47 protein-coding genes (1 of these 47 running past the window's edge) are annotated in these 51,784 nt (G+C 40.7%); 30 read left to right on the top strand and 17 right to left on the bottom strand.

Translation table 11 applies throughout. The features are described from left to right. Window positions 1-39: 39 nt before the first annotated feature. The 7 genes from PX700_RS12595 to pspF form a co-directional block, all read right to left on the bottom strand. Complete coding sequence (locus tag PX700_RS12595; protein ID WP_479520882.1) at window positions 40-525, bottom strand: VOC family protein; 486 nt, start codon at window positions 523-525, stop codon at window positions 40-42. A gap of 89 nt (window positions 526-614) precedes the next feature. Then, entirely contained in the window at window positions 615-1,376 is a 762-nt protein-coding gene (locus tag PX700_RS12590; RefSeq protein ID WP_415638202.1) for an ATP-binding cassette domain-containing protein, read from the bottom strand. Next, window positions 1,376-2,368 carry a peptide ABC transporter ATP-binding protein gene (locus PX700_RS12585; RefSeq protein WP_166421609.1) on the bottom strand — a complete coding sequence of 331 codons (993 nt, stop codon included), beginning with the start codon at window positions 2,366-2,368 and terminating at the stop codon, window positions 1,376-1,378. Before PX700_RS12585 ends, PX700_RS12590 begins: the two co-directional genes overlap by 1 nt. Then, a complete protein-coding gene (locus PX700_RS12580) occupies window positions 2,369-3,262 on the bottom strand; it encodes an ABC transporter permease subunit (RefSeq protein ID WP_197119479.1) in 894 nt (297 codons plus the stop codon). After that, window positions 3,249-4,283, bottom strand: a complete 1,035-nt coding sequence (locus PX700_RS12575) for an ABC transporter permease (protein WP_479520881.1) — start codon at window positions 4,281-4,283, stop codon at window positions 3,249-3,251. The genes PX700_RS12580 and PX700_RS12575 overlap by 14 nt, the downstream gene beginning before the upstream one ends. Continuing rightward, window positions 4,283-5,890 (bottom strand): ABC transporter substrate-binding protein, encoded by a 1,608-nt coding sequence (locus PX700_RS12570; RefSeq protein WP_166421612.1) that lies wholly within the window; start codon window positions 5,888-5,890, stop codon window positions 4,283-4,285. Before PX700_RS12570 ends, PX700_RS12575 begins: the two co-directional genes overlap by 1 nt. A 15-nt stretch (window positions 5,891-5,905) precedes the next feature. Further along, a complete protein-coding gene (pspF, locus tag PX700_RS12565) occupies window positions 5,906-6,970 on the bottom strand; it encodes a phage shock protein operon transcriptional activator (protein ID WP_479520880.1) in 1,065 nt (354 codons plus the stop codon). A 186-nt stretch (window positions 6,971-7,156) separates the two neighbouring features. Here pspF and pspA point away from each other — a divergent pair, with 186 nt between their 5' ends. From pspA to PX700_RS12520, 9 genes are all read left to right on the top strand, one after another. Then, complete coding sequence (pspA, locus tag PX700_RS12560; protein WP_197160136.1) at window positions 7,157-7,816, top strand: phage shock protein PspA; 660 nt, start codon at window positions 7,157-7,159, stop codon at window positions 7,814-7,816. A gap of 68 nt (window positions 7,817-7,884) precedes the next feature. Continuing rightward, window positions 7,885-8,118, top strand: a complete 234-nt coding sequence (gene pspB / locus PX700_RS12555; RefSeq protein ID WP_024612319.1) for an envelope stress response membrane protein PspB — start codon at window positions 7,885-7,887, stop codon at window positions 8,116-8,118. Next, entirely contained in the window at window positions 8,115-8,516 is a 402-nt protein-coding gene (gene pspC / locus PX700_RS12550) for an envelope stress response membrane protein PspC (protein WP_415638205.1), read from the top strand. Before pspB ends, pspC begins: the two co-directional genes overlap by 4 nt. A gap of 63 nt (window positions 8,517-8,579) precedes the next feature. Next, the gene (locus tag PX700_RS12545) at window positions 8,580-9,998 is read left to right on the top strand and encodes a YcjX family GTP-binding protein (RefSeq protein ID WP_479520879.1); all 1,419 of its coding nucleotides are present in this window, start codon (window positions 8,580-8,582) and stop codon (window positions 9,996-9,998) included. Continuing rightward, complete coding sequence (locus PX700_RS12540) at window positions 9,995-11,020, top strand: TIGR01620 family protein (protein WP_479520878.1); 1,026 nt, start codon at window positions 9,995-9,997, stop codon at window positions 11,018-11,020. Before PX700_RS12545 ends, PX700_RS12540 begins: the two co-directional genes overlap by 4 nt. A gap of 146 nt (window positions 11,021-11,166) precedes the next feature. Next, on the top strand, window positions 11,167-12,348 hold the full coding sequence (gene megL, locus PX700_RS12535) for a methionine gamma-lyase (RefSeq protein ID WP_479520877.1): 1,182 nt from the start codon (window positions 11,167-11,169) through the stop codon (window positions 12,346-12,348). A 237-nt stretch (window positions 12,349-12,585) separates the two neighbouring features. Continuing rightward, window positions 12,586-13,383, top strand: a complete 798-nt coding sequence (gene phhA, locus PX700_RS12530) for a phenylalanine 4-monooxygenase (RefSeq protein ID WP_002958327.1) — start codon at window positions 12,586-12,588, stop codon at window positions 13,381-13,383. A gap of 37 nt (window positions 13,384-13,420) precedes the next feature. Then, the gene (locus PX700_RS12525; protein ID WP_002958326.1) at window positions 13,421-13,765 is read left to right on the top strand and encodes a 4a-hydroxytetrahydrobiopterin dehydratase; all 345 of its coding nucleotides are present in this window, start codon (window positions 13,421-13,423) and stop codon (window positions 13,763-13,765) included. Window positions 13,766-14,124: 359 nt separating this feature from the next. Next, on the top strand, window positions 14,125-15,585 hold the full coding sequence (locus tag PX700_RS12520; protein WP_479520876.1) for a hypothetical protein: 1,461 nt from the start codon (window positions 14,125-14,127) through the stop codon (window positions 15,583-15,585). A 114-nt stretch (window positions 15,586-15,699) separates the two neighbouring features. Here the strand turns inward: PX700_RS12520 and dapD are convergent, their stop codons facing one another. From dapD to map, 3 genes are all read right to left on the bottom strand, one after another. Continuing rightward, the gene (gene dapD / locus PX700_RS12515) at window positions 15,700-16,527 is read right to left on the bottom strand and encodes a 2,3,4,5-tetrahydropyridine-2,6-dicarboxylate N-succinyltransferase (RefSeq protein WP_002958324.1); all 828 of its coding nucleotides are present in this window, start codon (window positions 16,525-16,527) and stop codon (window positions 15,700-15,702) included. Window positions 16,528-16,536: 9 nt separating this feature from the next. Next, window positions 16,537-19,155, bottom strand: coding sequence for a [protein-PII] uridylyltransferase (glnD, locus tag PX700_RS12510; protein ID WP_479520875.1), 2,619 nt, complete (start codon window positions 19,153-19,155; stop codon window positions 16,537-16,539). A 64-nt stretch (window positions 19,156-19,219) separates the two neighbouring features. Then, the gene (gene map, locus PX700_RS12505; protein ID WP_197160164.1) at window positions 19,220-20,005 is read right to left on the bottom strand and encodes a type I methionyl aminopeptidase; all 786 of its coding nucleotides are present in this window, start codon (window positions 20,003-20,005) and stop codon (window positions 19,220-19,222) included. 271 nt (window positions 20,006-20,276) lie between these two features. On the opposite strand from map, the gene rpsB reads away from it, so the two are divergent. The 14 genes from rpsB to PX700_RS12435 all read left to right on the top strand — a co-directional run bounded on the left by rpsB (window position 20,277) and on the right by PX700_RS12435 (window position 33,639). After that, window positions 20,277-21,005: a 30S ribosomal protein S2 gene (gene rpsB, locus PX700_RS12500; RefSeq protein WP_166421110.1), complete on the top strand. Its 729-nt coding sequence runs from the start codon at window positions 20,277-20,279 to the stop codon at window positions 21,003-21,005. 103 nt (window positions 21,006-21,108) lie between these two features. After that, window positions 21,109-21,960, top strand: a complete 852-nt coding sequence (gene tsf / locus PX700_RS12495) for a translation elongation factor Ts (RefSeq protein WP_024612405.1) — start codon at window positions 21,109-21,111, stop codon at window positions 21,958-21,960. A 157-nt stretch (window positions 21,961-22,117) separates the two neighbouring features. Next, a complete protein-coding gene (pyrH, locus tag PX700_RS12490; RefSeq protein WP_166421109.1) occupies window positions 22,118-22,867 on the top strand; it encodes a UMP kinase in 750 nt (249 codons plus the stop codon). Between the two features lie 49 nt (window positions 22,868-22,916). Continuing rightward, entirely contained in the window at window positions 22,917-23,438 is a 522-nt protein-coding gene (gene frr / locus PX700_RS12485) for a ribosome recycling factor (RefSeq protein WP_231609641.1), read from the top strand. A gap of 76 nt (window positions 23,439-23,514) precedes the next feature. Further along, window positions 23,515-24,276 (top strand): isoprenyl transferase, encoded by a 762-nt coding sequence (locus PX700_RS12480; protein WP_149591842.1) that lies wholly within the window; start codon window positions 23,515-23,517, stop codon window positions 24,274-24,276. Window positions 24,277-24,295: 19 nt separating this feature from the next. Continuing rightward, entirely contained in the window at window positions 24,296-25,162 is an 867-nt protein-coding gene (locus tag PX700_RS12475) for a phosphatidate cytidylyltransferase (RefSeq protein ID WP_479520874.1), read from the top strand. Continuing rightward, complete coding sequence (gene ispC / locus PX700_RS12470) at window positions 25,159-26,364, top strand: 1-deoxy-D-xylulose-5-phosphate reductoisomerase (RefSeq protein WP_479520873.1); 1,206 nt, start codon at window positions 25,159-25,161, stop codon at window positions 26,362-26,364. The genes PX700_RS12475 and ispC overlap by 4 nt, the downstream gene beginning before the upstream one ends. Window position 26,365: 1 nt before the next feature. Continuing rightward, window positions 26,366-27,718 carry a sigma E protease regulator RseP gene (gene rseP / locus PX700_RS12465; RefSeq protein WP_415638214.1) on the top strand — a complete coding sequence of 451 codons (1,353 nt, stop codon included), beginning with the start codon at window positions 26,366-26,368 and terminating at the stop codon, window positions 27,716-27,718. Window positions 27,719-27,815: 97 nt separating this feature from the next. After that, entirely contained in the window at window positions 27,816-30,287 is a 2,472-nt protein-coding gene (gene bamA, locus PX700_RS12460; protein ID WP_479520872.1) for an outer membrane protein assembly factor BamA, read from the top strand. 11 nt (window positions 30,288-30,298) lie between these two features. After that, window positions 30,299-30,817, top strand: coding sequence for an OmpH/Skp family outer membrane protein (locus tag PX700_RS12455; RefSeq protein WP_024606271.1), 519 nt, complete (start codon window positions 30,299-30,301; stop codon window positions 30,815-30,817). A 7-nt stretch (window positions 30,818-30,824) separates the two neighbouring features. Continuing rightward, complete coding sequence (gene lpxD / locus PX700_RS12450) at window positions 30,825-31,853, top strand: UDP-3-O-(3-hydroxymyristoyl)glucosamine N-acyltransferase (RefSeq protein WP_479520871.1); 1,029 nt, start codon at window positions 30,825-30,827, stop codon at window positions 31,851-31,853. A gap of 20 nt (window positions 31,854-31,873) precedes the next feature. Continuing rightward, the gene (gene fabZ, locus PX700_RS12445; protein WP_166421101.1) at window positions 31,874-32,326 is read left to right on the top strand and encodes a 3-hydroxyacyl-ACP dehydratase FabZ; all 453 of its coding nucleotides are present in this window, start codon (window positions 31,874-31,876) and stop codon (window positions 32,324-32,326) included. A gap of 2 nt (window positions 32,327-32,328) precedes the next feature. Next, a complete protein-coding gene (lpxA, locus tag PX700_RS12440; RefSeq protein WP_149591849.1) occupies window positions 32,329-33,099 on the top strand; it encodes an acyl-ACP--UDP-N-acetylglucosamine O-acyltransferase in 771 nt (256 codons plus the stop codon). 147 nt (window positions 33,100-33,246) lie between these two features. Then, complete coding sequence (locus PX700_RS12435) at window positions 33,247-33,639, top strand: septal ring lytic transglycosylase RlpA family protein (RefSeq protein WP_415638218.1); 393 nt, start codon at window positions 33,247-33,249, stop codon at window positions 33,637-33,639. On the opposite strand, the gene cydC is transcribed toward PX700_RS12435, so the two are convergent. Genes cydC through PX700_RS12410 form a run of 5 tightly spaced genes read right to left on the bottom strand, consistent with a single transcriptional unit; the run spans window position 33,622 to window position 40,039 of the window. Then, window positions 33,622-35,367: a thiol reductant ABC exporter subunit CydC gene (cydC, locus tag PX700_RS12430; protein WP_479520870.1), complete on the bottom strand. Its 1,746-nt coding sequence runs from the start codon at window positions 35,365-35,367 to the stop codon at window positions 33,622-33,624. The two genes, PX700_RS12435 and cydC, sit on opposite strands and share 18 nt — an antisense overlap. Next, entirely contained in the window at window positions 35,360-37,153 is a 1,794-nt protein-coding gene (gene cydD / locus PX700_RS12425; RefSeq protein WP_479520869.1) for a thiol reductant ABC exporter subunit CydD, read from the bottom strand. The genes cydC and cydD overlap by 8 nt, the downstream gene beginning before the upstream one ends. Beyond that, window positions 37,143-37,307: a cytochrome bd-I oxidase subunit CydX gene (gene cydX / locus PX700_RS12420; RefSeq protein WP_008133888.1), complete on the bottom strand. Its 165-nt coding sequence runs from the start codon at window positions 37,305-37,307 to the stop codon at window positions 37,143-37,145. Before cydX ends, cydD begins: the two co-directional genes overlap by 11 nt. 12 nt (window positions 37,308-37,319) lie before the next feature. Next, window positions 37,320-38,459 (bottom strand): cytochrome d ubiquinol oxidase subunit II, encoded by a 1,140-nt coding sequence (gene cydB / locus PX700_RS12415; RefSeq protein ID WP_415638221.1) that lies wholly within the window; start codon window positions 38,457-38,459, stop codon window positions 37,320-37,322. Beyond that, window positions 38,456-40,039, bottom strand: a complete 1,584-nt coding sequence (locus PX700_RS12410; RefSeq protein ID WP_165728538.1) for a cytochrome ubiquinol oxidase subunit I — start codon at window positions 40,037-40,039, stop codon at window positions 38,456-38,458. The genes cydB and PX700_RS12410 overlap by 4 nt, the downstream gene beginning before the upstream one ends. A 301-nt stretch (window positions 40,040-40,340) precedes the next feature. Between PX700_RS12410 and lpxB the strand changes: the two genes are divergently transcribed. The 6 genes from lpxB to PX700_RS12380 all read left to right on the top strand — a co-directional run bounded on the left by lpxB (window position 40,341) and on the right by PX700_RS12380 (window position 48,286). Beyond that, window positions 40,341-41,498, top strand: coding sequence for a lipid-A-disaccharide synthase (gene lpxB / locus PX700_RS12405; protein ID WP_479520868.1), 1,158 nt, complete (start codon window positions 40,341-40,343; stop codon window positions 41,496-41,498). Then, complete coding sequence (rnhB, locus tag PX700_RS12400) at window positions 41,488-42,090, top strand: ribonuclease HII (protein ID WP_165739349.1); 603 nt, start codon at window positions 41,488-41,490, stop codon at window positions 42,088-42,090. The genes lpxB and rnhB overlap by 11 nt, the downstream gene beginning before the upstream one ends. A gap of 2 nt (window positions 42,091-42,092) precedes the next feature. Next, window positions 42,093-45,584: a DNA polymerase III subunit alpha gene (gene dnaE, locus PX700_RS12395; RefSeq protein WP_479520867.1), complete on the top strand. Its 3,492-nt coding sequence runs from the start codon at window positions 42,093-42,095 to the stop codon at window positions 45,582-45,584. Window positions 45,585-45,600: 16 nt separating this feature from the next. Further along, window positions 45,601-46,557, top strand: a complete 957-nt coding sequence (accA, locus tag PX700_RS12390) for an acetyl-CoA carboxylase carboxyl transferase subunit alpha (protein WP_166421094.1) — start codon at window positions 45,601-45,603, stop codon at window positions 46,555-46,557. A gap of 82 nt (window positions 46,558-46,639) precedes the next feature. After that, window positions 46,640-47,944 (top strand): tRNA lysidine(34) synthetase TilS, encoded by a 1,305-nt coding sequence (gene tilS / locus PX700_RS12385; protein ID WP_479520866.1) that lies wholly within the window; start codon window positions 46,640-46,642, stop codon window positions 47,942-47,944. Beyond that, on the top strand, window positions 47,945-48,286 hold the full coding sequence (locus PX700_RS12380; RefSeq protein WP_415638226.1) for a hypothetical protein: 342 nt from the start codon (window positions 47,945-47,947) through the stop codon (window positions 48,284-48,286). A 75-nt stretch (window positions 48,287-48,361) separates the two neighbouring features. Here PX700_RS12380 and PX700_RS12375 read toward each other — a convergent pair whose 3' ends face one another. Continuing rightward, entirely contained in the window at window positions 48,362-49,258 is an 897-nt protein-coding gene (locus PX700_RS12375; protein WP_479520865.1) for a GGDEF domain-containing protein, read from the bottom strand. Between the two features lie 133 nt (window positions 49,259-49,391). Here PX700_RS12375 and PX700_RS12370 point away from each other — a divergent pair, with 133 nt between their 5' ends. After that, the gene (locus PX700_RS12370; protein ID WP_479520864.1) at window positions 49,392-51,365 is read left to right on the top strand and encodes a monovalent cation:proton antiporter family protein; all 1,974 of its coding nucleotides are present in this window, start codon (window positions 49,392-49,394) and stop codon (window positions 51,363-51,365) included. 15 nt (window positions 51,366-51,380) lie between these two features. On the opposite strand, the gene PX700_RS12365 is transcribed toward PX700_RS12370, so the two are convergent. Next, window positions 51,381-51,784, bottom strand: partial view of a patatin-like phospholipase family protein gene (locus PX700_RS12365; protein WP_479520863.1) — the final stretch only. The gene runs 742 nt beyond the window's last position; 404 of the gene's 1,146 nt are visible here — the last part of the coding sequence; its start codon lies off the right edge, out of view — the gene reads right to left on this strand; it ends in the stop codon at window positions 51,381-51,383.

The raw sequence follows: 51,784 nt of genomic DNA, 5'->3' as shown, positions 1-51,784 counted from the left end.
TTTTAAAGCGCCTTTTTTATTGTCTGAATAAAGTGAGTATTAATTACCTCTGGCAATAAACTCAATCCGATTGCCGCTAGGCTCTCTAATCATCATATGTTGCGTTGGGCCTTTTCCTAAGTTCTCTGGTGCAAACTCTATAGTAATATTATTTTGTATTTTTAAATGCTCATGCAGCTCGCTTAACTTTTCAATACTCTCAACACTGAGTGCTAAATGGTGTAAGCCGACATTGTCTGCCCGATTAAACTCCACACGTTTTGCATCATTTTTAACGCGCCATAATGTAATGGTTATTTTATTGTTTGATAAAAAATAAGCAGGATAGGTTGGGTCATTTCCCAGCACTTTAAAACCAAGTACATCTGTAAAAAATACTTTAGATGAATCTAAATTGGACACTGTTAAACCAAGGTGATCAACACCGCCAACCCAATTTTTAACGTCTTTTGATGTATCAGCAATGGCAGAGGCAGACAAAAGGAGTAAGGGGGAAAGGCTAAGCAATAACGTGTTTTTAAGCATGAGGTCTCTTGTTAATTAAATAAAGTTAACAACAAGACCCATCTAAATACGGTTGCCTTACAAAAAAGGTATAAATTTATAAGCTGCTTTTAGCAGCACAGTAAACGCTGCGTTACTTTTGACTGGGGATTTTGAAAAACATCCTCAGTCGGACCGCATTCAACCATTTCACCTTTATCGAGTACAACCACATAATCACTGATGTGGCGCACTAGGCTTAAATGATGGGTTATCATCACGTACGTAAGGCCTGTATCGCGCTGCAGCTTAAGTAATAAATTCACTATTTGCGCGCGTATAGATGGGTCTAAAGACGAAACGGCTTCATCAAGCACAATCACCTTAGGATCTAAAATTAGCGCGCGAGAAAATGCTACACGTTGTAATTGCCCCACACTAAACATATGCGGGTAGTAATGCTTATGATCGATTAACAAACCCACTTTTGAAAGCGTTGCATCAATCTTTTCCGTTCGTTCGGCGTCATCAAGCTCAGTATTATATTGCAGGCAATCATCAAGCATTTCGCCAATGGTTAATCCCGGGTTGAGCGATGCAGCAGAGTCTTGAAAAATCATACGAATATGACGACATTGATTATCGCGTACGCCATTATCTTCAATAATATTATTCTCGAGCAAAATTTGCCCGCTATCAGCAGTATCAGCCCCTGAAAGTAGTTTTGCTAACGTACTTTTACCTGCGCCTGTTTCACCAATTATGGCAATACTTTCGCCTTTACCCACGCAAAACGAAATATTTTTAAGTACTTCAAATTTTTTACGTGAAAAAAGCCCAGCTCGCACATTAAATGTTTTTGATAGCGCTTGCACTTTGAGTAGCGGCTGCATTATTTCATGTCCTTAATTAACGGAAAATGGCACGCATAACTATGACCATGATGCTTAGTGAGGGTGGGAGTTACCACACAGGCTTTTTGTGCTTGCGGACAACGCGGCCCGAGGCGGCAGCCAATAGGCAAATGTTGCAGGGTAGGGATAGTTCCTTTAAGTGCATAAAAAGGTTCTTTATGCGCTAAACCTTGTTCGTAGTCTGGCAGGCTTTTTAATAATGCTTGTGTGTAAGGGTGGCGAGGCTGTTTAAATATTTCATGAGTTGGGCCTGCTTCAACCATTTGCCCGCAATATAAAACATGAATACCATGCGACCAATGTGCAATCTCTTCAAGTTCATGAGAAATCATTAAAATAGACATGTTTTTAAGCTGGTTTAAGCTTTTTAATAACCTAAATACTTGTGCGCGAGTTGTGCTTTCAAGCGCTGTAGTTGGCTCATCAGCTATTAATAACTTAGGCGTGCGAGCAATGGCCATCGCAATCATTACTTTTTGGCATACGCCTTCTGAGAGCTCATGAGGGTAACTGCTTAGTACCGCTTCGTGGTTTTTAATGCCCACCTTATGAATAAGTGCTTTTACTCTGTCTTTTCTTTCGCGGTTGCGTTTTAAAAAGAAACCTTTAGTTGCGACCTCTGGGAGTGTTTCGGCAATTTGATCAAATATTTTAGCGGTTGGGTCAAGGCAGCGGCTTGGATCTTGGTAGATCATCGCTATATCTTGGCTTACTATTTTACGGCGTTTCTCTGGGCTTAAACGCATTAAGTCTACGCCGCGCCAATGTATACGGTCGGCAGTAATATCCCAGCGTTCGTTCAATACACCAATAATCGCTTTTGCTATTAGGCTTTTACCAGAGCCAGACTCGCCTACAAGCGCATGTACTTCACCTTCTTTTAAGCTAAAACTCACTCTGTCTACGGCTCTAATTACAGTTTCAGAGGTACGTAGTTCAATTGTTAAGTTACGAACATCGAGTAATTGCATTTAATCAGCCTTACGTGCTTTAAGCACTTGACGCAGGCCATCGCCTACTAAATTAGTAGATAACACAGCTAAAAATAGTAATACACCAGGCAGCGCTACAGTCCACGGCGCTAGATAAATAAGGCCTAAGTTTTCGGCTAATATTGCGCCCCATTCGGTTGTTGGTGGTTGAGCCCCTAATTTTAAAAACCCCAGTGCTGAAATATCTAATATAGCGGTAGAAAGTGCCATCGTGAATATAACCACAATATGTTCATAAATATTAGGGAAAATACCGCGCGATATAATATGCCAATTAGATGCGCCATCGAGTTTAAATGCGGTAATGTAATCTTTACTTAATTCATCAACAATTAGGTTACGCACTGAGTGAATAAACTGCGGCAGTAGCGCTAAAATAATCGCCCATACGGTATTCATTAAACCTGGGCCGAGTATGGCGATTATGATTATTGCCAATAACAAAGAAGGAATAGAAAGCGTTATATCAAGCAAGTGATTTAAAAAGCTTGAACGTAGCCCTTTACTAATTCCTGCAAAAGTACCCACTAATACACCAAAAATAGTGGTGATTAGGGCAGCTACAACAGAAAGACCAAATGTATACGTAGCACCATTCATTAAGCGCGATAGTACATCACGGCCTAAATCATCGGTACCTAAAAGAAAGCGTACATCGCCCATTTCTCGCCACGATGGCGGAATAAGCAGTGCATCACTGTGTTGTTGGTTTACACCATACGGGGCTAAAAAAGGAGCGGTGGCGGCTAATAGTGCAAACGCCATAAATATCCATAAACCAACCAAAGCAGGGTGGTTATTTTTAAATTTTCGCCAAAGTCGCGCGAGTGGCGATTTATTCGACTCTTCAGAAAATAAATTAAACTTTGCCATGAGCCTGATTCCGCGAGAGTGGATCGAATAAAGTGTAAGTAAGTTCAGCTGTAATAGAAGCTAAAATAACAAATAAAGATACCGCCATTAATCCGCCTTGAATTGCAGGAAAGTCACGCTGATAAATACTATCGATTAACCATCGGCCAATACCCGGCCACGAAAAAATAACTTCGGTAATCATCGCAAGCGTTATTAGCGTACTAAATTGCAAACCAATTTGCTTAATTACCGGCAGTAATGCATTACGCAGTGCATGGTGCATGATAAGTTGACGGCGGTTAAGGCCTTTTGCCCTAGCTGTTTTAATAAAGTTTTGATCCATTACCTTAAGCATCGACTCGCGAGTAAAGCGAATTAATACGGTTGTAGGATACATAGCAAGTACAATTGTAGGGAGCGTTAAATGGCGCAGCGCATCAACAAAAGCCATGCCTTTATACGGAAAGCCAGCAAGTGCAATATCAATTAAAATAAACCCAGTACTGGCGGGTATTTCGTAAAGGAGTCCCATTCTCCCCGACATAGGAAACCAGCCAAGCTTTAATGAAAAAACCATTATTAATAACAATGCGAGCCAAAATACAGGCATTGAATAACCCACCATAGTGGTCGAGTTTATAAGCTTGTCGGGCCAACGTTTATGATAGCCAGAGCCTAAAATGCCAGTCGGTACACCAATAACAATCGATACAATTAATGCGTATACGCTTAGTTCTAAAGTAGCCGGTAGCAAATCAACAATATGGCTAAAGACGCTGTTACCCGAGGCAAACGAAAGCCCCCAATCACCCTGAAATATTCGCCCTAAAAAGGCAATGTATTGCATAAAGTAATTGCTGTTGTATAAATATTTGTCTTCAAGCTCACTATGCTGTGCAAAGTTACTGCTCGGTATGCCACTTAAATTACTCAGCGGATCACCGGGAAATAAATACGCCAGCGAAAACGTAAATACACTAAGCATTAGTATCATAAAAAGGAATAAACCAAGGCGACGTAAAATATAATCTAAGATCATTATTTTTTCCTCGCATTGGCAAGCGAAATAGCGCCAAACGGGCCAAGTGTTATGCCTTCCACATCGGCGCTACTCGCTTGAAAGCGCAGGCCATGAGCAATAGGCAATAACGGCAGCTCTTTAATAATCAAACTTTGTGCATCGTCGTAGTATTTTTTACGTTTGTTTAAATCAGTGGTGTCGAGTGCTTGAGTAAGCAATAAATCAAATTGGGGATTACACCAGTTTGCTGGGTTTTTGCCACTAAAAGTAGCGGTACAACTGAGCAGTGGGCTAAAAAAGTTATCAGGATCGGGCGTATCTGCCGCCCAACCAAGTAACACACTGTCGTGCCTGTGCTCGCCAATACGCTGAATAAACGTGTTCCACTCATATTCTACAATGCTTACATTAACGCCTACTTTGCGCAAATCGCTTTGCATAAGCTCAGCCATTTTACGTGCGTTAGGGTTATAAATACGACTCACAGGCATGGCCCATATTGTCATATCAAAGCCATCAGGTAAGCCTGCTTCAATAAGTAACTTTTTAGCAAGTTCTGGATCAAACGTAGGAATATCTTCTTGTGGCTCAAACGCCCAAGAGGTTGGTGGCAAAATAGATTGTGCGCGAGTACCGTTACCGTAATAAACCGCCTGCATTATTTTATCTACATCTATTGCATGCGCGAGTGCCTGGCGTACGCGTAAATCGTCAAACGGGGCACGTTCTGTATTAAACGCCCAATAACCTATATTTAAGTTTGTTTCTTTTTCGATATTTATATCATCGCGTTGAGCTAAAATACTTAATTGCGCACTACTTGGGTGAGCCGTTACATCGCACTCTTTAGTCAGCATTTTGGCTATGCGCGCAGTGCCATTAGGCGTTATGTCATAAACCAGTTGCTCAAGAGCAACGTCATGCTTCCAATAAAGTGGATTACGATAAAAGCGTACAAGGTGATCTCGGCGGTATTCTTTATAAATATACGGACCGGTACCAATTGGGTACTGATCAAATAAGTTTTTTTGATTATTTTTCTTAAGTTTCATGGCGTATTCTTCTGAAAGCACCACAGCAAAGTCGGTAGCCATATTGGCTAAAAAGCTACTTTCAGGATTAAACAATTCAAAACGGACTTGATAGTCAGACACGCGGACAATTTTACGAATGAGTTGATCAATCCCCACACTTTGAAAATACGGGTAATTGGCATCGCCCACAAAGTGATATGGATTATAGACATCGAATAATCGGCTAAAGGTAAATATAACGTCGTCGGCGTTAAAATCTCGCGATGGGGTAAAATAAGAAGTTGTATGAAACTTTACATCTTTACGCAGGGTAAAGGTAACCGATTTACCATCTTTACTAATTTTCCAATCGGTCGCCAGCTCACTTTGAAACTCTGCAGTGACAGGGTCAATGCTAATTAAGCGGTCGTATAACTGGTTAGCAATTATATCAATAGTTGAACCGGTGGTCGTGACTTGCGGATTAAACGACACAGGGTTGGCTTCAGCGCAGTAAACTAAGCCTTGGTTTTTTTCTTCTATGATTTCTTCTTTGCTATCAAGGCAACCAACTAAAGTGGTGGCAAGCAAAACAAGTAATAATTTATGCACCCGCATAACCTCTGACTATTGTTGATCCAACAAGTTGTATTTTTTAAGATAACCACGTAATTGATGATACGTTAAACCAAGTACTTCTGCAGTTTTCTTTTGATTAAATTGGCTATGTTCGAGCGCTTTATTAATCATGTTTATTTCAAAGTCGTTTGAACGCTCTTTTAAGCTACACGGAAATTGAATATCAAGGGTTATATCTGCGCTTGCTTGAGCAATCGGCTGCGCAACCACAATAGGCTCTGCATTAACAGTTTGAGTCGCTATAGGCGCTTTAATACGCGCTTTTGGCCTAAAAGGGCTGTCGAATGGGTCTAAAATAATCTGGTGAACGGGGATATGTTCACTACCGTGGCGATATAAGCTTCTTTCAACGACATTTTTAAGTTCGCGAATATTACCAGGCCAATCATAACTAAGCAGTGTTTCTGTTGCGCTTCGGGTAAAACCGCTAAAGAGTTCCCACTCTAAATCGCGCGCCATATTCATCGCAAATTGTTCAGCAAGCAGCATAATATCGTCTTGACGTTCGCGCAGCGGTGGCAGGGTAATTACATCAAAGGCGAGGCGGTCAAGTAAGTCACTTCTAAATTCACCTTGCTCAGCCAAATAAGGGAGGTCTTCGTTGGTAGCACACACTAGGCGTGTATCTACTTTTACTGTTTGTTTGCCGCCAACTCGTTCAAACTCACCGTATTCTATAACGCGCAGTAGTTTTTCTTGTACCATAGCTGAGGTATTAGCTAATTCATCTAAAAACAGTGTGCCGCTATTAGCGCGTTCAAAACGACCTTCGTGACGTTTACTTGCCCCCGTAAAAGCACCGCTTTCGTGGCCAAATAACTCACTTTCGAGAAGGTTTTCGTTAAGCGCTGCACAGTTAAGCTTTACGTAGTTTTGCTCCCAACGTTTTGATAAAAAGTGTAAGCGCGCTGCAATTAGCTCTTTACCTGTGCCGCGTTCACCAATAATAAGTACCGGTTTATCTAAATTAGCCAGTTGCGATACCTGATCTAATACAGACAGAAAGCTGTCTGATTGGCCGAGTAAATTATCCTGTTGGCGATATTGGCTCATATTTCCTAACTCTTGGTCATTTTTACTAACAGTTAGTGTATTTCATAATTAGGGATAACTAAAGAAATTTGTATATTTAGTTTAACGTAATGAAAATAAAGTGTATTTTAACTTTTAAAAAGTTGGCAAGCATATTGATACTAGTTATAGCAGACTAACTAAGTTTTAATTACAGAGGTAAATGTTATGGGAATTTTTTCACGTTTTGCAGATATTGTTAATTCTAATATCAACGCCATTTTAGATAAAGCAGAAGACCCAGAAAAAATGGTTCGTCTGATTATTCAAGAAATGGAAGATACGCTTGTTGAAGTACGTTCTACATCAGCTAAAACATTAGCTGAGAAAAAAGAAATCGTACGCCGCCTAGATACACTTAAAGCACAAGTAAGTGATTGGCAAGATAAAGCCGAGCTGGCTTTAAGTAAAGACCGCGACGATTTAGCGCGTTCAGCTCTACTTGAAAAGCAAAAGTCTGCAGATGCAGTTACTTCAGTAGCGAGTGAACTTGAACATGTAGAGTCTCATATTGAGAAACTACAACAAGAAGTAACGACACTACAAGAAAAGCTAGCAGATGCGAAATCACGTCAAAAGGCAATTATACTTCGCCAGCGTTCGGCTGAGTCGCGCCTTGAAGTGAAAAAGACACTTGATAGCTCAAAAGTAGAAGACGCACTTAATCGCTTTGAACGTTACGAAACTAAAATTGATGGACTAGAATCTCAAATTGAGTCTTACGATTTAGGTAAAAAGACGTTAGCGGATGAAATTGCTAATCTACAAAAAAATGAAAAGATAGATGATGAGCTAGCCGAACTTAAAAAGAAGCTAGCTGATAAATAACTTATAAAGGGGTACTTAAAGTGCCCCACTGCTTAAAAAACATCAAAACGGATTGTCAGGAGAGGATTATGTTTGATCCAGAGATATTAGTTGCACCATTTATTTTGTTTATGATTTTTGTTGCTCCGCTGTGGTTAATTTTACACTACCGTAGCAAAAAACAAGTAAGCCAAGGTTTAAGTGAACACGAACATCGCCAGTTACTTGAGCTTGCACATAAAGCCGAAAAAATGGCCGACAGAGTCGAAACACTAGAAGCATTGCTTGATCAAGAGTCACCACAATGGAGACGCAAAGTATGAGTGCCAAACGCGAATTATTAAGAGACCCACAACGCGGTAAAATAGCCGGCGTATGTGCGGGATTAAGTGACTACTTTAATATGGAGTTATGGTTAGTTCGCATTATATTTGTTAGTGCGGTACTGCTAACGGGTGGCCCATTATTTGTGGTAGCGTATATTGCAGCCTGGTTTATTTTAGATAAAAAAGAGCCCGCAACAGCGCAAACTAACAGCTCAACTAAAACTGACGATCCACTAGAAGTAAAATTTAAAGTATGGCAAAAGGGTGAGCCACCGCGCCGCGCATTGCAAGATTTAAAAGAGCGCTTAACGCGTGTAGATGTTCGCTTACAAGATATGGAACGCCATGTTACTTCAAGTGAGTTTACGGTGAGCCGTGAAATTAACAAACTTTAAAGGATTTAATAGCACCTTATTTGCAGCGTGATAAATTACGGCAAATTAGGTGCAAGACACTTTATGAGCCAATCATTTGCAAAAAAGACCTTTAAAAGTATTAAAGGCAAAGCACAAAAAGCCCTTCATCGCAGTTTAGACCAACACGTAAAACTTGCCGTAACAGGCCTAAGTGGTAGTGGTAAAACAGCCTTTATTACCGCGCTTGTTAAACACTTAACAACCCAAGCGGACGATAAAAACTTACCTTTTTTTGATGTAATGCGAGAGCACCGCCACATTGCCACTAAAGTTGTTCCGCAAGAGGCGTTAAAAGTCCCTACATTTAATTATACGCGCGCGCTAAGTTCATTATTACCCAGCGATGGGATGCCTACGTGGCCTGCATCAACCGAGCGTATTAATACACTACGCTTAGCAATAAAGTATCAGAGTAACTCAGGGCTGCGCGGCCACTTTTCGCCGCAATCAACGCTTTATTTAGATATTATTGACTACCCGGGTGAATGGCTTCTTGATTTACCTATGCTTGAGCAAAGCTATGCTCAATGGTGCGAGCAGCAATATCCGTTACTAACTCAGCCTTCGCGTGTAAATACATCAAGTGATTTTCTAGCGGCTGTTGAGCAACTTGATTTAAATGCGCCTGTAGATGAAAACGCACTTGCTCATATTGCTCAGCTTTATCAAAGCATGTTAGTAGGGCTTAAAAAAGATACCAAACTTGCCATGTTACAACCCGGGCGCATGCTTATGCCTGGCGACTTACAAGGCGCGCCATTGTTATTGTTTTTTCCGGTATCGGGTGAAATAAACAGTGACGATGTTGTTGCGGGTTCTAATTTAGCGCATTTAATTAAGCGTTTTAACGCCTATATAAAAGAAGTTGTAAAACCATTTTATAATGAGCATTTTAGGCACTTTGATCGCCAAATTGTACTTGTCGATGTACTGAGCGCATTAAACGAAGGGCACGAAACACTCCAAGAGCAAAGCAGTGTAATAAACCAATTACTCGCACACTTTAACTATGGCGAGTCAGGCTTTTTTAAACGTTTGTTTAAGCCCAACATAGACAAAATATTATTTGCAGCTAATAAGTCAGATCACATAAGTGCAAAACACCATAAAGATTTAGCACTACTACTTGATTCGCTCGTGCATGAACAAAGTAATCATTTAAAGTTTGATGGTGTGCAAATAGAAACCATGGCTATGTCGTCAATTACAGCAACGCAGCCGCGCCAAATTACCGACAAAGGTCAAACGCTTGATTGCATTTACGGTAAACCGTTAAACGAGCCTGATTGGCTTACGTATTTACCGCCGCAGCCTCCCAAGCGGATGCTTAATAAAAGTGAGTGGCCAGCACAGGGATTTGAGTTTTTATCGTTTTCTCCAATGCTGAGCCCTGATAAACAACTAAAACATATTCGATTAGATCATGTCATGCAGTACCTGCTAGGAGACAAATTAACATGAGTGAGTCAAACCAACCATTTCAAGCAGGGCGTCGTATAGATACGCAAAGCATTGAGCAAAACGAACCCGTTTTAGCACCTGCAAAAATTATTCAGCACGGACAAAGTGATTACGAAGAACTTGAAGATGAAGCACTCGAGCCAGAAATTGATCTTGAGCCTGTGTACAAAAAGTCCAAGTGGCAAACGCTTAAAGGTGTGTTTGCTATTAGTTTTATAGTACTGGTGCTTTTAGAATTTGCGTACTCGTTAGTCTTTGCTTTCGAGCAGTCAATTATTTTAGGCAGTGTTTATTTAACTGCGGTTGTAAGTGGTGTGCTGCTAATAGGGCGCTTACTATGGCGAGAGTACCGCATGCTGCGCAGTTTAAAGCGCAACCAATTGCACCGAGTTGAAGCCGACAGGCTTTTAAACAGCGAACAAGTAGGCGGTGCATTACCTTGGCTCGAAAAGCTTAATAAACACCAAGAGCTTGATAACTTTGAAACCTTTAAAAACCAAGTAGCGACGCATCACAGCGACAAAGAAATAATGACGCTGTACGCAAATAGTTTATTAATAACCCAAGACACTAAAGCTAAAAAGCTTATAAATCGTTTTGCGACTGAATCTGCACTGCTAGTTGCCCTAAGCCCACTTGCGCTGGTGGATATGATGGCTGTGCTTTGGCGCGGTACTAAGTTAATAGAACAAATTGGTAAAATTTACGGCATTGGTTTTGGCTACGCAAGCCGTATAAAGTTATACCGCATGTTAATAAGGCAAGTGATGTTTGTAGGCAGTGCAGAGCTTGTATCTGACCTTGCTGCAACTGCATTAAGTGCTGAGCTTTTAGGTAAGCTTTCGGGACGAGCTGCACAGGGCGTAAGCGCGGGTATTTTTACTGCACGTATTGGGTACAAAGCAATGGAGCTTAGTCGCCCATTACCACGGCTTGAAAACAAACGCAGCTTACTAAAAGGCACTGTACAAAGCATTGCAGGTAAAATTATGAGCCGCAAAAAGGCGGAATCAACGCAATAAAAGAGTGGCAATATTTGTGTACAAACGTGCGCTGCATAGTTTTTACACAAATAGCCATCTGAGCATCCGGCATGCTTGCTGTTTGTAAGCGCATACGTTTTGATTGTTGAATCGCAAAAACATAATAATCAAAAAACGAGCCTACAATGAGCAAGCATCATATAAACACCCAGTGTATTCACGGACCACAAAAAGCAAACGACCCGCACGGCGCACTTACTTCTCCTTTGTATCAAACCTCTACCTTTCATTTTGAAAACGCCGCACAAGGTGCTGCGCGTTTTGCAGGCGACGAACCTGGCTATATTTATACGCGTTTAGGAAACCCTACAACCACAGAGCTTGAACAAAAAGTTGCCCAACTAGAGAGCTGTGAAGCAGCTGCTGCAACTGCAACAGGTATGGGCGCAGTATCTGCCTCAGTACTGAGCTTTTTATCGCAGGGCGATCACCTCGTAGCCTCAAGTGCTTTGTATGGTTGTACCTTTGCGTTTTTCTCGCATATGTTGCCGCGCTGGGGAATCGAAGTCACGTTTGTTGATATGACCAACGAGGACGAACTACGCGCTGCCATTAAACCTAATTCAAAAATGATATTTGTAGAAACGCCAATCAACCCCACCATGGCGGTTATTGATTTAGCACTCATTGGCGCAGTTGCTAAAGAGCACAATTTAATTAGTGTGGTCGACAACACCTTTTTAACGCCGCTACTGCAATCACCTAAAAAATACGGTATCGACATCATAATGCATAGTGCGACCAAGTACTTAAATGGTCATGGTGACGTAGTCGCCGGTATTGTATGTGGATCGCTTGAGCACATAACACACATTAAAATGACCGTACTAAAAGATATTGGTGCAACCATAAGCCCGCACGACGCATGGCTAATTAATCGAGGCTTAAAAACACTCGCCATTAGAATAGAGCGCCATTGTCAAAGCGCACAAACGGTAGCCGAGTATCTAGAAGCGCACCCACAAGTAACTACCGTATATTACCCAGGGCTTAAATCGCACCCAGGTTATAAGTTTATTGGTAACCAAATGAAAGCCGCTGGTGGTGTTATTGCATTCGAAATAAAAGGTACGCTACAAGATGGCGCACAATTTATTGATAGTATGAAACTTTGTACACTTGCAGTAAGCCTAGGCGACGCTGAAACACTGATTCAGCATCCTGCATCTATGACTCACTCGCCTTATACGCCAGAGGAGCGAGCTGCCGCTGGAATAAGTGATGGGCTGATCAGGCTCTCGGTTGGGCTTGAAGATGTTAACGACATTATTAGTGATTTAGACCAAGCTTTTACTAAAATTGGTTAGGTGTATTTAATTGTGTACACATAAAAACAAGCTACAAGCCTTTAATTAAAGCTCTGTATTTTTAATGTGCCACAGGTGTAATTATAAATTTACGATTGCAGTGATCGTGCCAAATACTGATGTTAGCCTATCTATTAAACTTTTCTTCACTTTTGCATAGTATGGGGTCATTCGATACTCAACAGGTTTGAGTATCACACTGACACCGATTTAGGGCTCACACCCAAGAAGGTACTTATGGCTAAAGCAAGTAAATACACATCCAAAACACCAGACGAAAATGGTGTTATACATTGGAGTGATGAAGAAAATAAAATTTGGTCTGAGCTTGTAGCGCGCCAACTTGCGTGCATAGAAGGCAAAGCCTGCAATGAGTACATGCAAGGGTTAAAAAAGATTAACCTGCCGCACGATCGTATTCCGCAGTTAAGCGAATTAAACGAAGTATTACTTGCCACTACCGGTTGGCAAGTAGCGCCAGTGCCTGCGCTTATCGACTTTGATGAGTTTTTTAGATTACTAGCAAACAAGCAGTTTCCGGTAGCTACATTTATTCGTAGCCGCGAAGAATTTGACTACCTACAAGAGCCAGATATTTTTCATGAAATATTTGGCCACTGCGCCATGCTAACTAATCCTGACTTTGCCGAGTTTACGCACAAGTACGGACAATTAGGTTACGCAGCGCAGAAAAAAGACCGTGTATACCTTGCACGTATATACTGGTTTACGGTTGAATTTGGTTTAATGCAAACCGAAGATGGCCTGCGTATTTACGGCGGCGGTATTTTATCAAGCCCAGGTGAAACCCAGTACGTATACTCAAACACGCCAGAAATCAGCCCAATGAATGTGCTTGATGTACTGCGTACGCCATACCGAATTGATATTATGCAACCACAGTACTACACCATAAATTCGATTCATGATCTGTTTGATATATCGCAAATGGATATTATGACTTTGGTTGAGCGAGCTAAAGAGCTTGGTTTGCACGACCCAAAATTTCCACCGAAAGAAAAATTAGCCAGTTAAACATTAATGCTAAAAAAGCTAAAAGTAAGGATTTAGAATGTCTTCATTAAGTGCACAAAAATGCGAAGCCTGTCATGTAGATGCGCCAAAAGTATCTGACGAAGAGTTAGCACAATTAATTACTAAAATCCCAGACTGGGTACCAGAAGTACGCGATGGCATTATGCAGCTTGAGCGTGTTTATAAATTTAAAAACTTTAAACAAGCTATCGCGTTTACTAACAAAGTAGGCGACATGGCAGAAGACGAAGGCCATCATCCAGGTTTATTAACCGAGTGGGGCAAAGTAACCGTTACATGGTGGAGCCATTCAATTAAAGGTCTACACAAAAACGATTTTATTTGCGCAGCTAAAACAGACGACGTATTTAACGCGCTGTAAGCCAAACTAATTGAGCAAACCAAAAAAGCACTTGTTTTGTAAGTGCTTTTTTGGTTTTGGGAGATTTTTCCGTAGGTTGGGTTGAGTGAAACGAAACCCAAAGAATTATACAGTTACTGTGCTTTAAGTTGACTCGATATATATTAATAATAAATGAATTTTATTTTTTCTTGAGATTATGGAAGCTTCTTTACTAATTGGATACTTAAAATATATATGTTTTTTTAAGAACTGATTGTCACCTTGCCTTGGAATTATGATGTATATTACAGTTATATAAGCTTTTTATAATAGCCGTTAACATAGTGATTTTCTTTAAAGCTTAACTATAATATCGATCTGAACAGGAATGTTATTTTATGGAAACCAAGGATAATAGCTTATTCGCAATTAATGTTATTGATTCAATTAAAGTTGATGAGTCTATTAGGAGGTTCACGAAAGTTGTTAATGAACAATATTTTCAAATATCGAGCAAGTCGAAAAGAATAAAATATAACCAAGATATTGTTGATCAAAATTTGATTGAAAATGAACTTTCTCTATTAGAAAAAACGAATTATGAACTAGCTGCTCTTACTGGCGAAAGAATAATTCTTTTTGATAAGCCGTATTTGGTCTCTGAAGTATTTTGTTATAACGATAAAAATATAACAGATGAAAAGAGTCAGGCTTTAAGGCTTATTTCTTATAAACATACTATAAAAAAAGTTATTTTTGCAAAAAGGATGCCTACCAATATAAGAAACCCTAGAATTCAAGGCAATCTTAAATATGTAGTAGATGAAGTTATTTTGGGCGCTATATTACCTACCCATAGCACTTTTATGTTGGCTGAGGCTCTAGACCTTGAAGCTTATTATCACGATGGGAAAATACTTACAAAAATTGCTCAAGCTCATGAAGATATAATTTTATCATCTAATATCTTAAAAGAAGAGGTTGATGGAGAGGTCTTTAAGGTTAACAATTTTCTTAGCGAGCAAAAGAAAAGGCTAAATTCACTTGAATCACAACTTGAATCTTCACTAAATGAAAAAAACCGCCTAGAACACAGCATAGAGAAAGAAACTAAAATAATTGAACGTATTCGAGCTGATATTAAAAGTGAAACAAATAGTTTAGAAGAAACTCAAGCTGAGAACGATAAAAAAAGTAATCAACTGAAGGTTCTACAGGGTCAAATTGAGTCAGAGAGAAGTCAATTTAAACTTGTTAAAGAACAATCTATAGATGCATCGGAACAGCTAAACACCTCTAGAGACGAACTAAGTAACTTACAAGAGCAATTAATTAAAGCAAAAGCTGATATAAATGTAACAACTCTAGACATGAAGGGCTTTTCTGCTGAAAGTAAAGGTCAAATTGAAAAATACTATTGGCTTTCTTTAGGCCTGATTTCTTTTTTAGCTGCTATATTTACTTGTCTATATCATAACGCGGTTACTTTTTCTGATTTGTTTGATGCTAATCCAAAAGTTTCGGCTTGGAATATACTTTTGAGTCGTCTGCCCTTAATTACAGCAACAACGTTAATAATTGGTACCGCATCAGCTTTATTATTCCTACTCATTAAAAATATTGTTTCAGTTAGTGAAAATAAAATGAATATGTTAAAAGCTTCAATATTAGCGGAGCAAATAACTGGCTCTTTGCCTAAGAGTGGTATGAGTGATGATGAAATAAGGGATTTTAAGAGGAATACAAAAATAGAACTGGTCATGAGCATTTTTTCAGAAAAAACTGAAAGCATCAAAGAAGAAAAGCAAATTGATATAATTAAACAGTTAGTGGAAGCGATTAAGTCATTCAAGCCATAAACAAAAAAGCTCCAAACCAAAGGCTTAGAGCTTTTCTATATACAATTAAAGTTTAGCTAAAACACTTAACTTTAAAGTATCGTTGGGTTTCGTTTCACTCAACCCAACCTACGATTACTCATCAATTGAGCGTAGTAGGGCGTTGATGCCTACTTTTTCACGTGTTTGCTTATCTACTTTTTTCACGATGATTGCAGCGTAAAGGCTGTGGGTGCCATCTTTTGACGGTAGTGCGCCTGGTACTACTACTGCGCCTGCTGGTACGCGGCCGTAGTGAATTTCGCCGGTTTCACGGTCATAAATACGGGTGCTTTGGCTGATGTAAACGCCCATTGAAATTACAGCGCCTTCTTCAACTATTACGCCTTCCACAATTTCAGAACGTGCGCCAATAAAGCAGTTGTCTTCAATGATAGTCGGGTTAGCTTGCAGAGGCTCTAAAACGCCGCCTATGCCAACGCCACCTGATAAATGTACGTTCTTACCAATTTGTGCACACGAGCCTACAGTCGCCCATGTATCAACCATGGTGCCGTCGTCAACGTATGCACCAATATTTACGTACGATGGCATAAGTACGACGTTTTTACCTACAAAGCTGCCTTTACGTGCTACAGCGTTTGGTACTACGCGCATACCGCCTTGCTGAAACTGCTCTGGGGTGTAGTCGCTAAATTTAAGCGGTACTTTGTCGTAAAACTGGTTTACGCCATCGTTCATTGGTTGGTTGTCGCGAATACGAAACGACAGTAACACTGCTTTTTTAAGCCACTGGTGTACAACCCATTCACCTGATATTTTTTCAGCAACGCGTGCAGCGCCGCTATCAAGTAAATCAAGTGCGTCGATAATAGCTTGTTTTACGTCGCTTGATACTGTGCTTGGGCTAATGCTATCGCGGTTGTCCCATGCGTTTTCAATCATCGTTTTTAAATCTGACATGTGTGTCCTCTATTCTGTTTCGGCGTTGAATTTTTTACGTAATGCCTGATGAATTTTTGCTTGCTCTTCATCAGTCAGCGCTTGGTATTCGTTATTAGATACAACAAAGAAATCCTCGGCACGTTCACCTACGGTGGTAATACGGGCAGCGTGAATGTGTAGTAAATGCGCTTGGAAAACTTCGGCTATTTTGGTTAGTAAACCTTGAATATCGACAGCTTGAATTTCTATTAAGCTGCGATCTTTACGTGCATGTGGGCGCAGTACAATTTTAGGTTTAATATTAAAATCTTTAAAGCGTTGAGTTCGGCTCTTTTTAAAGCGAATTTTTTTACGCGGATCGCTTAGCGCTTGCTCAAGTCCACGTTTAATTGATTGCGCTCTACCACTGGCTATAGGGTCGCCGCTCACTTCAAGTATTACAAAGCTAAACAGTATATAACCGTCTTTTGTGGTCAGTACTTGAGCGTGTTGTATTTGTGCTTTTTTAGAGCCAATTACGCTCACTAATCTGGCAAATAATGCGCCAGAGTAAGGGCTGTATACAAATACTTGCGTACCGCCATGCATCGCTTTGTTAGACACAATAACACTTGGTTGGCTTAAATCGGGGCTATTTAATAAATGCTCGGTTTGCCATGATATTTGCTGCTCACTAAAAGCGGTATAATAGTTGGCTTTAAAGCGGCTCCAAATTAAATCAATTTGTTCCTCTTGATAACCTAAATTAAGTAGACGCTGTTTAGCTTGATGCTTTTTGTCGCGAATTTGGTCGCGTTGATCCATTGGGTTTTCGAGCCCTAAGCGCAATGCGCGTTGCGTGTGTAAGTATAGTTCACGCAGTAGGGTGTTTTTCCAATCGTTCCATAAGTTGTCGTTGGTTGCACGTATGTCGGCAACCGTTAAACAATATAAATAGTCGAGTTGGCGCTCTGTTTTAATACGTGTAGCAAAGTCTTTTATTACAGCAGGGTCGTTAATGTCTTTACGCTGCGCGGTAACCGACATAAGTAAATGGTTACTTACAAGCCATGCTACTAGCTTAGCATCAGCCGATGAAAAGCCATGCAATTTAGCAAAAGCTATGGCATCAACAGCGCCAAGTTCTGAATGGTCGCCACCTCGGCCTTTAGCAATATCATGAAATATACCGGCTAAATAAAGTAGTTCTGGTTTATCCATTCGAGTGACTATTTCACTACAAATAGGAAACTCGCTAATGCCTGTTTTATCAAAATATTCGTAAATATTTTTGATTAATTTGTGAGTGTGCTCATCTACGGTGTAGGCGTGAAATAAATCAAACTGCATTTGCCCAAATATATTACGCCACTGCGGTAAGTAGGCGGCAAGCATGCCGTGCTTGTGCATCAGCGTAAATGCGCGTCCCATGCCATTAGGGTGTTTAACTAAGCGTAAAAATGCTTCACGGCAGGCTGCGTAATCTTGCAAATCGCCCAATAAACGACGGCGCACCTGGCGAATGGTACGAATAGTACTTGGGTAAATATGGGTTATTACTGGGTTGTCGGCTATGTGCTCAAACAATACAAAGAGTTGGTCGCGTCTAAAAAATACCGACGGATCTTTTACGCGTATTTGGTGGCCCACTTGTTCAAAGTTTCTGTCGAGTTCTATCACCGTTTTTTCACTACTTTCGGGCATTATACTTTGTTCAAAGTATGAAAGTAGCATTTGGTTAAGCTCGCGCACACGGCTCATTATTCTAAATAAGCGTTTCATCATACGCTCAACAGACGCTTTACCGTCGCTACCAAAACCTAAAATTTCGGCGGCTTGCGGTTGATGATCAAACAATAAGCGGTTTTCAGCTCGCCCTGCTGCTAAATGCAGTGCAAAGCGAATGTTCCATAGGTTTTCTAGGCACTCTGAAAGCTCTTGAAACTCTTCATGAGTTAAATATCCGTGGCTTATTAACTCTTGCAGGGTTTCAGTTCTAAAGTGCTTTTTAGCAACCCAAATAATGGTTTGTAAATCGCGCAGACCACCGGGGTTTTCTTTAATGTTTGGTTCAAGATTATACGCGGTACCGTGGCACTTTCTGTGGCGTAAGTTTTGCTCTTGAACTTTAGCAGTAAAAAATTCACCAGAGCGCCATACGGGTGTTTCAAGAATATGCATTTTGAGCTTTTCAAACTCAATGTGGTTACCAAAAATAAGGCGGCTTTCGAGCAAGCTGGTGGCAAAAGTAACATCTTCACGTTTTTGCTCAATGGCTTGTTCTATGGTGCGCACGCTGTGGCCAATCTCTAAGTTGAGATCCCATAGCATGGTGACAAACTGGCCTATTTTTTCGCATATTTCTTCGCTTGGCGGTTTAGTTACAAGCAATAAAAAGTCGATGTCGGAGTAGGGATGTAGCTCGCCACGTCCGTATCCGCCTACAGCAATTAGCGCTAAATCAGGTTCATGCGCTAAGTCGTAAACATGAAACAGCTTTATGAGTAGGCGGTCAATAAACTCAGCCCGGGCATTAATTAAATTCCCAACCGGTTGTTTAGAAAACTCGTTATGTAGCCATTTATAAAAATAGCTAGAACAATCGCGATAATCATTAAGTTGCTCAGCATCGCTAAGCAACTTTTTTACTTTGTTGGGTAATGCCACGTGGGCTGGCTCCTTGTTGAACCTTTATTTTGATAAGTATTTTTATCAAATGGTTCGGTTTTTATTAGTGTTCGATAATCCTGTCGATAGTATCATCTGATCGTAGCGTTAAAATTTCAACACCATTTTCAGTCACTAATAAAGTATGTTCCCACTGCGCAGACAAACTACGGTCGCGTGTAACTACTGTCCAATCATCTTTAAGAAGCTTACATTGGCGTTTACCCGCATTAACCATAGGTTCAATAGTTAAACACATACCTGCTTTTAAGGCTTCGCCAGTACCGGCTTTACCGTAATGCATTATTTGTGGCTCTTCATGAAATCCTGCGCCAATACCATGGCCGCAATACTCACGTACAATTGAGTAATTAAAGCTCTCTGCATATTTTTGAATTGCTTCACCAATATCACCTAAGCGCACACCTGGTTTTACCATTTTGATAGCAAGGTATAAGCTTTCTTGCGTTACTTCTGCAAGACGTTTACCTTGAATGTTTGGTGTACCAACGTGGAACATTTTAGATGTGTCACCGTGGTAACCATCTTTAATGACCGTTACGTCAATATTTACGCTGTCGCCTTCTTTTAATGCTTTGTCATTTGGAATTCCGTGACAAATAACATGGTTAACTGACGTACAAACTGATTTTGGAAAGCCATGATAATTTAATGGAGCAGGGATTGCTTGTTGCACATTAACAATATAATCATGACAAAGTGTATTTAGCTCATCGGTGGTAACACCTGGCACTACATGAGGGCCGATCATTTCAAGTACATCGGCCGCTAAGCGCCCAGCTACGCGCATTTTCTCTATTTCTTCAGGGGTCTTGATAATAGCGCTCATTGAGGCTCCAAAGTTGAGTTTTTAACATTTGTCGCAGAACAAATTTTGCACGCGACGTTGAGTATTTAATTTTAATATGGTATAAAGCGCGCCGTCTTTTTACAAATAAATTCTTAAATGATTTTTTGTATTTAAGGCAAACACAATTTTATTTTAACACACACACGTATCGTCACATACACTTGGGTGCATTAGAAGTTTAATTACTTCGGTGTTGGTGCTATGGGATATGTGGAGGCCTAACCCTAAACAACTATAGAGGATCTATAAAATGGCAAACGTTTCAATGCGCGATATGCTTCAAGCTGGTGTTCACTTTGGTCACCAAGCACGTTACTGGAACCCTAAGATGAAGCCTTTCATCTTCGGCACACGTAACCGTGTACATATCATCAACCTTGAGCAAACTGTACCAATGTTCAACGACGCACTTAAGTTTTTATCAGGTGCTGCAGCAAACAAAGGTAAAGTTCTTTTCGTTGGTACTAAGCGCGCAGCAAGCGACGCAGTTAAATCAGCCGCTTTAGAAAGCGACCAGTTCTTCGTAAATCACCGTTGGTTAGGTGGTATGTTGACTAACTGGAAAACTGTACGTCAATCAATCAAGCGTCTTAAAGACCTTGAAGCACAAAGCCAAGACGGAACTTTCGAGAAGTTAACTAAGAAAGAAACGTTAACGCTTAACCGCGAAATGGAAAAGCTTGAAAAGAGCCTTGGTGGTATCAAAAACATGGGCGGTCTTCCAGACGCGCTTTTCGTTATCGATGCTGACCACGAGCACATTGCTATCCGTGAAGCAAACAACCTAGGTATTCCAGTTGTTGCAATCGTAGATACTAACTCTAACCCAGACGGTGTTGATTACATCGTACCTGGTAACGATGATGCTATCCGTGCTGTAAGCCTTTACACTAGCGCTGTTGCAGCTGCTATTACTGAAGGCCGCGAGAATAACATCGTTGCTCAAGCTGAGAAAGACGATTTCGTTGAAGCTGAGTAATTAGCTGTCATCAAGTCTTCATCTTTTTAAGGTGAAGACTTGCTATTCTTGTCGAGCGGGTAACCCGCTTATCTAACCTGATTTCAGATTTGAGGATTTACTAATGGCTGTAACTACTGCCCTAGTTAAAGAATTACGCGAGCGCACAGGCGCTGGCATGATGGATTGTAAAAAAGCGTTAACTGAGACTGATGGCGACATCGAGTTAGCGATTGAAAATATGCGTAAAAGTGGCGCTGCTAAAGCTGCTAAAAAAGCAGGTAACATTGCTGCTGAAGGTACTATCATCATCAAGCAAAACGCTGGTGTTGCAGTATTAGTAGAAGTTAACTGTCAAACAGATTTCGTTGCAAAAGACGTAAGCTTCTTAGCATTTGCTAATAAAGTTGCTGACGCTGCAATTGCTGACACTATCTCTATCGAAGACTTACAAGCTAAGTTTGAAGAAGACCGTGTTGAGCTAGTTACTAAAATTGGCGAAAACATCAATGTACGTCGTTTACAGTACGTAACTGGTGAAAACCTAGTTGAGTACCGTCATGGCGATCGTATCGGTGTTGTTGTTGCGGGTGTTGCTGATGAAGAAACACTTAAGCACGTTGCAATGCACGTTGCTGCATCTAGCCCTGAATACCTAACACCTTCAGATGTACCTGCTGACGTTGTTGCTAAAGAAAAGCAAGTACAAATCGAAATCGCGATGAATGAAGGCAAGCCTGCTGAAATCGCTGAGAAGATGGTTGTTGGCCGTATGAAAAAATTCACTGGTGAGGTTTCTCTTACTGGTCAAGCTTTCATCATGGAACCTAAAAAATCTGTTGGCGATATTCTTAAAGAGAAAAACGCAACAGTTACTAGCTTCGTACGTGTAGAAGTTGGTGAAGGTATCGAGAAGAAAGAAGAAGATTTTGCTGCTGAAGTTGCTGCTCAAATTGCTGCTGCTAAAGCTAAGTAAGATTACTATTTGTGAAGCAAAAGGAAATTAGATGCAATTAAAGTACTATTTGGTTTTGCTTCGCAGCTAGAAATTCTTTAAAATAACCGCGCTTTTATGTTTAACATAAGCGCGGTTATTTTTTATCCATAATTCAATAAAAGTTGGCCCCAATACTATGATTATCAATCGCAAACCTATTTTTAGACGTGTTCTTCTCAAATTAAGTGGTGAAGCTTTAATGGGAGACGCAGGCTTTGGCATCGACCCTAAAGTTTTAGATCGTATGGCTCAAGAAATTAAAGAGCTAGTAGAACTCGACGTAGAAGTGGGTTTAGTTATTGGTGGAGGTAACTTTTTACGCGGTGGATCACTTGCAGAAGCAGGTATGAACCGCGTAGTAGGCGATCACATGGGTATGCTTGCAACGGTTATGAACGGCCTTGCAATGCGTGATGCGCTACACCGTGCATTTGTAAACTGTCGTTTAATGTCGGCTATTCCGCTTAATGGTGTATGTGACGCTTATAACTGGGCTGAAGCAATTAGCTTATTAAAAACTGGTCGCGTTGTTATTTTTGCAGCAGGTACAGGTAACCCGTTTTTTACTACCGATTCTGCAGCGTGTTTACGCGGTATCGAAATTGAAGCGGATACTGTAATTAAAGCGACTAAAGTTGATGGCGTATACAGTGATGACCCGGTTAAAAACCCAGATGCGACGCTTTATACCCATTTAAGCTACAATGAAGTTATTGACAAAGAATTAAAAGTTATGGATTTAGCGGCGTTTACTCTAGCCCGCGATCATAAAATGCCATTGAGCGTATTTAACATGAATAAATCAGGCGCGTTAAAACGCGTAATTATGGGTGAAGCGGAAGGAACACTTATTTCTTCACAAGCCTCAGATGAAATAATCAAATAATTAGGATTAAACCGTGATTAACGATATTCAAAAAGACGCGCAAGCGCGCATGCAAAAAAGTGTAACAGCACTAGGTAGTCAACTATCTAAAATTCGTACTGGCCGTGCACATCCTGCAATTTTAGATGGCATTATGGTGTCGTACTACGGTGCACCAACTCCTTTAAACCAAGTTGCTAACGTAACAATTGAAGATTCTCGTACACTGGCTATTGGTGTGTTTGATAAGTCTTTGGCGCAAGCTGTTGAAAAAGCAATTATGGCGTCTGACTTAGGTTTAAACCCTATGTCAGCAGGTACTGTTATTCGTGTACCACTTCCTCCTCTTACTGAAGAGCGTCGTAAAGATTTAATTAAAATTGTACGCGCTGAAGTAGAAGGCGGCCGTGTTGCTATTCGTAACATTCGTCGTGATGCTAATGGCGATGTAAAAAGTTTATTAAAAGAGAAAGACATTTCTGAAGATGAAGCGCGTCAATCAGATGATGCAATTCAAAAGCTTACTGATAAGTTTATTAAAGAAATGGATACTCTATTAGCGGCTAAAGAAACAGAATTGATGGAAATCTAAACAGCTAATTTTATTAGTTTTGAAACGCCGTCTAGGGTATACTAGGCGGCGTTTTTTTATGGAATAGTCAATATTTATGGTTCTAGATGCTGATACAATTTCACAGCAAAGTTTACCCAAACATGTAGCTATCATAATGGATGGGAACGGACGTTGGGCGCAAGCTAGAAATAGACCTCGTGTGTATGGGCATAAAAAAGGCGTAGACGCAGTTCGTCAATCTGTTCAGTTTTGTACTAAATTAGGGATACAATCGTTAACCTTATTTGCTTTTAGTAGTGAAAACTGGCGCCGCCCAGAAGACGAAGTAAACACTTTGATGGAGCTTTTCTTATTTGTTTTAACAAAGGAAGTTAAAAAGCTTCATAAAAACAATGTAAAACTGACCATTATTGGAGACTTATCACGATTTTCTGAAGGATTACGTAGCAAGGTAGACGCTGCGCATAAGCTGACTGAAAATAACACCGGGCTGTGTTTAAATGTAGCAGCTAATTACGGTGGTCGTTGGGATATGGCGAATGCGGCTAAACAACTTGCTTTGCAAGTTGCGCAGGGCACACTTAACGCAGAAGATATTACAGAAGAGCGCTTAGCACAGCATATGAGCATGGCAGATCAGGCCGAGCCTGATTTACTTATTCGCACTGGTGGCGATGTTCGTATTAGTAATTTTTTACTATGGCAAGTTGCTTATGCAGAACTTTACTTTACCGAGACACTTTGGCCTGATTTTAATGAAGCAGCATTTGCTGAGGCCATTGCGTGTTACGTTGCCAGAGAGCGACGTTTTGGTTGTACGGGCGAACAAATAAAACAATTACTCGCTCAAACCTGAATAGAATAAGGGTCACATTTTGTTAAAACAACGAATTTTAACCTCACTCGTGCTAGCTCCATTAGCATTGGCTTTGGTTTTTTATACACCGCTTACGTTATTTAGTTACTTTGCGGGTGCAATTGTATTACTAGGTGCATGGGAATGGTCTGCATTTATGGGCTTATGCGGCAAACTTAAGCGGGGTGCTTTTGTTGTGCTGATTGCCGCTTTACTTGGCTTGCTCAATTTACACTGGCCTATTGAATCATTATGGGAAAATGGCAAGCTAGTCGGCGATGCAAATTACGTATTTACGCTTTCATTTGCTTGGTGGATTGTTGCTAGCTACCTAATTTGGCGCTACCCAGAAATGGCTAAAGCGTGGAATGAAGGCTTAGTTATGCGCGGCATTGCAGGATTACTCACGCTTGTGCCGTTATGGCTTGCACTAAATACACTACGTAGCGCGCAATATGCTGAATCAACACATTTTGGCTCTGTACTTATTTTAGTTGTGCTTGGCATTGTGTGGAGTGCAGATGTGGGAGCTTATTTTTCAGGTAAGAGTTTTGGTAAACATAAATTAATGCCAAAAGTGAGCCCTAATAAAACCATTGAAGGTTTAGCGGGCGGTGTAGTCGCTTCTATCATTTTTGTATTAGCATTTTGTCACTTTACCGATGTTGATTTAGGTGTTTGGCCTGTGTACGCAATAATGACTGCATTTATTGCGTTATTTTCTGCGGTGGGTGATTTGCTTGAAAGCATGTTTAAGCGCGAAGCCGGCTTAAAAGATAGCGGTCGTTGTTTACCAGGGCATGGCGGTATTTTGGATAGAATTGACAGCTTAACCGCTGCAGCTCCAATGTTTGTTATGTGCTATGCGTGGACTCTTAGTTTATGAGCCAAAAGCAATTGCTGGTTATTTTAGGCGCAACAGGCTCAATTGGTTTAAGTACATTGGATGTTGTATCGCGCAATAAAGAGTTATTTGATGTTTTTGTTTTGGCAGCAGGTCAAAACGCAAAAAAAATGGCTGAACTGTGTATTGAACATGAGCCGCTTTATGCGATTATGGCAACGCAGTACGCCGCTGAGCAGTTATCTGCTCATTTAGCTAATACGCAGTGCCAAACTCTTGTTATGCACGGCGAGCAAGCAATGAGCGATTTATGTGCCCACCCTGATGTTGACATTGTAATGTCGGCAATTGTAGGCGCTGCAGGTTTATTGCCAACACTCAGTGCAGTAGAAGCCGGCAAAAAAGTACTGCTAGCTAATAAAGAATCTTTAGTTATGTCAGGTCAGTTGTTTATCGATAAAGTTAAACAACATAAAGCCACCTTGCTGCCAATCGATAGCGAACATAATGCAATTTTTCAATGCCTACCGTCTTCGTTACAAAATGCCAAAGGCGATCAAAAACTACAGCAACATGGCGTAAGTAAAATTTTGCTTACCGGCTCTGGTGGCCCGTTTTTAACGCGTGATATAAATACGTTAAAAGATGTAACCGTAAGTGAAGCCGTTGCACACCCTAACTGGTCTATGGGTCAAAAAATATCAGTAGATTCTGCAACTATGATGAATAAAGGCTTAGAGTTTATTGAAGCTAAATGGTTATTTAATTGTGATACTAGTGATATTGATGTGGTTATTCATCCTCAAAGTATTATTCACTCAATGGTGCAGTACCACGATGGCTCTATTTTAGCGCAAATGGGTAACCCTGATATGCGCACGCCAATTGCCCATGCACTAGCGTATCCTGAGCGAATTAATGCTGGAGTTAAACCGTTAAACTTCTCTGATATTTGTGATTTTTCGTTTACTAAGCCTGATTTTTCTCGTTATCCAAACCTACAATTAGCGATTGATGCGTGTAGTGCCGGGCAAGGTGCTACCACAACAGTAAACGCAGCAAATGAAATAGCCGTAGAAGCATTTTTAAACGGTAGGATTAGCTTTACCGATATATACAAAATAAATGCACAAACGCTTGAAGCCGCGGCTTACACCAATGTGCAAAGCTTAGATGAAATTTTAGAGTGCGATAAATTAGCGCGTATTAGCGCTTCAGAGTTTATAACAAAAGTGGCGCATTAATATGTTTGATTTTTTTTGGAATCTTGGCTCATTTATTTTAGCGCTTGGTATTTTAGTGGCCATACATGAATACGGCCATTTTTGGGTTGCACGTAAAATGGGCGTTAAAGTGCTGCGTTTTTCAATTGGTTTTGGTAAGCCACTGTTAAAATGGCACGACAAATATAATACCGAATACGTGATTGCCGCTATTCCATTAGGCGGCTATGTAAAAATGCTTGATGAGCGCGTTGATGACGTGCCAGCAAATCAACGTCACTTATCGTTTAACGCAAAATCTGTACAAGCACGTATTGCTATTGTTGCAGCCGGTCCAATGGCTAACTTTTTGTTTGCCATTTTTGCTCTTGCGGTGATGTATATGGTGGGTGTTCAGTCGGTAAAACCCGTTGTTGGGAGCGTTACCGAAGGTAGCCGCGCAGAGCAGGCAGGCATTATGCCTTCTCAACACATTATAAAAATTGGCGATGACGATATAACGACATGGCAAGATGCCACATTTGCACTTATGTCTAACTTAGGCGAGCAAAGCGTTGAAGTTATTATACGTGATGAAAACCTTCAACCACGTACTAAAACACTTAATTTAGAAGGGTGGAAGCTTGATCAGCGAGACGTACCACCACTAAGTTCGTTAGGTATTGTGCCATTTAGACCTCAAGCAACTTTAACAATTGCCGCCGTGACTAAAGACTCAGCAGCAGAACACGCTAATTTACAAGTTAACGACACAATTTTGGCTGTAAACGGTGAAACAATAAGCAATTGGCAGCAATTAGTTAATCTTATTACGCAATCAGCTAACAAATCTTTACAATTTAGTGTAAAAAGACAAGATACTATACAATCCATTATAGTAACTCCGAAAGGACGCATTGATAATAACGGTATTGAGCAAGGCTTTTTAGGTGTAGCTCCCGTCGTACAGCAATGGCCTGATGGTTATGTAGAGACTAGAAGTTTTGGCCCGCTCGATAGTATCGGGCGAGGCACAAAAGAAACGTGGCGCTTAATTACACTCAGTTTTGACATGATTGGTAATTTAATTACAGGCCAGGTTTCGGTTAAAAATTTAAGTGGCCCTGTGGGCATTGCAGTAGGCGCTGGAACTAGCGTAAGCTATGGGTTAGTGGCCTTTTTAAGCTTTTTAGCCTTAATAAGCGTTAACTTGGGTGTATTTAATTTATTACCCTTACCAGTGCTTGATGGCGGACACTTAATGTATTACATAATTGAACTTTTTCGTAAAAAGCCAGTCTCTGAAAAGACACAAGAGTTTGGTTTTAAAGTGGGTGCCTTGTTACTCATTTTTCTAACATGTTTCGCTTTGTTCAATGATGTATCGCGCTTGTAGTTACAGCGTGGCAAATTACTAATTAGAACACGATTGTAAAGCACCACTAGTAGTGGTGTTATGCGGTAATACAGTTGTAAAGGATAAAGATAATAAAATGGCTATAAAAAAACATTTGGCAATAACAAGTTTATTGGGTGCAAGTTTTGCAGCCCTAGGCCAAAACTCCTTTATTGTTGAAGACCTAAAAGTTGAAGGTTTACAGCGTGTAGCACTCGGTGCAGCGCTTACACATATTCCTATTAACGTAGGCGATAATGTTGATGACTATACGATTTCAAAAACAATAAAGTCACTTTATCGTTCTGGGCACTTTGATAACATAAAAGCACTTCGTGATGGCAACAACGTTATTTTTAAAGTAACGGAACGTCCTACCATCAGCTTTATTGAGTTTGAAGGCAATAAAGACATTAAAGACGAGCAGCTTAATGAGTCTCTTGATCAGCAAGATATTCGCCAAGGTGAACCACTTGATAAAACCGTTATCGATAGTATCGAAAAAGGTTTAGTTGAGTTTTTTCACAGTATTGGTAAGTACAACGCTAAAGTAGATATCAGTATTACTAAGCTGCCACGTAACCGCGTTAAACTTAAATTAGAGTTTGATGAGGGTGATGCTGCTTCTATCCGCCAAATTAACTTAGTGGGTAATGAACTTTTTTCTAATGAAGATCTTCTTAAACTTGCTGAATCGCAGCAAGATTTACCTTGGTGGCAGTTTATGGGAAGCGATCGCTACCAAAAGCAAACCATTGAAGGCGATTTAGAAAAAATTCGCAGTTATTATTTAGACCGTGGTTATCTACGTTTTAATATCGACTCAACGCAAGTTTCAGTGAGCCCTGAACGTGAATCAGTTTACGTTACAGCTAACTTAACTGAAGGCGTAAAATATAAAGTTAAAGGCTTTGACTTTATAGGTGACTTACTTGGTCGTGAAGACTTAATTAAAAGTGTTATCCCACTTAGAGCGGGTGAGCTTTATAACGGTTCTGTAGTTACTTCATCTGAAGAGTTTATTAAAAGCTACTTAGCACGTTTTGGTTACGCTAATGCTGAAGTGCGTACAATTCCAGAAATTGACGACGAAAACCAAGAAGTACAATTAACACTGTCGGTTAATCCAGGTAAGCGTTTATACGTTCGTCGTATTATTGTTGGCGGTAACCAAAATACGGCAGATGAAGTACTTCGTCGTGAAATGACACAACTTGAAGGTGCATGGTTATCTAATCAAAACCTTGAGCGTTCAAAACTGCAAATTCAACGTTTACCTTACATGGAAAAAGTTGATTTTAATGTAGTGCCTGTTCCGGGTGTTGATGATCAGGTTGATGTCGATTTTACAGTAAAGGAGCAATCAGCAGGTAGCTTTAATGCAGGTCTTGCTTATGGTTCTTACCAAGGCTTACAATTTAACATTGGTGTAACGGAATCTAACTTTTTAGGTACTGGTAACCAAATTGGTTTAAACCTTAATACGTCTGTAGGTTCTGAAAGCATAAGCTTATCCTACACAGACCCATACTTTACGCCAGATGGTGTATCGCAAGGTAGTAGCATCTTTTACACAAACTACGATGCAAGTAAATTCAGCCTTGTTGAATATAAATCTAAAACTTATGGTCTAGGCACCAATATTGGTTTCCCAATCGATGCTGTAAATCGTGTTAACTTTGGCGCTCGTTGGATTAAAGAAGAGCTTTCTGATATTGCAGAGTACGAGCAAACACGTGTACTTCGTGAAACTTTCTTAGATCCAGATAACCCAGATGCAGGCTTTGACTTTACTAAGTACGAGCTGAGTGTTGGTTGGTCGCGTATCACCGTTAACCGTGGTTTATTCCCAACAGCGGGTTCGCGTCAAACGCTAAACTTAACAGCAACAACGCCTAACTCAGATCTTCAGTATTTTAAACTGAATTACGATTCGCGTTTTTACTGGCCTATATCAAACGATCACCGCTGGGTATTCTCAACGCGTGCAGCGCTTGGTTATGGTAATGGCTATGGTTCTACAAACGGGTATGAGCAAACACTGCCATTCCAAGAGTACTTTCAAATTACAGAAATGGAACTGCGTGGCTTTGACCGTAATACAATACTACCACGTGCTGTATCGCGTATACCGCAGTCTATTCCGGGTACGCCTGGTGCAGACGGTGCTACAACCGGTAGCATTGGTGGTGCATCAGAGTTTGATATTCTAATACCGCAAGGTCGTATTGGTGGTAATGCTAAAGCTGTAGCGGGTATGGAGCTAATTGTTCCTACGCCATTCTTAGACGAAGAAAATACCAGCTCTGTACGTACTAGCTTCTTTGTTGATGCAGCAAACGTATGGGATACAGAGTTTAATGTAGACCGTTTTCAAAACTTAGCACCTGATGAGCGTGCTAAATTAGATGACTATTCAGACCCTATGCGCTTTAGGGTGTCAACCGGTCTTTCATTACAGTGGATCTCTCCAATGGGTCCAATGCTGATCAGTTTTGCGTATCCATTGCAAAAAGAAGAAGATGACGATACGAAAACCATCAGCTTTAACATTAGTAACACTTTTTAAAGGAGTTTTTTATGACTAAATTATTTAAATCAACGGCAGTAGCTGTTCTAGCAACGTTGTTGATGGGTACTTCTGCGAGTGCACTTGCACATAAAGTAGGTATTGTTGATATGCAAGAAATTTACAAGCAAATACCTCAAATGGCTAAAATTGAACAGTCTTTACAAACTGAGTTTGCTGAGCGCCGTCAAGAGCTTGAAAAGTTACAAGGCGATATTCGTTTTGAAGCTGAAAAATTTAAACGCGAAAGTACCACTATGAGCCAAGCTCAAAAAGATACTCTGCGTGAAAAAATTCAGGGCATGCAAAAAAATCTTGCTGAACAAGGTCGTCCTTTAGAGCAAGAAATCAAAGCGCGCCAAAACCAAGAGCTTGCTAAAGTTCAAGGTGTAATCATCAAAACGATTGAAGAGATTGCTAAAGACGGCGACTTTGACGAAGTTAAAGTAAAAGACACAACAATTTACTTTAACCCTAAAGAAGTAACTGATCTTTCGTCTAAAGTTGTAGCCGCAGTTAGTAAGAAATAATCACTCTATGCAAAATTATACGCTTTCGCAAATAGCGGAACTTCTAGGCGCCGAACTTCAGGGTGATGGCGCTTTAGAAATAAAAAAAATAGCGACACTTGCAAATGCCCATTCTGGGCATATTGCATTTTTAGCGAACTCAAAATATCGCTCGCAACTTGAGACTACTCAAGCTAGCGCTGTAATAGTAAGCCAAGCCGATGCAGAGTACTTTAGTGGTAGTAAAGTTATTGTTGCTAATCCGTATGTAAGTTACGCAAAATTAGCGCAATTTATGGATACGACGCCACGATCAGCATCTACAGGTATTCATCCAAGCGCTACGGTACATCCAACAGCGATTGTTAGTGACAGTGCCGCTATTGGTGCTAACGCAGTCATTGAAGCTAATGCAGTGATTGGTGACAACGCGCAAATTGGTCCGAACAGTTTTATCGGCGAATGTGTTAAAATAGGTTCTGGCACTAAGCTTTGGCCTAGTGTGACTATTTATCACGATGTTGAAATTGGTTCAGATTGTTTGTTTCAAGCAAATAGTGTTGTAGGTAGTGATGGGTTTGGTTATGCGAACGAGCGCGGGCAGTGGGTAAAAATACCTCAGCTTGGCTCTGTGATCATAGGTAATAAAGTTGAAATAGGTGCAAGTACCACAATTGATCGTGGCGCACTGGACAATACCATTATTCATAGCAATGTTATTATCGATAATCAGTGTCAAATAGCGCACAACGTTGAAGTTAATTCAGGCACCGCAATTGCGGGCTGCACTGTACTTGCAGGAAGCGTTACCATTGGCAAAAACTGTCAAATTGGTGGCATGGTTGCAATTAATGGTCACATGTCTGTATGTGATGGTGTTATAATTACCGGCATGAGTATGGTGACAAAATCAATCACCGAACCAGGTATTTACTCATCTGGTATGCCCCATACGACTAACAAAGAATGGCGTAAATCAATAGCTCACTTGCGTAATCTTTCAGACATGAAATCTCGTCTTAAAGCGCTCGAAGCATTGGCTAAGTCACAACGTTGAACACTAATAAGGATGCTATTTTGGCAAACGAATTAAATAGCCTTGATATTCAAGAAATTTTAGCTTTATTACCGCACCGCTACCCGATGCTATTAATTGATCGTGTTATTGACTTTACACCTGGCAAATCTTTACATGCTATTAAAAATGTTTCTATAAACGAACCAATTTTTACTGGCCACTTTCCAAATCAGCCAATTTTTCCTGGTGTGCTAATATTAGAATCAATGGCGCAAGCTACAGGATTATTAGGTTTTAAAACAGTAGAAAATCGTAGCGAAAACGAATTATATTTGTTTGCAGCTGTTGATAATGCACGTTTTAAACAACCTGTAATTCCTGGCGATACAATGCATCTTCATGTTGAGTTTTTAAAAGAACGTCGCAACATTTGGAAGTTTGCTGCAGAAGCTAGAGTCGACGGCAAAATAGTATGTAGTGCCGAAATTATGTGTGCGAGAAGAGAGTTTTAATAGTGATCCATTCTACAGCAATAATCGAACCTGGCGCTAAACTAGGCAACAATGTCTCAGTTGGTCCATATAGTTATATTGGCAATGATGTTGTTATCGGTGATAACTGTATTATTGAGTCTCACGTTGTTGTTAAAGGACCGTCTACAATCGGTTCTGGCAACCATATTTTTCAGTTTGCGTCTGTAGGCGAAGCCTGCCAAGACAAAAAATACAACAACGAGCCAACTACGCTGATCATGGGTGATAACAACGTTATCCGTGAATGTGCCACAATTCACCGTGGAACAATTCAAGATCAAGGCGTTACTAAAATTGGTAGTAATAATTTATTTATGGCTTATACCCACGTTGCACATGACGCGGTAATTGGCGATAACGTGATCTTTGCTAATAACGCAAGTGTAGCGGGCCATGTACATGTAGGTGACTGGGTTATCCTTGGTGGTAATTCGGGTGTTCATCAGTTTTGTAAAATTGGTGACCATGCATTTATTGGTATGTATTCAGGTGTTAACAAAGATGTACCGCCATTTGTTACTACTATTGGTATGCCAGCAGGCCCAGCGGCTATCAATAAAGAAGGCATGAAACGTCGTGGTTTCGAAAGTGATGAAATTATGGCTGTACGCCGTGCATACAAAGCATTTTACCGTAAGAGCTTAGGTGCTGAAGAAGCTATTGAGTCGCTTAGTGAAGATGCTGCAAAGTATCCTGCTGTGAAATTGATGGTCGACTTTGTTAAAAGCTCAGAGCGCGGCATCGTAAGATAATTCACGCGTTTTGCTTTAAGCATTAAAAAACCACCCTAGATGATAAATCGAAGGTGGTTTTTTATTGTCCTGCTTTTAAGCTAATTCAGTTAATACTCAGGCTACCCAAGTTAGTATGCGCCTAATTTTTATAATAAAAGCCATTCTATGCGTTTACCTAAGTTAATTTTTACTCTTTTTATTACTTCAGTTTTAGCCGCTTGTAGTAGCCAACCTATTGTTAAATCATCTACTGGAGAAGTTACTCAAGTTGGTAAAGCATCTTTTTATGCTGACAAATATCACGGAAGAACAACCGCCAACGGAGAGCGCTTTAGCCAACAAGCTGCAACAGCAGCCCATTTAGAATTTGATTTTGGTACTAAAGTGATTGTTACCAACCTCGCTAATAACAAATCAGTCACAGTAAGAATAAATGATAGAGGCCCGTATGTGCGAGGTCGTATTATTGATTTATCGAAGAGTATGTTTAAAAAGATAGCCGACCCTAAAGTCGGCGTTATTGACGTGTCTGTAAAGGTATTAAAACCGGGTAGTTAGTGCTACATAATCAGGATAAGTGCTACTGAGCTCTTTATGAGAGCCTTGTGCAACCACTTTGCCGTCTTCCAACCATACAACGTTATTCATTTGAGAAAGTAGAGCGGGATCGTGCGTAATTGTTAGTACACTCGCGTTATTCATAACATGCATAATTGCTTGCATTACACCTTGCTTAGATTGGTTATCAAGGCCTTCTGTTGGTTCATCAAGGACTAAAATAGCCGGGTTTTTAAGTAATGCTTGCGCAATAGCTATACGCCTAGATTGGCCTTGCGATACGTTACGTCCGCCAGTACCTAATCGTGTTTTTAAACCTTCTTTTAGCTCATTAAACCATGGGCTTAATTGCGCTAATGAGAGCGCTTCAATCATTTGCTCTTTAGTAGTATTTGGCGCTGCATAACGTAAGTTATCACTTAACGTGCCATCAAAAATATGATGCTGCTGAGCAAGTATATTTATAACGTTTGCGCGTATATCGCTATTTAATGAATGTAAGTTAACAACACTATTTTGATTATTTAGAGTAATGCTACCTTGTTGCAAGGGCCATAAACCAGTCAGTAAATTTACAAGCGTTGTTTTACCGCTGCCGCTTCTACCAACAATCGCTACTTTTTGCTGAGGCATTAGCTCAAAGCTAACATCAGTTAGTGCTGTTTGTTCACCATATTGATAGCTAATATTGTTAAGTGCCAATGTGTTATTTTGCGCGCTAAAGCTTTCATCTGCCTCTATAATTGTATTTTTATCTTGTGAGTTAGCTGCTTTATCTTCAAGTATAAACAGTCGCTCTGCTGCTTTTAATACGTTAGGTAGCTCAATAAACGCATTAGGCAGTAGCAATACACTCTCAAAGCTTGCCAGTACAAACAGGCTTAACATGGCAAGTTCTACATTTACCATAGTATTGGCGTAAACCAACGGAACTATGGTTACTATGCTAGCAAGCATGGCTAATTGAACAACCAACAAGCTTAACCCATCTGAGTTTGCCAGTGCTTTGTGGCGAATAAATAATTGCTGATTGTATTGCTCGCTTAATTCATCGCACTTATTAAGCTGCTGCGAACGAGCTTGATAAATACTCAACTCTCTTAGCCCTGTAAGTGTATCTGAAAGTTCAGAGCGAAGTTGCGCACTAAGCTGCGTTTCTTTATGGCTGTTTTTAGTGAGCTTTGCACTGAGTAAAGCAGGTATAACCACGCCAATAAGTATAATGCCAGTGAAGCAAATAAGGGCGACGTTGCCATTGTAGGCCGACATAAACAGCATGATGATTGGCACACTTAAAAGAGCGACCAGCATAGGAAGTAAAACGTTTAGATAAAACTTGTCGAGTGCGTCTACATCGTTTTGTAATCTGTTAACTAAATCAGCGCTTCGGCTCATTGCTAAATCAACATTGTTAAGCTTACTTAACGTTGCAAATACATTGGTACGTATTTCACTTAGTAATAAAAATGTGGCGTTATGGGTAACCAAACGTTCGCCATAGCGCGATGCTGTTCGTACAATTGCTAAAAACCGAATCGTACCAGCTGGAGTAAAGTAGTTCATTTGCACGCCGGCAATACCTGCAGCCGCCATTGATGCTAAAAACCAGCCAGATATAGCTAACAAGCCCACATTAGCTAATACCGTAATCGTCGCTAAAAATGTGCCTAGTAGCATTGCTTTGTAATGAGGAGCGCAAAGCTTTAATAAGCGAATAAAGTTAGTCATGCATTACTCCTTGCTCAGCTGTTTTGAGTAAATTTGAAAATGCACCATTTTGCGCTGCAAGTGTTTCAAAGTGTCCTTGCTCAGCTATTTTTCCATCGTGCATAACAATTATATTACTGGCGTGTTTAACGGTATTGAGTCTATGAGCAATGACTAACACTAAGTTGTTTTTAGCGTATTCATTAATAGCATCTTGAATAAGTTGCTCTGTTTGGCTATCAAGGTGCGCTGTGGGCTCGTCAAGCACTAAGACTGGTGCTTGTTTTATAAACGCACGTGCCAGTGCAATACGTTGCTTTTGACCACCAGAAAGCCCTTCGCCTTGCTCACCAATTAATGTGTTAAAACCATCGGGTAGGGTATTTATAAATTCAAGCACACCAGCTTGCTCTGCTGCATGTTCAAGCTCTTGCTGTGTGGCAGTGGGTTTGGCCAATTTAATGTTGGCAGCAATGGTGTCGTAAAATAGCGTCGCTTTTTGCGGTATCCATGCAATGTTATTTTGCAGGTAAGTAATATCGGTTGTACTTAAACTCTGCTCATTAATAGATAGGTGGTTTATCACCTCAGGGTGAAACCCTAATAGGCAATCAAACAGGGTACTTTTACCTGAGCCACTACTGCCCACAACAGCAATTAAGCCTTTATTTGGCAGTGTTAAATTTATATTTTTAATGCCTTCGTTACTGTTTGGGTATATAAAATTAAGGTCGGTAATACTTATTGAGTTAATTGTATTTAAAGTTAAATTGTTTTCAGGTGTGCTTGTAGTTACAGGCTCAGCTCCATCACTTGGCAGTGGGGCATTTAAAATCGCAACCATGTCGGCCGCTGCACTAATGCCTTGTAAGCGTGCATGGTAATGGCTACCCAATTGACGTAGTGGTAAATAAAATTCAGGCGCTAAAAGTAGCACCACAAAGCCTGTTGCAAAATCAAGAGTACCAAAAAACAGTCTAAAACCAATAATAACAGCAACGAGTGCCACGCTAATGGTGGCTAAAAACTCAAGTGCAAATGATGATAAAAACGCGATTTTTAAAACATCGAGTGTTGCATGTCTAAAATCATCTGAAATTTTAGCTATTTGTTTAAGCTCGGTACGTGTTGCATTAAATAGCTTGAGTTGGGTTAAACCTTGTACGCGGTCAAAAAAGTAATTGCCCAGTACAGCAAGTTGCTTCCAGCGTTTTTGGTTTAAAGCTTCGGCTTTTGAGCCTACTAAAATCATGAAAAAAGGAATGAGCGGGGCGGTTAATAAAAATATCAACCCAGCTTTATAATCTGTCGGAAAAATAACAACTAATATTGCCAGCGGAATAAGCGCGCTGTAAGCAGCGCCGGGTAAATATTTAGCATAATAGTCGTGAAGAGCTTCTACACCATTATGTAAGGTATTGAGTGAAGCACCTTGGCCGTGTTGTTCTATATAGCTTGGCCCAAGTAAGCTGAGCTTATTTAGAAGTGTTTGGCGCATAGCCGATTTTATTTTAAGTGCAGCAAATGCACTTAAGCGTTCGCTTAATGCTAAAAATATTGCACGTAGTAAAATAATACCAGCTAGCGGCCACAGTAAATATGTAACGCTGCTTAAACTACTGCCTTCAAACATTACATTGTGAATAGTTTGCGCAAGTAAATAGGCGCCTGCAATCATTAGTAATGCGTTAAAAGTACCCAGTGCAATGCTTAATTTTAACCACACTGCAGCGGGTTTACTTTGTAACTTTAAAAAAGCGCGCAGTGACTGCTGCTGCGCGCGATCTGGTCGGGGGTTAGTCGTCATCTTTAGTCGAGTTAGCCTCGTTTAATAAATCATGCATAGGTTGTTCATCATCAGCAATGCTGTTTTTATTTTGATGAAACTCGTACCACATAACATTTATTACACCTAAGGTACAGGCCAAAAGTACACCTAAAATCCAAGCGAAATACCACATAGTTTAGTCTCCTTAGTAGCTACCGTGAGTGTTGTTTTCAATTTCTTCTACCGTTACTCTGCGCCACATTTTTACGTAACACCAGGTGGTGTAGGACAAAATTAGTGGTACAAAAATACACACTGCAACAAACATCACATTGAGCGTTCTATGGCTCGATACCGCATCCCAAATTGTTAAGCTAATATTAGGATTATTGCTTGATGGCATAATAAATGGGAACAGTGAAACACCTGCCGTCATAATTACGCCAATTAACATTAAGCTTGTTGAAATAAGGCCAAGTGCTGGCTTATTTAACTTAGAAAATATAAGAGCACTTAATGCCATTGCAAACGCTAAAATAGGGAAGGTCATTGTCCACGGACGATCGCTGTAATTACTTAACCATGCACCTTGCGCTGTTGTTACTACTTTAGCTAAAGGGTCTGCGTGGCTTTGCGTATCGGGCATAGATACAATTTGGTAACCCGTTAAATTAGCAACCCAAAAACCAGCAGCTGCAAATAATACAATAAATGCAATTAGAGAGTAGCGACCATATTGACCTGAACGCTCTGCTACGGCACTTGCTGTACGAAGTTGTAACCACATACCAGCATGAGCAACTAACATGGTGATACTAATCAAACCAGCAAGTAATCCAAATGGGTTAAGCAAGCCAAAAAATGAGCCTTGGTAGCTAACACGCATTAGGTTATCAATATTAAACGGTACGCCTAAAAATAAGTTACCAAATGCAACACCAAAAACTAATGCCGGAATTGCGCTGCCTGCAAGCAAGCCCCAATCCCAGTTATTACGCCAGCGTTTTGAGTCTACTTTACTGCGGTAATCAAACCCTAGTGGTCTAAAGAATAGAGCAAAGAGTACTAGCATCATGGCAAAGTAAAAGCCCGAAAATGCGGCTGCATAAACCATAGGCCACGCTGCAAACAACGCGCCGCCTGCGGTAATAAACCATACTTGGTTACCATCCCAGTGTGGACCAATGGTATTAATTACCGTACGGCGCTCTGAATCTGTTTTACCAACTAGGCGAAGCAACATAGCAACGCCCATATCCATGCCATCGGTAATAGCAAAGCCAATAAGCAGCACACCAATGATCAACCACCAAAGCATTTTTAATGTTTCATAATCAAAAATCATGATTGCTCTCCTTTAGTTTGCTCAGCTTTGTTTGGTAACTCAAAATGGTATTTACCTGTATGCAGCGAGCTTGGCCCTTGCTTAACAAAACGGATCATCAACCAGCCTTCAACAATGGCTAAACCAGTGTAGAAAACAATAAATCCAGTTAAGCTAATTAGAATGTCGTTTATTGTTAGTGACGACGTGGCTAAAAAGGTCGGCAGTATTTCAGATATAGCCCAAGGTTGGCGACCATACTCGGCAACTATCCAGCCAAATTCTATTGCAATCCATGGCAGTGGAATACTCAATACCGCAGCCCATAACAACCAGCGTTTTTGTTCAATAACACGGTGTGCGTTGTAGTAAAATGCCAATATAAATACACCAAGCATCGCCACACCACAGGCAACCATAATCCTAAATGACCAAAACATAGGGCCTACTTTAGGGAAAGAGTCTTTAACGGCTTTTTGAATTTGCTCTTCGGTAGCATCTACAACATCAGGTGTGTAGCGCTTAAGTAGCAAGCCATAACCTAAATCATCTTTTAGGGTATTAAATGTCGCTATATTTTCAGGCGTGTCTTCACCATTTCTGAGCATTGTAAGGTATTTGTAAGCAATCATACCGTTACGAATACGTACTTCGTGTTGCTTTTCTAGGTCGTTAATACCAGTAACTTGCTCATCGAGCGAGCGAGTTGCAATTAATCCAAGTGCGTAAGGTATTTTAACCGCAGCATGTGTTACTTGCTCTTCTGAATCAGGGAAACCAAATGCGGTAAACGCAGCCGGAGCTTCTTCTGTATGCCATTCTGCTTCAATTGTTGCTAGTTTTACTTTTTGAACTTCGCCTACTTCGTAGCCCGATTCGTCGCCGAGTAAAATTACACATAAAATTGACGCTAAACCAAAACCAGAAGCGACCGAAAACGAACGCTTAGCAAATGCAAGGTCGCGGCCTTTTAATATGTACCAACTACTTATACCCAATACAAACATTGATGCAGCTACATAACCTGCCGATACAGTATGAATAAACTTAACTTGCGCTACAGGGTTAAACACAAGCTCTGCAAAGCTGGTCATTTCCATGCGCATAGTTTGATAGTTAAACTCAGCACCTACCGGGTTTTGCATCCAACCGTTGGCTATTAAAATCCACAGCGCCGACATGTTAGTACCGATCGCCATTAAAAAGGTTGCACCTAAATGTTGGCGTTTAGAGAGTCTGTCCCACCCTAAAAAAAACATACCTACAAAGGTCGATTCTAAAAAGAATGCCATTAAACCTTCAATAGCAAGGGGAGCACCAAAAACATCACCTACGTAATGCGAGTAATAAGACCAGTTAGTACCAAACTCAAACTCCATGGTAAGGCCTGTGGCCACACCAATTGCAAAGTTAATACCAAACAATTTTCCCCAAAACTTAGTCATATCACGATAAATTTCGCGACCGGTCATAACATAAACCGATTCCATAATAACTAAAATCCAGGTCATACCTATAGTTAACGGTACGAATAAGAAATGAAAGAGAGCGGTAACAGCAAACTGTAATCGCGATAGATCCACAAAGGTTTCATCTATCATTATTGGCTCCTTGAGAGTGACGGATTAACAGGGCAACATTTAATTGGCAAAGTTAAGTTTTAATGAACTTTCAGTAATTACTGAAAGTTTGTAATATTATTTACGTTTGTGCAATTTTTGTCAATATGTATATTAGTAAAACTTAATATATATTTCATATGCTACATCAGTATTAAAAACAAACAATACAATAAATTAAATTTAGTGATAAAAAACCAGTTATTTAAAGCGTTTAACCAAACAGTAAAACACGGTAAACTAGTACTCATGAACGCCTGGTTTACTTGTGAAATAAAATCAAATGAATAAAGATCAAAAACAACTACGAATTGGTATTGTGGCAGGTGAACTGTCGGGCGATATTTTAGGCGAAGGCTTAATTAAAGCCCTTAAAAAGCACTTCCCGGATGCTATTTTTGAAGGGATAGCAGGGCCTAAAATGCAAGCGCAAGGCTGTACAACACTTTACGATATGGATGAGCTTTCGGTAATGGGGCTTGTTGAAGTGCTAGGGCGTTTACCGCGGTTGCTTAAAATACGTAAACAACTTGTGCAGCATTTTGTAGATAACCCACCAGATGTATTTATAGGTATAGACGCACCCGATTTTAACTTACGCGTTGAAAAGCCACTTAAAGATGCGGGCATTAAAACAGTACAATATGTAAGTCCGTCTGTTTGGGCGTGGCGCGAAAAGCGTATACATACAATAAGTGCAGCCACTAACTTAGTGTTGGCGTTATTACCATTTGAAAAAGAATTTTACGATAAACACCAAGTGCCATGTACATTTGTAGGGCATACTTTGGCTGACGATATAGCGCTTGAGCACGACGATAGTAAAGCACGTGCAGAACTCGGCTTAAGCCTTGACGACAAAGTACTGGCGTTACTTCCTGGTAGTAGAGGCTCAGAAGTTGGCTTACTAAGCGAAACTTATATTAAAACAGCTGCAGAGCTGCAAGCTAAAAACCCCAACCTTAAAATTGTGGTGCCATTGGTTAACGAAAAACGCAAAGCGCAGTTTACTGATATATTAAACGCTACCGCGCCAAACCTTAATGTTAACCTGCTTGATGGGCAATCAAAATTAGCGATGCAAGCTGCCGATGCTATTTTATTAGCGTCGGGCACAGCCACACTTGAAGGCATGCTTTATAAAAAGCCAATGGTAGTGGGTTATAAAATAAAGCCGTTGAGCTATTGGATTTTTAAAACCTTATTTACGTTTAATATAAAGTACTTTTCGCTGCCTAATTTATTAGCCGACGAAGAGTTAGTCCCTGAGTTTTTACAAAGCGAGTGTAATGTGGCTAATTTAACCAATGCGCTTACCCCAATGCTTAATACCGACAACATTGAGCTAAAAGCATGCTTTTTAGCTATTCACGAAAAAATTAGATTAAATGCCAGCGAACAAGCAGCCAATGCTGTGGCGGAGTTAATAAATGCAAATTGATAGACCCAACGTAGCCTTAATTGCCGGTGTAGATGAAGTAGGTCGCGGCCCACTTGTTGGCGACGTAGTCACTGCCGCTGTTATTTTAGACCCTTCAAAACCTATTGCAGGCTTAGCGGATTCTAAAAAATTAACAGATAAAAAACGCCAAGCACTTGCGATTGAAATAAAAGAAAAAGCATTGTGTTACGCGTATGGGCGCTGCAATCCAACAGAGATTGATGAATTAAATATTCTACACGCAACGATGCTTGCCATGACTCGCGCAGTAGAAGCGTTAAGCACACAACCAGAATTTGTATTTATAGATGGTAATCGCTTACCAAAACTCACGATGCCCGCGCAAGCTGTTGTTAAAGGCGATAGCTTAGTAGCTGAAATTTCAGCGGCGTCTATTTTAGCTAAAGTAGCGCGCGATGACGAAATGATTGAACTCGATAAGCGCCACCCCGAATATGGCTTTGCGGGGCACAAAGGATACCCGACTAAAGCGCACTTTGCAGCGCTTGAGCAGTACGGCGCGATTGACGAGCATCGTAAAAGCTTTAAACCTGTGCAGCGCGTTTTGGCGCAAGCCAATGGTGAGGGTTAAGCATGGCTGCTCCTGATTTTGTTCATTTAAGAGTTCATTCAGACTTTTCGATGGTTGATGGCCTTGCTAAAACAAAGCCTATAGTCGCAAAAGCGCAAGAGCTACAAATGCCAGCAATTGCGATTACCGACCAAATGAACTTTTGTGGTTTAGTGCGCTTTTATGGCGCAACACATAACGCCGGTATTAAGCCGATTGTGGGTGCTGACTTTTGGGTTCGTAGCCCAGAATTTCCTGACGAGCCAAGCCGCTTAACCATATTAGCCAAAGACAACGACGGCTATAAAAATATTACCTTATTAATATCTAAAGCGTATCAACGTGGGCATGTGTTTCATCGCCCAGTGATTGATCGAGAATGGCTGGTGGAACATAAAACCGGCTTAATTATTCTCTCGGGCGCTAAAGATGGTGACTTAGGTAAAGCGTTATTAAAAAATAATCCAAGTGTAATTGAATCGGTAGTTAGCTTTTATAAGCAGCATTTTAGCGATAACTACTATCTTGAGCTTGTTCGAACCAATCGACCGCTTGAAGAAGACTACTTACACATGGCGGTAGAGCTTGCTACCAAAGAACAGTTACCTGTTGTAGCGACCAACGAAGTGGTATTTTTAAAGCCTGAAAACTTTGAAGCGCACGAAATTCGCGTTGCCATTTTTGACGGCTACACGCTTGACGATAAACGCAGGCCTAAACGATTTTCACAAGAGCAATACCTAAAAACATCAGAGCAGATGGCTGAGTTGTTTAGCGATATTCCAGAGGCGCTACAAAACACAGTAGAAATCGCTAAACGTTGTAATGTAACTGTTCAGCTAGGGACTTACTTTTTACCTGATTACCCAACTGGCTCACTTAAGATTGATGAGTTTTTAGTTAAAGTATCAGAAGACGGCCTTGAAGAGCGACTGCAGTTTTTATTCCCCGATGAAGAAGAGCGAAAAGTAAAACGTGTTGAATACGATGAGCGACTTGATATAGAGCTTGGCGTAATTAACCAAATGGGATTCCCAGGTTACTTCTTAATCGTAATGGAATTTATTCAGTGGAGTAAAGATAACAATATTCCGGTTGGGCCTGGTCGTGGTTCAGGTGCAGGTTCATTGGTTGCTTACGCACTTAAAATTACAGACTTGGATCCGCTTGAGTTCGATTTACTTTTCGAGCGATTTTTGAATCCTGAACGTGTATCAATGCCCGATTTCGACGTCGATTTTTGTATGGACAGACGAGACGAAGTAATTGATCACGTGTCGGCTTTGTATGGGCGTAATGCGGTATCGCAAATTATTACCTTTGGCACCATGGCTGCAAAAGCGGTAATACGCGATGTAGGGCGAGTGCTTGGGCATCCTTACGGGTTTGTAGATCGTATTTCTAAAATGATCCCGGGCGATCCTGGGATGACACTTGCTAAAGCGTTTGATATAGAACCACGTTTGCAAGAAGCTTACGATGGCGACAATGAAGTAAAAGATTTAATCGACATGTGTCGCATTCTAGAAGGGTGTACACGTAACGCCGGTAAACATGCGGGTGGCGTAGTAATATCGCCAACCACTATTACCGACTTTGCCGCGCTTTATTGCGATGACGAAGGTAAGTTTCCGGTAACACAGTTTGATAAAAACGATGTAGAAACCGCAGGCTTAGTTAAGTTCGATTTCTTGGGTTTACGTACACTGACAATATTGCAGTGGGCGGTCGAAATGACCAACGTGCGCATGGAGCGCCAAGGTAAAGACCTCGTTGATATAAATACCATCCCACTGGATGACAAAAAAAGTATTGAATTGCTACTTCGCGCCGAAACAACCGCTGTATTTCAGCTAGAGTCGCGCGGTATGAAAGACTTAGTACGCCGCTTAAAACCCGATTGTTTTGAAGATATGATTGCACTCGTGGCCTTGTTCCGCCCGGGTCCGCTGCAATCAGGCATGGTAGATAACTTTATCGACCGAAAACTGGGCCGCGAAGAAATCTCATACCCAGATGCGCAGTATCAGCACGAAAGCTTAAAACCAATACTTGATCCAACTTACGGCATTATCTTGTATCAAGAACAAGTAATGCAAATTGCGCAAGTACTAGCAGGTTACACGCTAGGTGGCGCCGACATGCTGCGTCGTGCAATGGGTAAGAAAAAACCCGAAGAAATGGCAAAGCAGCGTTCAACGTTTGAAGATGGCGCAAGAAATAACGGCATTGACGGCGAACTCGCAATAAAAATCTTCGACTTGGTAGAAAAGTTCGCAGGTTATGGTTTTAATAAATCTCACTCAGCGGCATATGCATTAGTATCGTATCAAACGCTGTGGATGAAAACGCATCATCCTGCAGAGTTTATGGCTGCAGTAATGTCGGCCGATATGGATAACACCGACAAAATAGTTATTTTGGTGGATGAATGTGAAAACATGAAGCTCACCTTACTGCCGCCAGATGTGAATGCAGGCGAGTTTAAGTTTACAGTAAACCTGCAAGGCGAAATTGTTTACGGCATTGGCGCAATTAAAGGCGTGGGTGAAGCACCGGTTGATGCAATATTAGAAGCGCGTGCAAAAGGGGGCCCATTTAAAGATTTATTTGATTTTTGTGCCCGAGTTGACCTAAAACGCTTAAATAAACGCGTAACCGAAAAATTAATTTATTCAGGTGCACTTGATAAGTTAGGGCCAGAAAAAACACAACCAGGGCGTGCTACATTACTAGCTAGCTTAAAGGATGCAATGCGTGCGGCTGACCAACACAATAAAGCTGAGCTGTTAGGGCAAAGTGATTTGTTTGGTTTATTGGCCACCGAGCCTGATGAGGTTGAACAAGCCTTTATTAAAGCCACAGGACTCACCGATAACGAGTGGTTAGAAGGCGAAAAAGAAACGCTAGGCCTTTATTTAACAGGGCATCCGATAAATCAGTACCGCCGTGAACTTAAGCATTATACCAGCGGAAAAATAGTTGATTTACAGCCAACTAACCGTGATGTGTTTGCAACCGCTGCAGGTTTAGTGATTGCCTCTAGGGTATTAATTAATAAAAAAGGAAATCGTTGGGCCTTAGTAACTTTAGATGACAAGAGTGCACGGATTGATGTACGCTTGTATTCAGACGAGTTTGAAAAGTACCAAGATATGCTCCAAGTTAACAATATCTTGGTAATATCTGGACAGGTCAGCTTTGATAACTTCTCCGGTGGTATTACAATGACCGCCAGAGAAATAAACACCATTGCTCAAGCGCGTGAAAAACGCATTAAAGCGATTAAAATGACGCTGAACATGGTGCAAGTCGAGGCAGGTTTCTTCGATAAATTACAAAAAGTACTCGAACCCTATAAAATGGGAACGTGTCCGATCAAGGTTTATTACCAACGTCCAGATGCGTTGGCGCAATTAACTCTTGGGATCGAATGGTGTGTTACGCCGAGCGACGACTTAATTCATAAGTTATCACTCATGGCTGCGCAAGATGTAGAACTAGAATTTAACTAATTAGGTAGTTTAGAGCATGAGCCTCAATTATCTTGATTTTGAGCTTCCAATTGCAGAATTAGAAGCAAAAATTGAAGAATTACAAAATATAAGCCGCGCTGGCGAATTAGACCTTGAGTTAGAAGAGGAAGTCAGCAAATTAAAAGAAAAAAGCGCCAAGCAAAAACAGGAGATTTTTTCTAATTTAGGCGCCTGGCAAGTATCACAGTTAGCACGTCATCCGTTGCGTCCTTACACTCGAGATTATATCGAGCGCATTTTCACGGAATTTGACGAGTTTTCTGGCGATCGTACTTTTGCTAACGATCCGGCTATTTTAGGTGGCGTTGCGCGTTTAGATGGCGAACCAGTAATGGTTATTGGCCAGCAAAAAGGTCGTGACACTGCTGAAAAAATTAAACGCAACTTTGGTATGCCAAAGCCAGAAGGTTACCGTAAAGCATTACGCTTAATGGAAATGGCTGAGCGTTTTAAAATGCCAATCATGACCTTTATCGACACACCGGGTGCATACCCAGGTGTTGGCGCTGAAGAGCGTGGTCAATCTGAAGCAATCGCACGTAACTTAAAAGTAATGGCGACACTTAAAGTGCCGACTATATGTACAGTTATTGGCGAAGGCGGTTCAGGTGGTGCATTAGCGATTGGTGTTGGCGACAGAGTTAACATGTTGCAATACAGTACTTACTCTGTAATTTCGCCTGAAGGTTGTGCGTCTATTCTTTGGAAAAGCGCCGACAAAGCACCACTTGCAGCAGAAGCAATGGGTGTAACCGCAGAGCGTGTTAAAGAGCTAGACTTAATCAGTAACTTAATTGATGAACCTCTAGGTGGCGCACACCGCAATTACGATGGTATGGCACGTAACTTAAAAGAACGCCTTAAACGTGACTTAGCAGACCTACAAGCGCTTACGCTTGAAGAAATGCTTGATCAACGTTACAAACGTTTAATGTCATTTGGTTATTGCTAAACACATTAAATGTTAAAAAAAGCCGCTTATGCGGCTTTTTTGCTTTAAAATGTCCAGAGTTTTCATATTAAAGTGCGCCCATATGCATACATCAGCAATTTATCAGCAATTAAAAAAATCACTAAATAGCTATATTGAGCAAGGCAATACTGCTTTTACAGTGGCGCTTTCTGGTGGCGTTGATTCTGTGGTGTTACTGCATTTAATGCGTATTTTAAAAACAGATAACCCTGCAATTAATGTATCGGCTATTTATGTTCACCATGGTTTGAGCCAGTATGCTGATGACTGGCAACGCTTTTGCAAAAACGTATGTGTTGATCTTAATGTGCCTTTTAAAACCGCGAAAGTAGTTATTGAGCAGCAGTCGCGTACAAGCCTTGAAGCCCAAGCACGCGACGCCCGTTACAAGGAACTTGATGAGCTAAGCCCACAAGGCAGTATTATTTTACTGGGCCAACATTTAAACGACCAAGTAGAAACATTTTTGCTGCGCTTAAAGCGAGGTTCGGGTTTAAAAGGGCTTGGCGCTATGCACCAAGCGCGTTTGCTACAAAGTGGTCGCGTATGTTTTAGGCCATTGTTAAACGTAGCACGCAGCGATATAGAAGCTTTTGCAGCGCAGTTTAGCATTAAGCACATAACCGATGACTCTAATACAGATGAAAGTTTTGATCGTAACTTTTTACGCTCAAAAATAGTGCCTGTGTTAGCTGAGCGCTTTAATGGGTTTGAGCAATGCACTGCACGAAGTATTGAGTTGCTACAGCAACAGCAAATACTACTTGATGAATATACACAGCTCGATTTAAATAAGTGTATTAACGAGTATCAAGCACTGTGTATTAATCAAGTAAGCGAATACAGCGCAGCGCGTATTGCAAATATAGTACGTGCGTGGCTTGCATTATTTACTCAAGTGATGCCATCGCAAAAGCAATTAGAGCAAATTATCAATCAAGCAATAAGCGCAAAAAATGACGCGCAAATGCGTATTGATTTAACCGATGGGCAAATACGCCGCCATCAAGGTTATTTGTACTTTGTAACACCAAGTGCAGAATTAACAGATACTGAGCTTAATCATTCAGAGTTAAAACTTGCAGACGGGCGCTTATTAATTAAAAACACCGGTTGTGGAGTAAGGCCTCCAAAAGCTAATGAACAAGTAACAGTGCGCTTTAATTGTAATAGCGCACGTATAAAACCACTTAAAAAGCCGGGTAGCAATACCGTAAAACATTGGTTTAAAGATGCAAAAATAGCGCCTTGGCTGCGCGCCAGTGTGCCGCTTATTTTTTATAATGATGAATTAGTGCAAGTGGTTGGTTATTTTATGAGTGCTAAGCATGTTGATGAAAATGGTGTTTTTTGGGAGTGTAAATAAATGAGTAAGCAGCCGCATGTTGGTTTGTCGTTAGTGACTAAAGCGCCTATGGGTATGCTAATAACCGCAGTTATTGCTGTTATCGCTAATGCTTTACTTGAGTTAAATATTGTAACGCTGGGCTATGCTGTAGTGGGTGGGGTTGTATCTGCAGCACTTTTATTGGCTTACTGGTTAGGTAAGGGTGGATTGTTTTTTATTTTAGGCGTGAGCCTCCCACTACTTTTAGTATTATTTACACCACTTGCTACTATTACCGCATTACTTAATTTAATTAGTGGATTCTTTTTTGGCTTTTGTGCTGCTTTGTTTATTTATAAATTGGTGAGTGTAAAGCCTTAGTCTTGGAGTTTTAGCAATAAAAAAGCCTAACGGGGGAAGTTAGACTTTTTTATTTAATTAATTTAAACGCAAATATTAATAGGCTTTTGCGCAGTTTCTGCCTGATGCTTTTGCTTTATATAAACCTTTATCGGCTCGAGCAAAAATTTCGATTTCGCTATCTTGGCTGCTTGCTAAAGTAAAACCAATACTGGTCGTCACTTTGTATTTAGACATTAATGGCGATTTTCTGACTAAGCACATTATGCGCTCAGCGACGACCTTGTTAGTTGTAAACTCAGGGTCTTCAATAAGTAGAGCAAACTCATCACCACCAAATCTAAAAACCGAATCAGTGCCGCGTATGCTGCTACACAGTACTTTTGAAAACTCTTTAAGTGTATCGTCACCAATTTTATGGCCAAAGTTGTCATTAACTTGTTTAAAGTTATCTAAATCAAGCAGCATTAAACTAAATGGGCGCTGGTAACGGCGACAGTTTTCAAGCTTTTGCAGCAAAAAGTCATTAAATTGACTACGGTTATTTAAACCTGTTAATGCATCTTTTGTGGCAAGTTTCAGCACACGGCTGTACATCATCGCATTGCGAAGTGGATAAACGAGCGCGGTGTGTAGAGTATGTAGTTTTTTCTCAATTGCTTGACCAAGTGGGAATTTACTAAAATAAATTAGCTGCCCTAAGTGTTCTTTACCAATCGCTAAATCAAAAATATAGGGCGTGCTATTTGTATCACTTTGTGATGTTTGCGTTGTACCCAATGTTGATTGAAACTGTAAGCCAGAGAAGTTTAGCAATTGCTTTGTAAATTTTGCATATATAGCTAAAACATCTTCTATAACTAGGCTAGTTTGTAGCTCTGTAACAAGATCATGCGTTGCCGCAGACTCGTTTATTTGTGTATGTTCGGCCGAAAACGGCAAAAAATCACCGCGACCAGACACACGCTGCGTCAAAATATGGACGTTTTCCACTAAAATCTCCCCCGAGGGTGTTACTTTGCAATAACTAAGCGATTTTTGTGCCATATTTTAAAATTGCATGAAAAACAGATGGTTGTTATATTTACTTACAAGCTACTAGTTTAATTTAAACGCGAGGCTGCATTTGCAAAGTATTAATGCTCAAATTTTTGGCTTATTAGTAGCGGCAGTTCTTTTTGTGTGGTTTTTTAAGCGCATTGGTTTGCCGCCTATTTTAGCGTATCTGGCAACTGGTGTTTTAGCCGGTAGTCATGGTATTGGCTGGTTGGCACAATCTCACGAAATAGAGTTTGTAGCAGAGCTTGGAATTGTGTTTTTGTTATTTAGTTTAGGATTAGAGTTTTCTATTTCGCGGCTAATGGCAATGCGAAACCTAGTATTTGGACTGGGCTCACTGCAAGTAGGTATAACCAGTTTACTCTTCATTATTATTTTATATTGTTTAGACTTTTCCTTACTCACCAGTTTTACCATTGGCGCAATTATGGCGCTTTCTTCTACGGCTGTTGTGGTAAAGCTATTAAAAGAAACAGGTGAGCTTAATCAGCGCCGAGGGCAATTGGCAGTTGGTGTATTACTTTTTCAAGATATTGCTGTTGTTCCTCTATTAATAATACTCCCTTTATTTGCATCAAGTGACTCTCAAAGCATTGGTTGGGCTCTAGCGTTCGCCCTAAGCAAGGGGGCTTTTGTATGTGTGCTACTTTGGGCCATAGGTAAATGGGTATTGCCTATTGTGTTTAAAGAAATAGCGCAAGTACGAACCGATGAATTGTTTGTACTTACAACCATATTAGTGGCGCTATTTGCGGGCTTTTTAACGTATATGTTTGGTTTGTCTATGGCATTGGGTGCATTTTTAGCGGGAATGATGTTAGGTGAGAGCCATTACAGACACCAGTTAGAGGCCGATATACGACCATTTCGCGATATATTAATGGGGCTGTTTTTTGTCACTGTGGGTATGCAGTTAGATATTTTATTTGTACTGGCGCATATAGTAATAATTGTTGGCGCATTGCTTGGTTTACTCGTATTGAAAATTACAGTGGTCGCACTTAGTGCGCGGCTAATGCATGAACGAAACCAAGATTCACTCGCCTGTGGCATCATGCTGTGGCAAATGGGGGAATTTGGTTTTGTACTTATTGCACTTGCTGGGCAGCATCAGTTATTAAACTCAGAGCAAGCCTCATTTTTAATTGCGTTGGGTGTACTTTCAATGGCGCTTACACCATTTTTGATTGATAAAACGCCATTTATTTTAAATCGTTTGGGCATACTCGATCGTCCAAGTTTAGCGCTAGAAGCGGAGCCACAAAGCAGCACGCTTTATAGTGACCATGTTGTTATTTGTGGTTTTTCGCGTGTTGGGCAAACCATAGCACGTTTTTTAAAGCCCGAAGCAATAGATTACGTTGCTATTGAAAGTAACCCAATACTTGTACAAGAAGGCAAAGCGGCGGGTGAACCTGTAATATTTGGCTATGTTAAGCAAAAAGATATTTTAAAATGCGCAGGAGTAGAGCGAGCTCGGCTGGTAATTATTACTTTTACTGAGTTTGATCATGCGCAAGTTGTTATCGATGCCATAAAACAAATAGCACCTAACGTTAAAATACTTATTAGAACTCGTGACGACAGCCAGCTCGATTATTTAAAAGCGCTTGGTGTAACCGAAGTAGTGCCCGAGTCGTTAGAGGCGAGCTTAATGCTCGTGTCGCATGTGTTGTCTATGTCGGGCGTACCCATGACACGTATTGTGCGCCGAGTGAGTAAAGAGCGGCGAAACCGTTACCCGCTAATGCAAAGCTTTTACGCAGGGTATTTTAAAGATAGCGAAGATGCCTCAACCGACCGATTAGAATATTTACACGTTGTTGCGCTACCTCAGCAAGCTTATGCCGTGAGTAAAACAATTGAAGATCTTAATTTAGAAAAGCGGCGAGTACTCGTAAAAGCACTTCGCAGAGAAGGAGCCGAAATAGACACGCCATCAGCGCAAACAACCTTGTTAGCTAACGACGTTTTAGTACTACAAGGTAAACCAAGGCGAGTAGAGCGGGTAGAGCACTACCTGCTCGACGGAATAGAATAACGTGCCTGTTTGGGCTTAATCTAACTCTAAAAACTCACGCATTTTAGGTAACTGCGCCATGCCATCTTCATAGCCAATTTGCATTAAGTGCTGGGTGTAGCGTTTTTCAAACAACAGGTAACTGGTTAAACTCGATTGCGAATGTTTTTTAACACCGATTGTACGCAGCAATACTTTAATCGCCCACGGCATATCGTCATAATACTGCGCAGCAATAGCATTAAAGTTTTGCGAAGGGTTAATAACAAAGGTATCAATTTGTTTTAGCTCTTGGTGTTTATCGCGTGCAGGTAATAGTCCTAAAGTGCGATTAACACGTTCCAAACGCTCCAAATCCGACTGCATTGTGTCGGTAAATACGCTATCGAGTAAATGCCCTGCAACAGCCGATAAGCCAGGATAATGAGGGGAGTAACCCG

The organism is Pseudoalteromonas sp. TP27, assembly GCF_056470645.1.
Note: the sequence above shows the minus strand (reverse complement) of the source record. Positions and strands in the feature narration are given on the sequence as shown.

What these genes read in the sequence shown, in the direction of transcription:
- PX700_RS12595 (WP_479520882.1), bottom strand. Translation starts at nt 525, where the DNA reads ATGCTTAAAAACACGTTATTGCTTAGCCTTTCCCCCTTACTCCTTTTG.
- PX700_RS12590 (WP_415638202.1), bottom strand. Translation starts at nt 1,376, where the DNA reads ATGCAGCCGCTACTCAAAGTGCAAGCGCTATCAAAAACATTTAATGTG.
- PX700_RS12585 (WP_166421609.1), bottom strand. Translation starts at nt 2,368, where the DNA reads ATGCAATTACTCGATGTTCGTAACTTAACAATTGAACTACGTACCTCT.
- PX700_RS12580 (WP_197119479.1), bottom strand. Translation starts at nt 3,262, where the DNA reads ATGGCAAAGTTTAATTTATTTTCTGAAGAGTCGAATAAATCGCCACTC.
- PX700_RS12575 (WP_479520881.1), bottom strand. Translation starts at nt 4,283, where the DNA reads ATGATCTTAGATTATATTTTACGTCGCCTTGGTTTATTCCTTTTTATG.
- pspF (WP_479520880.1), bottom strand. Translation starts at nt 6,970, where the DNA reads ATGAGCCAATATCGCCAACAGGATAATTTACTCGGCCAATCAGACAGC.
- pspA (WP_197160136.1), top strand. Translation starts at nt 7,157, where the DNA reads ATGGGAATTTTTTCACGTTTTGCAGATATTGTTAATTCTAATATCAAC.
- pspB (WP_024612319.1), top strand. Translation starts at nt 7,885, where the DNA reads ATGTTTGATCCAGAGATATTAGTTGCACCATTTATTTTGTTTATGATT.
- pspC (WP_415638205.1), top strand. Translation starts at nt 8,115, where the DNA reads ATGAGTGCCAAACGCGAATTATTAAGAGACCCACAACGCGGTAAAATA.
- PX700_RS12545 (WP_479520879.1), top strand. Translation starts at nt 8,580, where the DNA reads ATGAGCCAATCATTTGCAAAAAAGACCTTTAAAAGTATTAAAGGCAAA.
- PX700_RS12540 (WP_479520878.1), top strand. Translation starts at nt 9,995, where the DNA reads ATGAGTGAGTCAAACCAACCATTTCAAGCAGGGCGTCGTATAGATACG.
- megL (WP_479520877.1), top strand. Translation starts at nt 11,167, where the DNA reads ATGAGCAAGCATCATATAAACACCCAGTGTATTCACGGACCACAAAAA.
- phhA (WP_002958327.1), top strand. Translation starts at nt 12,586, where the DNA reads ATGGCTAAAGCAAGTAAATACACATCCAAAACACCAGACGAAAATGGT.
- PX700_RS12525 (WP_002958326.1), top strand. Translation starts at nt 13,421, where the DNA reads ATGTCTTCATTAAGTGCACAAAAATGCGAAGCCTGTCATGTAGATGCG.
- PX700_RS12520 (WP_479520876.1), top strand. Translation starts at nt 14,125, where the DNA reads ATGGAAACCAAGGATAATAGCTTATTCGCAATTAATGTTATTGATTCA.
- dapD (WP_002958324.1), bottom strand. Translation starts at nt 16,527, where the DNA reads ATGTCAGATTTAAAAACGATGATTGAAAACGCATGGGACAACCGCGAT.
- map (WP_197160164.1), bottom strand. Translation starts at nt 20,005, where the DNA reads ATGAGCGCTATTATCAAGACCCCTGAAGAAATAGAGAAAATGCGCGTA.
- rpsB (WP_166421110.1), top strand. Translation starts at nt 20,277, where the DNA reads ATGGCAAACGTTTCAATGCGCGATATGCTTCAAGCTGGTGTTCACTTT.
- tsf (WP_024612405.1), top strand. Translation starts at nt 21,109, where the DNA reads ATGGCTGTAACTACTGCCCTAGTTAAAGAATTACGCGAGCGCACAGGC.
- pyrH (WP_166421109.1), top strand. Translation starts at nt 22,118, where the DNA reads ATGATTATCAATCGCAAACCTATTTTTAGACGTGTTCTTCTCAAATTA.
- frr (WP_231609641.1), top strand. Translation starts at nt 22,917, where the DNA reads ATGCAAAAAAGTGTAACAGCACTAGGTAGTCAACTATCTAAAATTCGT.
- PX700_RS12480 (WP_149591842.1), top strand. Translation starts at nt 23,515, where the DNA reads ATGGTTCTAGATGCTGATACAATTTCACAGCAAAGTTTACCCAAACAT.
- ispC (WP_479520873.1), top strand. Translation starts at nt 25,159, where the DNA reads ATGAGCCAAAAGCAATTGCTGGTTATTTTAGGCGCAACAGGCTCAATT.
- rseP (WP_415638214.1), top strand. Translation starts at nt 26,366, where the DNA reads ATGTTTGATTTTTTTTGGAATCTTGGCTCATTTATTTTAGCGCTTGGT.
- bamA (WP_479520872.1), top strand. Translation starts at nt 27,816, where the DNA reads ATGGCTATAAAAAAACATTTGGCAATAACAAGTTTATTGGGTGCAAGT.
- PX700_RS12455 (WP_024606271.1), top strand. Translation starts at nt 30,299, where the DNA reads ATGACTAAATTATTTAAATCAACGGCAGTAGCTGTTCTAGCAACGTTG.
- lpxD (WP_479520871.1), top strand. Translation starts at nt 30,825, where the DNA reads ATGCAAAATTATACGCTTTCGCAAATAGCGGAACTTCTAGGCGCCGAA.
- PX700_RS12435 (WP_415638218.1), top strand. Translation starts at nt 33,247, where the DNA reads ATGCGTTTACCTAAGTTAATTTTTACTCTTTTTATTACTTCAGTTTTA.
- cydC (WP_479520870.1), bottom strand. Translation starts at nt 35,367, where the DNA reads ATGACTAACTTTATTCGCTTATTAAAGCTTTGCGCTCCTCATTACAAA.
- cydD (WP_479520869.1), bottom strand. Translation starts at nt 37,153, where the DNA reads ATGACGACTAACCCCCGACCAGATCGCGCGCAGCAGCAGTCACTGCGC.
- cydX (WP_008133888.1), bottom strand. Translation starts at nt 37,307, where the DNA reads ATGTGGTATTTCGCTTGGATTTTAGGTGTACTTTTGGCCTGTACCTTA.
- cydB (WP_415638221.1), bottom strand. Translation starts at nt 38,459, where the DNA reads ATGATTTTTGATTATGAAACATTAAAAATGCTTTGGTGGTTGATCATT.
- PX700_RS12410 (WP_165728538.1), bottom strand. Translation starts at nt 40,039, where the DNA reads ATGATAGATGAAACCTTTGTGGATCTATCGCGATTACAGTTTGCTGTT.
- lpxB (WP_479520868.1), top strand. Translation starts at nt 40,341, where the DNA reads ATGAATAAAGATCAAAAACAACTACGAATTGGTATTGTGGCAGGTGAA.
- rnhB (WP_165739349.1), top strand. Translation starts at nt 41,488, where the DNA reads ATGCAAATTGATAGACCCAACGTAGCCTTAATTGCCGGTGTAGATGAA.
- dnaE (WP_479520867.1), top strand. Translation starts at nt 42,093, where the DNA reads ATGGCTGCTCCTGATTTTGTTCATTTAAGAGTTCATTCAGACTTTTCG.
- accA (WP_166421094.1), top strand. Translation starts at nt 45,601, where the DNA reads ATGAGCCTCAATTATCTTGATTTTGAGCTTCCAATTGCAGAATTAGAA.
- tilS (WP_479520866.1), top strand. Translation starts at nt 46,640, where the DNA reads ATGCATACATCAGCAATTTATCAGCAATTAAAAAAATCACTAAATAGC.
- PX700_RS12380 (WP_415638226.1), top strand. Translation starts at nt 47,945, where the DNA reads ATGAGTAAGCAGCCGCATGTTGGTTTGTCGTTAGTGACTAAAGCGCCT.